At 74.3% G+C, this 57,671-nt stretch carries 37 protein-coding genes, 1 tRNA gene, 1 pseudogene and 1 riboswitch; of the genes and pseudogenes, 27 read left to right on the top strand and 12 right to left on the bottom strand.

Annotated elements, in window-relative coordinates:
• Positions 1-265 precede the first annotated feature (265 nt).
• A riboswitch (cyclic di-AMP (ydaO/yuaA leader) is annotated at positions 266-420 on the top strand.
• A 4-nt stretch (positions 421-424) separates the two neighbouring features.
• Both AB0G79_RS15110 and AB0G79_RS15105 read left to right on the top strand, forming a co-directional pair.
• Positions 425-1,435 carry a LysM peptidoglycan-binding domain-containing M23 family metallopeptidase gene (locus AB0G79_RS15110; RefSeq protein ID WP_360806035.1) on the top strand — a complete coding sequence of 337 codons (1,011 nt, stop codon included), beginning with the start codon at positions 425-427 and terminating at the stop codon, positions 1,433-1,435.
• 176 nt (positions 1,436-1,611) lie between these two features.
• Complete coding sequence (locus AB0G79_RS15105) at positions 1,612-2,406, top strand: SGNH/GDSL hydrolase family protein (RefSeq protein WP_360806032.1); 795 nt, start codon at positions 1,612-1,614, stop codon at positions 2,404-2,406.
• Here the strand turns inward: AB0G79_RS15105 and AB0G79_RS15100 are convergent.
• The 5 genes from AB0G79_RS15100 to AB0G79_RS15080 are packed head-to-tail and all read right to left on the bottom strand — an operon-like array spanning position 2,393 to position 7,618.
• Complete coding sequence (locus AB0G79_RS15100; RefSeq protein ID WP_360806029.1) at positions 2,393-3,253, bottom strand: STM4011 family radical SAM protein; 861 nt, start codon at positions 3,251-3,253, stop codon at positions 2,393-2,395. The genes AB0G79_RS15105 and AB0G79_RS15100 overlap by 14 nt on opposite strands.
• A 9-nt stretch (positions 3,254-3,262) precedes the next feature.
• Complete coding sequence (locus tag AB0G79_RS15095) at positions 3,263-4,603, bottom strand: STM4012 family radical SAM protein (protein WP_360806026.1); 1,341 nt, start codon at positions 4,601-4,603, stop codon at positions 3,263-3,265.
• Positions 4,600-5,421 carry an STM4013/SEN3800 family hydrolase gene (locus AB0G79_RS15090; protein ID WP_360806023.1) on the bottom strand — a complete coding sequence of 274 codons (822 nt, stop codon included), beginning with the start codon at positions 5,419-5,421 and terminating at the stop codon, positions 4,600-4,602. The genes AB0G79_RS15095 and AB0G79_RS15090 overlap by 4 nt, the downstream gene beginning before the upstream one ends.
• A gap of 11 nt (positions 5,422-5,432) precedes the next feature.
• Positions 5,433-6,662: an STM4014 family protein gene (locus AB0G79_RS15085; protein WP_360806020.1), complete on the bottom strand. Its 1,230-nt coding sequence runs from the start codon at positions 6,660-6,662 to the stop codon at positions 5,433-5,435.
• Entirely contained in the window at positions 6,659-7,618 is a 960-nt protein-coding gene (locus AB0G79_RS15080; RefSeq protein ID WP_360806017.1) for an STM4015 family protein, read from the bottom strand. The genes AB0G79_RS15085 and AB0G79_RS15080 overlap by 4 nt, the downstream gene beginning before the upstream one ends.
• Positions 7,619-7,821: 203 nt before the next feature.
• Between AB0G79_RS15080 and AB0G79_RS15075 the strand changes: the two genes are divergently transcribed.
• Positions 7,822-8,616 (top strand): SIMPL domain-containing protein, encoded by a 795-nt coding sequence (locus AB0G79_RS15075; protein ID WP_360806014.1) that lies wholly within the window; start codon positions 7,822-7,824, stop codon positions 8,614-8,616.
• 427 nt (positions 8,617-9,043) lie between these two features.
• Here the strand turns inward: AB0G79_RS15075 and AB0G79_RS15070 are convergent.
• Positions 9,044-9,631: pseudogene (locus tag AB0G79_RS15070) on the bottom strand (TetR family transcriptional regulator C-terminal domain-containing protein); the annotation flags it as partial.
• Positions 9,632-9,634: 3 nt separating this feature from the next.
• On the bottom strand, positions 9,635-10,813 hold the full coding sequence (locus AB0G79_RS15065) for a Glu/Leu/Phe/Val dehydrogenase dimerization domain-containing protein (RefSeq protein ID WP_360806011.1): 1,179 nt from the start codon (positions 10,811-10,813) through the stop codon (positions 9,635-9,637).
• Between the two features lie 113 nt (positions 10,814-10,926).
• On the opposite strand from AB0G79_RS15065, the gene AB0G79_RS15060 reads away from it, so the two are divergent.
• The 6 genes from AB0G79_RS15060 (at position 10,927) to AB0G79_RS15035 (ending at position 16,490) form a co-directional block, all read left to right on the top strand.
• The gene (locus tag AB0G79_RS15060; RefSeq protein WP_360806008.1) at positions 10,927-12,195 is read left to right on the top strand and encodes an MBL fold metallo-hydrolase; all 1,269 of its coding nucleotides are present in this window, start codon (positions 10,927-10,929) and stop codon (positions 12,193-12,195) included.
• A gap of 410 nt (positions 12,196-12,605) precedes the next feature.
• The gene (locus AB0G79_RS15055) at positions 12,606-14,495 is read left to right on the top strand and encodes an ATP-binding protein (RefSeq protein WP_360806005.1); all 1,890 of its coding nucleotides are present in this window, start codon (positions 12,606-12,608) and stop codon (positions 14,493-14,495) included.
• Positions 14,496-14,502: 7 nt separating this feature from the next.
• Positions 14,503-14,937, top strand: a complete 435-nt coding sequence (locus AB0G79_RS15050; RefSeq protein ID WP_150264598.1) for a roadblock/LC7 domain-containing protein — start codon at positions 14,503-14,505, stop codon at positions 14,935-14,937.
• A 2-nt stretch (positions 14,938-14,939) separates the two neighbouring features.
• The gene (locus AB0G79_RS15045; protein WP_360806002.1) at positions 14,940-15,311 is read left to right on the top strand and encodes a DUF742 domain-containing protein; all 372 of its coding nucleotides are present in this window, start codon (positions 14,940-14,942) and stop codon (positions 15,309-15,311) included.
• The gene (locus tag AB0G79_RS15040; protein ID WP_360805999.1) at positions 15,289-15,921 is read left to right on the top strand and encodes an ATP/GTP-binding protein; all 633 of its coding nucleotides are present in this window, start codon (positions 15,289-15,291) and stop codon (positions 15,919-15,921) included. Before AB0G79_RS15045 ends, AB0G79_RS15040 begins: the two co-directional genes overlap by 23 nt.
• Positions 15,918-16,490 carry a GAF domain-containing protein gene (locus AB0G79_RS15035; RefSeq protein WP_360805996.1) on the top strand — a complete coding sequence of 191 codons (573 nt, stop codon included), beginning with the start codon at positions 15,918-15,920 and terminating at the stop codon, positions 16,488-16,490. Before AB0G79_RS15040 ends, AB0G79_RS15035 begins: the two co-directional genes overlap by 4 nt.
• 97 nt (positions 16,491-16,587) lie before the next feature.
• Here the strand turns inward: AB0G79_RS15035 and AB0G79_RS15030 are convergent, their stop codons facing one another.
• Entirely contained in the window at positions 16,588-17,790 is a 1,203-nt protein-coding gene (locus AB0G79_RS15030) for an acyl-CoA dehydrogenase family protein (protein WP_360805993.1), read from the bottom strand.
• Between the two features lie 576 nt (positions 17,791-18,366).
• Here AB0G79_RS15030 and AB0G79_RS15025 point away from each other — a divergent pair.
• Both AB0G79_RS15025 and AB0G79_RS15020 read left to right on the top strand, forming a co-directional pair.
• Positions 18,367-18,440: transfer RNA gene (locus AB0G79_RS15025), tRNA-Pro, on the top strand.
• Positions 18,441-18,665: 225 nt separating this feature from the next.
• Positions 18,666-19,808, top strand: a complete 1,143-nt coding sequence (locus AB0G79_RS15020; protein WP_360805990.1) for a mechanosensitive ion channel domain-containing protein — start codon at positions 18,666-18,668, stop codon at positions 19,806-19,808.
• Between the two features lie 48 nt (positions 19,809-19,856).
• Here the strand turns inward: AB0G79_RS15020 and AB0G79_RS15015 are convergent, their stop codons facing one another.
• Entirely contained in the window at positions 19,857-20,114 is a 258-nt protein-coding gene (locus AB0G79_RS15015; protein ID WP_360806613.1) for a WhiB family transcriptional regulator, read from the bottom strand.
• A 404-nt stretch (positions 20,115-20,518) separates the two neighbouring features.
• Between AB0G79_RS15015 and AB0G79_RS15010 the strand changes: the two genes are divergently transcribed.
• Entirely contained in the window at positions 20,519-20,887 is a 369-nt protein-coding gene (locus AB0G79_RS15010) for a PRC-barrel domain-containing protein (protein WP_360805987.1), read from the top strand.
• Between the two features lie 141 nt (positions 20,888-21,028).
• On the opposite strand, the gene AB0G79_RS15005 is transcribed toward AB0G79_RS15010, so the two are convergent.
• The 3 genes from AB0G79_RS15005 to AB0G79_RS14995 all read right to left on the bottom strand — a co-directional run bounded on the left by AB0G79_RS15005 (position 21,029) and on the right by AB0G79_RS14995 (position 25,913).
• Entirely contained in the window at positions 21,029-23,893 is a 2,865-nt protein-coding gene (locus AB0G79_RS15005) for a LuxR family transcriptional regulator (RefSeq protein WP_360805984.1), read from the bottom strand.
• Positions 23,894-24,109: 216 nt separating this feature from the next.
• A complete protein-coding gene (locus AB0G79_RS15000) occupies positions 24,110-24,949 on the bottom strand; it encodes a dienelactone hydrolase family protein (protein WP_360806610.1) in 840 nt (279 codons plus the stop codon).
• A gap of 313 nt (positions 24,950-25,262) precedes the next feature.
• Positions 25,263-25,913: a hypothetical protein gene (locus AB0G79_RS14995; protein ID WP_360805981.1), complete on the bottom strand. Its 651-nt coding sequence runs from the start codon at positions 25,911-25,913 to the stop codon at positions 25,263-25,265.
• Positions 25,914-26,205: 292 nt separating this feature from the next.
• On the opposite strand from AB0G79_RS14995, the gene AB0G79_RS14990 reads away from it, so the two are divergent.
• The 15 genes from AB0G79_RS14990 to AB0G79_RS14920 form a co-directional block, all read left to right on the top strand.
• The gene (locus AB0G79_RS14990; protein ID WP_360805978.1) at positions 26,206-27,207 is read left to right on the top strand and encodes a ScbA/BarX family gamma-butyrolactone biosynthesis protein; all 1,002 of its coding nucleotides are present in this window, start codon (positions 26,206-26,208) and stop codon (positions 27,205-27,207) included.
• An 82-nt stretch (positions 27,208-27,289) separates the two neighbouring features.
• Positions 27,290-28,537: an acyltransferase gene (locus AB0G79_RS14985; protein ID WP_360805975.1), complete on the top strand. Its 1,248-nt coding sequence runs from the start codon at positions 27,290-27,292 to the stop codon at positions 28,535-28,537.
• A 392-nt stretch (positions 28,538-28,929) separates the two neighbouring features.
• Complete coding sequence (locus AB0G79_RS14980; protein ID WP_360805972.1) at positions 28,930-30,186, top strand: helix-turn-helix domain-containing protein; 1,257 nt, start codon at positions 28,930-28,932, stop codon at positions 30,184-30,186.
• 155 nt (positions 30,187-30,341) lie between these two features.
• Entirely contained in the window at positions 30,342-30,824 is a 483-nt protein-coding gene (locus tag AB0G79_RS14975) for a cobalamin-dependent protein (RefSeq protein WP_360805969.1), read from the top strand.
• A complete protein-coding gene (locus tag AB0G79_RS14970) occupies positions 30,821-32,284 on the top strand; it encodes a methylaspartate mutase (protein ID WP_360805966.1) in 1,464 nt (487 codons plus the stop codon). Before AB0G79_RS14975 ends, AB0G79_RS14970 begins: the two co-directional genes overlap by 4 nt.
• Positions 32,281-33,282, top strand: coding sequence for an asparagine synthetase A (locus AB0G79_RS14965; RefSeq protein WP_360805963.1), 1,002 nt, complete (start codon positions 32,281-32,283; stop codon positions 33,280-33,282). The genes AB0G79_RS14970 and AB0G79_RS14965 overlap by 4 nt, the downstream gene beginning before the upstream one ends.
• The gene (locus AB0G79_RS14960; protein WP_360805960.1) at positions 33,279-34,544 is read left to right on the top strand and encodes a glutamate synthase-related protein; all 1,266 of its coding nucleotides are present in this window, start codon (positions 33,279-33,281) and stop codon (positions 34,542-34,544) included. Before AB0G79_RS14965 ends, AB0G79_RS14960 begins: the two co-directional genes overlap by 4 nt.
• Before the next feature lie 193 nt (positions 34,545-34,737).
• Entirely contained in the window at positions 34,738-39,480 is a 4,743-nt protein-coding gene (locus tag AB0G79_RS14955; RefSeq protein WP_360805957.1) for an amino acid adenylation domain-containing protein, read from the top strand.
• Positions 39,481-39,545: 65 nt separating this feature from the next.
• Positions 39,546-44,057 (top strand): amino acid adenylation domain-containing protein, encoded by a 4,512-nt coding sequence (locus AB0G79_RS14950; protein WP_360805954.1) that lies wholly within the window; start codon positions 39,546-39,548, stop codon positions 44,055-44,057.
• A gap of 66 nt (positions 44,058-44,123) precedes the next feature.
• Complete coding sequence (locus AB0G79_RS14945) at positions 44,124-45,938, top strand: non-ribosomal peptide synthetase (RefSeq protein ID WP_360805951.1); 1,815 nt, start codon at positions 44,124-44,126, stop codon at positions 45,936-45,938.
• Complete coding sequence (locus AB0G79_RS14940) at positions 45,935-46,960, top strand: thioesterase domain-containing protein (RefSeq protein ID WP_360805948.1); 1,026 nt, start codon at positions 45,935-45,937, stop codon at positions 46,958-46,960. Before AB0G79_RS14945 ends, AB0G79_RS14940 begins: the two co-directional genes overlap by 4 nt.
• Positions 46,954-48,189, top strand: a complete 1,236-nt coding sequence (locus AB0G79_RS14935) for a cytochrome P450 (RefSeq protein ID WP_360805945.1) — start codon at positions 46,954-46,956, stop codon at positions 48,187-48,189. The genes AB0G79_RS14940 and AB0G79_RS14935 overlap by 7 nt, the downstream gene beginning before the upstream one ends.
• A 130-nt stretch (positions 48,190-48,319) precedes the next feature.
• Positions 48,320-48,532: an MbtH family protein gene (locus AB0G79_RS14930; protein WP_360805942.1), complete on the top strand. Its 213-nt coding sequence runs from the start codon at positions 48,320-48,322 to the stop codon at positions 48,530-48,532.
• An 8-nt stretch (positions 48,533-48,540) separates the two neighbouring features.
• The gene (locus tag AB0G79_RS14925; RefSeq protein ID WP_360805939.1) at positions 48,541-49,542 is read left to right on the top strand and encodes a TauD/TfdA family dioxygenase; all 1,002 of its coding nucleotides are present in this window, start codon (positions 48,541-48,543) and stop codon (positions 49,540-49,542) included.
• 48 nt (positions 49,543-49,590) lie between these two features.
• On the top strand, positions 49,591-57,671 hold an 8,081-nt coding region (locus AB0G79_RS14920; protein ID WP_360805936.1), incomplete at its 3' end, for an amino acid adenylation domain-containing protein.

Here is a 57,671-nt window from a genome sequence, read left to right as displayed (position 1 = left end):
GCCACAACGCGCCCCGCTTGAAGGTGAGATGAGAGGCCGCTCGTGAGCAGGGTCATAGAGGTGACGGATCGTGGTCGGAGGCCCGGAGCAATTCCCGTGCACGAAAAGGAAATCGAGGGACCGTCATCCACGCAGGGTGATCGAAATTCGGCCGGGAAATAGCCGCCGATCTTGGGAAGGGAAAAGTGCGGCTTGTTTGCTCCGACCCCGCTCGTCTAGCGTCGCCATCAATCCGGTCGGACCGCCTAATCCTGCCACCGCCCGGAATCCGCACTCATCCCATGCACGGCAGGAGCGGGGGACCCAGGAATGACGCCGGTCCCGCGACGCAGGACGGCTTGGGGTGAAGCCGCGTGACACGCGGCCGGGCATCTCCAGTCCGAACCCGACAGCTCACCTCGTAGGCGCCGGAGAGGAATTCGCCATGCCCGCGAAGGGTAAGCACCGCCGTCCCAAGTTCAGCCCCCTGACCCGCGGCCTCGTCGCCGCCGGTACGGGCGGCGCCGTCGTCGCCCTGCCGATCTTCGGCGCCACCGGGGCCTACGCCGCCGAGCAGGCCGCCCCGGCCGCCGTTCCCGCCCAGGCCGTGACCGTCGCCGCCCAGGCGAAGGCCCCCGCCGCGCTGAAGGCGACCCCGGTCGCCGCCGTGAAGGCCGCCCCGAAGACGTACTCCGTCGTCAGCGGCGACTACCTCTCGAAGATCGCCGACGAGCAGAACGTCGCCGGTGGCTGGGAGAAGCTCTACGAGGACAACCGCCAGGTCGTCGGTGAGGACCCCTCGCTGATCATGCCCGGCATGAAGCTGACCCTCGGTGCGAAGAGCACCCCGGCCGGCACCGTGAAGGCCGCCCCGAAGAGCACCGTGAAGGCGCACTCCCAGAAGGCGCAGACCAAGAAGAAGTCGTCCTCGGCCTCCTCTTCCTCGTCCTCCTCCGCCGCCTCGTCGCCCTCCTCCTCTTCCTCCTCGAAGAACGGCGACACCCAGCGCGCCTCCCGCAGCACCGAGCGCACCTCCGTGGCCGCCACCTCGTCCGGCTGGGTCGCCCCCGTCGGCAACGGCGTCTCCACCCCGTACCGCGCCTCCGGCTCCATGTGGTCCTCCGGCTACCACACCGGTGCCGACTTCATCGCCTCCTCCGGCACCACCGTCCGCGCCGTCGGCGCCGGCACGGTCGTCTCCGCCGGCTGGAGCGGCGCCTACGGCAACGAGGTCGTCATCCAGCACGCCGACGGCAACTACTCGCAGTACGCGCACCTCTCGTCCCTCTCCGTCTCCGCCGGCCAGCAGGTCGGCGGCGGCCAGCAGATCGGCCTCTCCGGCTCGACCGGCAACTCCACCGGCCCGCACCTGCACTTCGAGATCCGCACCTCGCCGAGCTACGGCTCGGACATCGACCCGCTCGCGTACCTGCGCGGCCACGGCGTCTCCATCTGACGCACGCGCTGACGCACGCCCCCCCCGCGCGCACCACGACGACGGCCCGGCACCTGTGTGCCGGGCCGTCGCCGTATTCCGTCTTGGGGAATTCTTTATCGGTGGCATATGTCACTGCTCGTCAACCCCTCCCTACGGTCGCGTAGGTCACATTCGAAAGGGAAGGATGTGCACCCGTGGCAGACGATTCGAGATCAGAAGACAAGAACGCCATCGGGTCGTACGCGGCGATCGGCGACAGTTTCACCGAGGGCGTCGGAGACCCCGGGCCCGACGGGACCTTCGTCGGCTGGGCGGACCGCTTCGCGGTCCTGCTCGCCGACCAGCTGCCGGAGCACGACACCTTCCGCTACGCCAACCTGGCCGTACGGGGACGCCTGCTCGACCAGATCGTGGCGGAACAGGTCCCGAGGGCGAAGGAACTCGCCCCCGACCTGGTGACCTTCTGCGCCGGCGGCAACGACATCATCCGCCCCGGCACGGACCCCGACGACGTGGCCGAGCGCTTCGAGCGCGCCGTAGCGGACCTCACCTCCGCCGTCGGCACGGTCATGGTGACCACCGGCTTCGACACCCGTGACGTCCCCGTGCTCAAGCACCTGCGGGGGAAGATCGCCACGTACACCGCGCACGTGCGGTCCATCGCCGACCGGTACGACTGCCCGGTCCTCGACCTGTGGTCCCTCAAGTCCGTGCAGGACCGGCGGGCCTGGGACGACGACCGGCTCCACCTCTCGGCCGACGGCCACACCCGGGTCGCGCTCCGCGCCGCCCAGGTCCTCGGCATGGAGGTCCCGGCCGACCCGGACCAGCCGTGGCCGCCGCTGCCGGCGCGCGGCACCCTGGAGGTCCGGCGCGACGACATCCACTGGGCCAAGGAGTACCTCGTGCCCTGGATCGGCCGCCGGCTCCGCGGCGAGAGCTCCGGCGACCACGTCGAGGCCAAGCGCCCGGACCTCATGCCCCTGTAAGGGGCGGTGCGGCGGGGATCCGCTCCAGGACCCCGCCGGCGAACACGTCGTACAGCGGCAGCGTCTCCAGGTGGACGTACCCGATGTGGCAGTCGCAGACGGCGAGGGGACAGGCGCGGGGACGCAGGGCGGCGCGGTACGAGCCGTCGTACAGGTTGCCCAGCTCCGCCCTGACGAAGTGGCAGCGCCGCACCGTCCCCTCGCCGTCCACCGAGATCACCGACTCGCCCGTGCGGCAGGGCAGCCCCGCCGAGCGGTGCGGATGCCGGCTGTACGGGAAGAGCGGGTCGACGGCCGTCCACTCCGCCGCCTCCGCGTCGGTGTACGTGTGCCCCTCGGCCGCGTTCACCCACAGGTAGACGTGCGGCGGCAGCGCGGCCCGCAGGCGCCGCGCCTCCTCCCGGTGCTCCGGGAGGCCGACCACACCGACGCTGAACCGGACGCCCCGGTCCGCGAGCTCCCGGCACTTGCCGAGGAACCGCTCGTACGGCGTCTGCCCCGGGTGGTACGTGCACCACAGCGCCACGCTCGCCGGGTCGGCCTCCGCCAGCCACTCCGTACGGCAGCTCAGATTGGTCTGGATCGCGACCCGCTCGACGTGCGGGAGCCGCGAGAGCTCCACCAGCGCGCGCCGGTACCAGGAGCGCACCAGACCCTCGCCCCACGGCGTGAACAGGATCCGCAGCCGGTCCTCCGTCTGCGCCGCCGCCCAGCCGGTGAACCGTTCCAGCGCGGCCCGGTCCGCGCGCAGCTGCTCCCGGCTGTCCCGGCGCTTCGCGAAGGGACAGTACGGGCAGTCGAAGTCGCAGGAGGAGAGCGGCCCGCGGTAGAGCACGGTGAGATCCACGACGACCGCCTACTTCAGCTCGTACGCGGCCATCGCGGCCCGCACGACGGGGGAGAAGAGCTCGGGGCCGAGCCCGTCGGAGTACGCCAGACCCTCCGGCGACAGCCGCAGCAGCCCGGCCGGCGCGTCCGCGTCGAGCCAGCCGTACTCCTCGAAGCGCGCGAGCTCCGGCCCGAAGTCGGCGAACGGCGAGGAGCCGAACCGCTCCTCGTACCCGGCGAGCGGCATCCCCTCGGCCTGGAGCAGCGACTGGAGCAGGTGGCGGCGCCGGGCCTCGGCCCCGGTCGTCGCGAAGCCGTGATGGGCCCGCGCGAATTCCTCCGGACCCGTCTCCGTGTACGTGTCGATGATCGTGCGGATCTTCCGCATGTCGACGGCGTAGTCGAAGGAGTAGTGCAGCGCCGAGGTGTACGAGCGGGCGCCGCAGCCCAGGCCGATCATGCCGTCCGTCTGGCAGGCGTAGTCGTCGGGCCCGGACGGGCCCGCGTCCGCACGGCGGAACATCCGCATCGACACCTGCTCGTAGCCGTGGGCGAGGAGGTGGTCGCGGCCGTACCGGTAGAGGCGGAGCCGCTGCTCGTCCCACTCCCGGTCCGCCGCGGCCGGGTCCTGGATCCGGCCGAGGCCGGTCAGCGGCCGCACGTACAGCGGGTAGAGGTACAGCTCCTCCGGGCGCCAGGCGAGGGCCGCGTCGAGCGAGCTCCGCCAGGACCGCTCGGTCTGGCCGTCGATGCCGTAGATGAGGTCGATGTTGAGGACGGGGACGCAGGTGTCGCGGATGCGGCCGAGCGCCGCCTCCACGTCGGCGCGCCGCTGCGGCCGGACGGCCGCCCGCGCCTCCGCCTCCACGAAGCTCTGCACGCCGATGCTCAGCCTGGTCGCGCCCCGCTCGGCGAGGACGGCGAGCCGGTCGGCCGTGGCGGTCGAGGGCGAGGTCTCCACGGAGAGCGGCACGGCCCGCAGGTCGGCGCCCATCCGCTTCTCGGCGATGTCGCAGAGCCGCTCCAGCTCGGCGGCGGTGAGGAAGGTCGGCGTGCCGCCGCCGAAGGCGGCCGTGGCGAACCGCACCGGCCCGCGGTCGCCGAGCGCCTCGCGGACGGCCGTGGCCTGGCGGTCGAGCGCGTCCAGGTAGCGGGTCGTCAGCTCGTCGGGTGCGCCGATCCGGGTGAAGAGGTTGCAGAAGCCGCAGCGGACCTCGCAGAACGGTATGTGCGCGTAGAGGGAGAGCGCGTCCTTCGGCTCGTCGGCCCAGAGGGCGGCGAGCTCGGGTCGCTCGGGAAGCGCGCGGTAGGCCGTCTTGTGCGGGTAGGCGTAGACGTAGCTGCGGTACGGGCGGGGGGCCGTGCTCATGCGGCGTCACCGTCCTCGGGGCCGGGCAGGACGAACTGCGCGTACGGCACCGTCCACACGACCTCGTGGCCGAGCCGGTGGCCGGTGAAACCGTCCTCCCCGTACGCCGTCCCGTGGTCGGAGCAGACGATCGCGAAGCACGGGCGGCGGCTGCTCATCGCGGCGAAGAGCCGGCCTACGTGCCGGTCCACGTACTCCAGGGCCGCCGCGTGCGTGGCCCGTGAGTCGCCCGCCTCGCGGGTCGCCCCCGGCAGGTGGAACCAGTTGGGCTGGTGCAGCGCGGACACGTTCACGAAGAGGAAGAGGCGGCGGTCGCGGGGGAGCCCGGCGACGACCTCCTCGGCGCGGGTGACCTGCGACTCGAAGGAGGTCGGCGAGGCGACGCCGAAGGAGGGCTCCCAGTGGCTCTCCTGGAAGAGGCCGGGCAGCACGGTGCCGAGCGGCGGCTGCTCGTTGAAGAAGCCCACCCCGCCGACGCAGACCGTCCGGTACCCCTCGGCGGCGAACGCCGACACGATGTCCGGCGTGTCGTAGACGTACGTGCCGTCGGCGGTCGTCTCGCTGCCCGCGAAGCGGGCCGCGAAGAGCCGCGGGTGCGGGCCGGGGGCGGCCGGGGTCGGCAGGAAGCCGGCGAAGATCGCCTGGTGGGAGGCGTAGGTGAAGCTGCCGGGCGCGTGCCGGCGCTCCCAGCCGCCCTCGGGCAGATGCCGGGCCAGGTTCGGGAGGCGCCCCTCGGCCGCCAGCTCGACGGCCACGTCGTACCGCAGCGTGTCGAGGGTGACCAGGAGCACGTCGTGGCTTCCGACGATCGTGTTCATGTCGGGGTGTTTCACGGGGTGCTCGTTCCTGTGGTGCGAGGTGGTGCGGGTGACGCGGGTGACGCGGGTGACGCGGGTGTGTCGAGTGGTCCGGGTGTGCCGGGTGTGCCGGGTGTGCCGGGTGGTCCGGGCGGGGTGTCCACGCGGCGGGTGAGGGCGGCGACCTGCGCCGCGTACGTGTCGAGCCCCTCGGCGCCGCTGCCCGGCAGGCCCGTCAGGCGCGGCAGCAGGTCGCCGAAGGCGTTGACCTCGCCCACCGCGAAGCGGCGCCAGCCGGCGGCGGGCAACAGGTCGACACCGACGCAGCGCCGGCCGGGGAAGGCGGCGGCGGCCCGCTCGCAGACCCCGAGCGCGTCCTCCCACCGGCCGCCGGCGGCGGCGATCGCGGCCCGGGCCGCCGCAAGGTCGCCGCGGGCTCCGCCCAGATGAAGGTTGGTCATGGGGGAGCGGCTGGTGCGGAGCACGGCGTGGGTGGCCCGTCCGTCGACGACCACGACCCTGAGGTCGGCGGCCCGGCCCTCCTGGGTCGCCTTGGGCAGCCAGCGCTCGACGTGCAGGCCGTCGGGGGCGAGGGCGTCCACGAGCGCGGCGACCTCGGCCTCGCGCGTGTAGCGCCGTACCCGCAGCGAGTTGAAGAGCCGCCCGTCCGGACCGCGCTCGACCGAGGTCGTGGCCTGGACCCGGCCCGCCCCGTTCGTCTCCACCGCCAGTACCCCCGACGCGGACGAGCCGTGCGCGAGCTTCACGAACACCCGGCGCATGCCCGGACCCCCGGTGATCGCCCGCACGTCCGCCCAGCCCCGTACGACCGGGGCGGAGGCGCCGGAGGTCGGCGACTCGGGCACCGGGACCCCGGCGGCCCGCAGCCGCGCGTGACCGAGCCGCTTGTCGAAGAGGACGGCCAGCTCGGCGGGGTCGTCGAGCAGGCGCGCCCCCGCCTCCGCCACGGTCCCGGCGAGCCCCGCCACGGCGGTGGTGAACCGCTCGTACCAGAGGCGGCTGCCCTCGACCCGGGCCGGGTCGTCGACCCCGCGCAGCAGGCGCTCCGCCTCGGGGTCCTCGCCGGGCGAGTCGAGCCGCACGGCCTCGCCCCCGGCGAACCGGGCCCGGCCGCGCAGCACCTCGGGCCAGGACACCACGCGCGCGGCGGGCAGCCCGGCGGCGCGCACGGCGTCCTGGAAGAAGGCGACACGGCGGCCCGCCGGATCGCCGACGACCACGAGGCGCGGGGCCTCGGTCATTCCGCGACCGCGACGTACCGGTAGACCTCGCCGTCCCCGTCGTCCTCCGCCTCCTCGGCGTCGTCGAGGACGACGGTCACGCCGTGCGGGGCGAGCGCGGCGCGGACCCGCTCCTGCATCGCCTCCGACAGGTAGTGGTGCGACAGGTCCAGGTGTTCGAGGTGGGTCAGCGACCGCCCGTCGAGGAGGGCGGCCGCGCCCTCGTCGGTGAGCACGCCCATCGAGAGGTCCAGGCGCTCGACCCGGGCGACGACCGGCGCGCCCGCCACGGCGGCGGCCACGGCGTCCTGGATCACGCTGTTGCGCAGGGCCAGGTCGCGCAGGGCCGGGAAGGCCGTCCCGGCCAGCAGCGGCGCCAGGTCCTCGGTGGTGCTGTCCCCGCCGTACTCGTCGGTGCCCAGCCACAGGTCGAGCTTCACCAGGGCGGGCAGCTCGCTGCCCACGATGCCGCGCACGACCTCGCCGCCCAGGCCGCCCGTCTCCACCACCAGGGTCTCCAGCGCGGTGTGACGGACCGACGGGAAGGCCAGGCCCGTACCGCCGCGCACACCGAACTCCCTGAGCGCCGGGTACGCGGCGAGGAGCGGCGTCACGTCGGACTGGATGATCCACGAGATCTCGCAGTCCTCGAAGGTCATGTCCCCGAGGAAGACCGCCTCCAGCGCCGTCAGCCGGTCGCGGGCGGCGCCCAGCGCGGCGACGATGTCGGCGGACGAGTTCTCGTACGCCTCGTTCCAGCCGCCGACGACCAGCGCCCGCACCCGGCTCGCGTCGACCGTCTTCAGGAACCGCTCGAACATCGGCTCCCACAGCTCGTCGTCGTCCTCGGCGTACGTCGCGGCGGAGAGCCGCCAGGCGACCGCGTCGGGCTCCGGGAGCTCGACCCGCGCGTCCGCCTCCGGGAGGTCGAAGACGGGCAGACCGTGGAATTCCTTGAGGTGGTGACCGATGGTCATGGTGGTGCTCCCGGCGACGACGAGGGGTATCGGCTGACGTGATGAGTTGTACCAAGCGGGTCCGACAACGGCCGTGGCCGGGTACGGCTGGTACGGAGAGGTGAAGCGGACCTGCGATCAGGAGTGGCGCCGGAGGGGCCGTGGTAACGGGTGTTGCGAAGCGCGCGCCGGAGCCCCGGCACCCGCCCCCGAAGGGATCGCCCGTGACGAACCGCCAGCCTCCTGCCCACCTCACTGCCGCCACGTCCACGCGCGCGCGTGGCGCGCGACTGCTCGCCGCCACCGTCGTGGCCGGAGGGCTCCTCGCGGGCGGCGCGGTCCCCGCCCTCGCCGCGCCCGAGCGGACGGCCCCGCGGCTCACCGTGACGGCCGTCGCGCCCGCCACGGTCAGCGTCACCGGCAGCGGACGGGCCGCCTCCGCCCCGGACCTGGCGATCCTCTCGGTGGGCGTCGAGGCCACCCGCAAGACCGCCAAGGAGGCGATGGCGGCGCAGAACGTCGCCGCCAAGGCGCTCCTGGACGTGCTCCGCAAGGAGGGGATCGACGACCGGGACATCAGGACCGACAGCCTCTCCCTGTCCCCGGTGTACACCCAGAACGCGGACGGCGAGAGCAAGGTGACCGCCTACCAGGCCGGGCAGTCCTTCTCGGTCAAGGTCCGCGACCTCGACCGTACGGGGCAGGTCATCGGCGCGGTGAACGACGCGACCGGGGACGCCGGCCGGATCAACGGCGTCGTCTTCGACGTCGCCGACCCGTCGGCCCTGCGGACGAAGGCCCGCGAGGCGGCCTTCCGCGACGCCTACGACAAGGCCTCGCAGCACGCCCGCCTCAGCGGCCACGAGCTCGGGAAGCTGATCTCGCTGAGCGAGGGCGACTCGCTGCGCCCGGGCCCCGGTGCCGTACCGAGCATGCCCGCGGACGAGCCGGGCGTCCCGCTGGCGCCGGGCGAGATCGAGGAGCAGGTGACGGTCTCGGCGGTGTTCGAACTGCTCTGACCTAGGGGCGGGGCGCACGGGCGGGGTTCGGGCCGGGGCCGGGGCCGAGGCCGGGGTCCGGTTCGGGGCCGGGGTCCGGGCTCGGACCAGTGGCGAGGGCGGCGCCGGTCCCGAGGCCGTGCCTCCCGAGGCCGGGTCCGGTCTCGGTCACGGCGCCGGTCCCGGTCGCGGCCTCAGCCTCGGTCGCCGCCCAGGGCGTGGTGTCGGTCTCAGCCTCGGCCCCGGTCGCGGCCTCAGCGTCGGTTACGGTCGCGGTCTCGGTTTCGGCTCCGGTCGCGGTCTCGGTCACGGCGCCGGTCCCGGTCGCGGTCTCGGTCACGGCGCCGGTCCCGGTCACGGCGCAGACCCCGGTCGCGGCCTCGGCCTCGGTCAGGATCGCGTCCGCGTCCGGTTCCCCGGGCATCGCGTCCGCGTACGGCTCCCCGGGGAGGCCCAGTTCCCGGTCCAGGGCCTCGTCCGCCCACCGCAGGAGCGTGCCGCGCGGGAGCGAGCCGGCGTAGGCCGTGGTCTGGACGGCGAGCCCGTCGAGGAAGGCGGTGAGCCGCCAGGCGGCACCGTCCGGGTCGGCGCAGCGGAACTCGCCGGCCTCCGCGCCCTCCGCGATCACCACCGCCAGGGCCGTCTTCCACTCCCGGTCGAGCGAGGCCGCCACCCGGCGGAGTACGGGGTCGCGCAGCGAGGCCGCCCAGCCCTCGATCCACAGCCGCCAGCCCTTGGCCTGGCCGGTCGGGGCGTACCAGCGGACGGCCGCGCGCAACCGGCGCACCGCGGGGGCGCGGCGCCCGAGCAGCTGCCGGAGGCGGGCGAGGTCGGCCTCGGCGGCGTGCGCGAAGGCGGCGGCGACCAGTTGTTCCTTGGTGGAGAAGTGGTAGAGGACGAGGGCGTTGCTCACGCCGAGCGCGGAGGCGACGTCCGCGACGCGGACCGCCGCGACGCCGCGCTCCTCGATCTGGGCGACGGCGGCCCGCAGCAGCTCCTCCCGCCGCTCGGCCACGCCCAGCCGCACGCGCGCCACCGTTCAGTACCAGTCGTAACGCTCGGCGATGACCGGCAGGCGCTCCGCGACCAGGGCGTGGGCCGCCGCCCGCGGGGTCGTGCCGTCCGCCGCGGCCCTGTCGAGCATGCCGCCCACGAGCTCCCGCATGGAGCTCCGTACCCGCCCGAAGGCCTGGTCGGCGTCGGCCTCGATGTCGCCGAAGAGGGTCCACCACCACCAGGCGTTGGTGCACGAGTTCACGACGACGTCGGGCAGGACCGTCACCCCGCGCGCGGTGAGCGCCTCCTCGGCCTCGGGCGTGACCGGCATGTTCGCCGCCTCGGCGATCCAGCGGGCGGTGACGCGTCCCTGGTTCCGGGCGTCGATCGCGTACGAGACGGCCGCCGGGACCAGGACCTCGGCGTCGGCCGCGAGCCAGGCGTCCCCGGGCTCCTGCCGGTCGCCGGGGCGCAGGGCCGCACGGTCGACGGCGCCGTGGGCGTCGCGGGCGGCGAGGAGCGCCTCGACGTCGAGCCCGTCGGGGTTCGCGATCGTGCCGCGGACGTCGGCGACGGCGACCACCCGCAGCCCGGCGCGGGCCAGGAACAGGGCGGTCGCGCCGCCCATCGTGCCGAGGCCCTGCACCGCGACGCGGGTGCCGGCGTACGGACGTCCGGAGCGGTCCAGGGCGACGAGGACGGACTCGGCGACCCCGCGCCCGCCGACCAGCTCGTCCAGGCCGATCCCGTCGACCTCGATCGCGAACGCGTCGGCGAGCCGCTCGCGGGCCTTCGCCTCGTCGTCGAGGAGCGGGTAGACGGCCTGCACGGACGACACGAGCCCGGCCTCCGCGGCGGCCCGGTCCACGAGGTCCTGGGTGAGGCCGAGGTCCTCGCCGGTCGTCCAGAACCGCTCGATGTACGGACGCATGGCCCGCAGGTACCGCACGAGGACGCCGTACGCCTCCGGGGAGCGCGGGTCGCAGTCGATGCCGCCCTTGGCGCCGCCCAGCGGGACGTACCGGGCCTCGGGGTCGTAGTGGAGGGCCTCCTTCATGGTCATCCCGCGGGCGAGCCCGGTGACCTCCTCCACCGTGCACCCCTCCCGCATCCGCAGCCCGCCGCTGGCCACCCCGCGCACGAGCCGGTCGACGACCAGATGGCCGCGCCGACCGGTGACGTGGTCGGTCCAGCCGACCGAGAGCAGGGGGGTGGGTTCCACGGCGTGCCTCCGAGGGGTCTCTTACTGAACAGCGGTTCAGTATGACCGACCTTCCGGCCGTACGGGTCGCGGGCCGCCCATAATGGAACGACCCCCAGAGATCAGGAGGTCCTGTGACCGGTACCGGCTCCGACCGTTCGCCACGGGCCCGGCTGCGCGCTCTGCGCCCCGAGTCCTTCGGCGCGGACCCGTCGGGCGAGCGCCTCGCCCGCATCCGCCGCTCGCCGAACTTCGCGGACGGGATCTTCCAGAACCCCGAACCCGCCCGGCGCGGGCCCTCGGGCTCCAGCCTGGAATTCGCCAAGATCTACTTCGAGAAGGAGGGGCGGGCGCGCCGAGCCCCCACCGGCACGATCCCCGTCCACCCCACCACCGTCGCCGACCTCGCCAAGCCGCCGGCCACCGGCCTGCGGATCACCTGGATGGGCCACTCCGGCGTCCTGGCCGAGATCGACGGCCACCGCGTCCTCTTCGACCCGGTCTGGGGCGAGCGCTGCTCCCCCTTCCCGTTCGTCGGCCCCAAGCGCCTCCACCCGGTCCCCGCGCCCCTGGCGGCGCTGGGTCCGGTCGACGTCGTGGTGATCTCGCACGACCACTACGACCACCTCGACCTGCCGACGATCAAGGAGCTCGCCGCCACCGACACCGTCTTCGCGGTGCCGCTCGGCGTCGGCGCGCACCTGGAGCGCTGGGGCGTCCCCGCCTCCCGCCTGCGCGAGCTGGACTGGAACGACTCCACGGAGATCGGCGCGCTCCGGCTCACCGCCACCCCGGCCCGCCACTTCTGCGGCCGCGGCATCCGCAACAAGCAGCACACCCTCTGGGCCTCCTGGGCCGTCGAGGGCCCCGAGCACCGCGTCTACCACTCGGGGGACACGGGCTACTTCTCCGGCTTCAAGGACATCGGGGCGGCCCACGGCCCCTTCGACGTCACGATGATCCAGATCGGCGCCTACTCGGACTTCTGGCCCGACATCCACATGACCCCGGAGGAGGGCCTCCGCGCCCACCTCGACCTCCAGGGCGGCGCCCCCGCCGGCGTCCTCCTGCCGATCCACTGGGGCACCTTCAACCTCGCCCCGCACCCGTGGGCGGAGCCGGGGGAGGGCACCGTCGAGGCCGCCGCGGGGGCCGGGCAGCCGGTCGCCCTGCCGATCCCGGGCGAGCCCTTCGAGCCCGGCGGCGACCTGCCGGCGGTCCCGTGGTGGCGCGCGGTCGCCCACGCGCCCGTGGGCGGGTGGGGAGGCTCCGCTCTCACCGACGGTCACGGGCCGGGCGGGCGCGTGGCCGGCGGGAACGCGGACGCGGGAGCCGGGCGGGTGTCCGAGGGACCCGCCGCGGAGCCCGGTCGCGGTGAGCCGGAGGCCGCGCGGACCCCGTAGCGCGTCGGCGGGCCGGGCGGTCCGCGTCCCGCCGGGGGAGATTCCGGTCAGGGCTGATTTCCGCAGAGGGCGGAGGCGTACGAGCGCCTCCGCCCTCTTCCGTTCCCGCGATTCCCGCAGTTCGACGCGGTACCGGCGTCGAGCCGTCGGGTTTCGGCCAGTTGGTTTCCGGCCTGACCTGCGGGGGGCGATACCAGACCGGGCCGCGGTGCGGGTAAGTTTGCCAACTGCGCACCGCACATGAACGGTTGACGACTACAGTGTGTGGTTGGTGATCATCGGTAGGCTCATCGCACCTCAGTTGGAACCCACCCCCGTAAACCCCCGGCAGGACCCTCGGTAGAACCCCCGCAGCCCACCCCCCTGTACCCCTCAGTACGCCGATTTCCGGGCACGTACCAAGGACACTCATGTCTCAACTTCGCGCACCCGCCTCGCGGTCCGACCGACGCGAGGGCGGGCGGCACGGCCGGTCGGGCGCCCGCTCCGCCCCCGGTACCAGCAGCACTTCCCCGGCGCAGCCCCCCGCTTCGCTCCCGACGGAAGCCCGCATACGCTCCCAGCTCCTGCGCACCTCCGTGCTTCCCGCCGTCGCGGTGGCACTCGGTGGCGCGGCCGCCGTCCTCTTCACCATCCGCTCCACCGGAGCCGGCCCCACCCCCGGCCTCTGGGCCGCCCTGACCGGCGCGGCCGCGCTCACCGTCGCCTCGGTGGCCGCCGCCGCCCTCGGCGCGGACCGGGCGGCCAAGTCGGTCCTCGGCCGCGCCAACGCCCTGCGCCGCACCAGCGCCCGCGGCCAGAGCGAACTGCGTACGGTCGTCGAACAGTTGCGCAGGGGCGAGGCGCTCGCCCCCCGTCCCGCGCTGCCGTCGGGCCCCAAGGCCGGTGACGAGTTCGACCTGCTCTCGCACGAGCTGAACCGCTCGCACGAGGCCGCCGTCGCGGCCGTCGTCCAGGCGTCGCGGCTCTCCAGCAGCGTCGGCAACGAGCAGAAGGTCGAGGTCTTCGTGAACCTCGCCCGGCGCCTCCAGTCCCTCGTCCACCGCGAGATCCAGCTCCTCGACGAGCTGGAGAACGAGGTCGAGGACCCGGAGCTGCTCAAGGGCCTGTTCCACGTCGACCACCTGGCCACCCGCATCCGCCGCCACGCCGAGAACCTCGCGGTGCTCGGCGGCGCGATCTCCCGCCGCCAGTGGTCGAACCCGGTCACCATGACCGAGGTGCTGCGCTCCTCGATCGCCGAGGTCGAGCAGTACCCGCGCGTGAAGCTCGTACCGCCGATCGACGGTACGCTCCGGGGCCATGCCGTGGCCGACGTCATCCACCTCCTCGCCGAACTCGTCGAGAACGCGACGCTGTTCTCCGCGCCGCACACCACCGTGCTGCTGCGCGCCCAGTACGTCACGGCCGGCCTCGCGATCGAGGTCGAGGACCGCGGTCTCGGCATGCCCGTCACCGAGCAGAACAAGATGAACGCCCTGCTCTCCGACCCCGACCAGGTCAACGTGGCGCACCTGCTCCAGGACGGCCGCATCGGGCTCTTCGTCGTCTCGGCGCTCGCGCGCCGGCACGGCATCGCCGTACGGCTCCAGTCGAACATCTACGGCGGCGTCCAGGCCGTCCTTGTGCTGCCGCAGGGCCTGCTCGGCGCCGACCCCGAGGGGCTCGCCCAGCACGAGCGCCAGGCGGCCGCGGCCACCGGCTCGACGGCGATCCCGCCGGGGCAGGTGCAGATGCAGCCCCAGCCCCCGGCGCAGGCGCCCCAGCAGTCCCCGTCGCCCTCGGTGCCGCCGGTCCAGTCCCCGGAGCCCGTACGGCCTCCGGCCCCGGTCCCGGCGCCCGTACCGGCCGCGGCCTCGGCCGCGCCTCCGGCCCCGGCCCCCGCACCGGTCTACGCGGAGGCCCCGGCGTCGCCGGACCCGCTCGCGTACACCCGTACCGGCGGACGGGCGGACGACGGCGGCCTCGGCGGGCACGCGGGCCCCGGCGGGCACGCGGGTCACGGCGACACCGGCTCCTTCCCCGCGATACCGGCGCGGTCGGCCGGAGCCGAGCACGCGGCCCCGCCGCTGCCCCCGGCCCCCCGTACCGAGGAGTCCGGCCGGCCCCTGCTCCCCAAGCGGCGTGCCCAGGAGCACCTCGTCCCGCAGCTGCGCGACGAGCCCGTGGCCCGCAAGCCCGAGGAGCACGCGCTGCACGACCCCGGCCTCATGGCCGCGTTCCAGCGCGGGATCGGCCTCGCAGAATCCACGCCCGCCCCCCACGAATCGTTGCGTCCAGGCGACGCGCACAAGGAGTAGATGCACCATGGCGAGCAATGTGCCGACCGGCCATTCCTCGGACCTCGACTGGCTCCTGAGCGGACTGGTCCAGCGCGTCCCGTACACCCGCAACGCGGTTCTGCTCTCCTCCGACGGTCTCGTGAAGTCCGTCCACGGTCTCGACCCCGACGCGGCCGACCACATGGCGGCCCTCGCCTCCGGGCTGTACTCGCTCGGCCGCAGCGCCGGCGCGCGGTTCGGTGACGGCGGAGAGGTCCGGCAGGTGGTCGTGGAGCTCGACTCCACCCTCCTGTTCGTCTCCACCGCGGGCTCCGGTACCTGCCTCGCCGTCCTCGCCGGTCGTGAGGCCGACGCCGCCGTCCTCGGCTACGAGATGGCGATGCTCGTCAAGAGCGTCCGGCCCTACCTGGTGACCCCGGCACGGCAGGCGGCCGGCGCGGCAGGTGGCATCGGGCAGTGAACGTGACGTCCCATCAGGAAGGGCCCTGGCTCGACGACGCGGCGGGCCGGCTCATCAGGCCCTACACCGTGAGCGGCGGCCGGACCAAGCCCAGCACCGCGCTGGACCTCCTCTCGATGGTGATGGCGACCGGATCGTCCCCGCAGGCCCACATGGGCCCCGAACACAGCCTGGCCCTCGGGCTGTGCGACGGGCCCACCTCGGTGGCCGAGATCGCGGCGCACTTACGGCTCCCGGCCGTCGTCACCAAGGTGCTGTTGTCCGACCTCGTGGACTGCGGGGCGCTGACCGCCAGGGCCCCCCGGTTCCATGCCAACCCAACCGACCGTTCCTTGCTGGAGGCAGTGCTCGATGGCCTACGACAACGGCTCTGAGCGCCACGAGAGTTTCGCGACCGACCCCTTCCCCGCCGCGCTGAAGATCCTGGTGGCGGGCGGCTTCGGCGTCGGCAAGACGACCTTCGTGGGCGCGGTCAGCGAGATCGAACCGCTCAGCACCGAGGAGCTGTTGACCTCGGTCAGCGCGGCCACCGACAGTCTGGAGGGCGTGGAGTCCAAGACCACGACCACCGTGGCCATGGACTTCGGCCGCATGACCCTCGACGACCGTCACGTGCTCTACCTGTTCGGCACCCCCGGCCAGGAGCGCTTCTGGTTCATGTGGGACGAGCTCTCCGAGGGTGCGCTCGGCGCGGTCGTCCTCGCCGACACCCGCAGGCTCCAGGAGTGCTTCTCCGCCGTCGACTTCTTCGAGCGGCGCGGCATCCGGTTCGTCGTGGCGGTCAACGAGTTCGACGGCGCCTACCGCTACGAGCCGGACGAGGTGCGGGCCGCGCTCGACCTCAAGCCGGAGGTGCCGGTCGTCGTCTGCGACGCCCGGATCTCCAGCTCCGGCATCCGGACCCTGGTGACCCTCGTCCAGCACCTGCTCACCTCCATCCCGACCAACCCGGCCGCCGTGCCGAGCTTCGGAGTCACGCCATGACCTACGACCCGACGGGTCATCTCCTCCTGACCCCCATCGACAAGGAGGCGCCCGCGCGGGTGCGGCGGCTTCGCGAGCTGGGGCTCGGCGAGCGTCCGGACCCGGCGTTCGACGAGTTCGCCCACCGGCTCGCCGACGTGACGGGCGCGCCGTTCTCGATGGTCAACTTCATCGACGAGAACCGGCAGTTCTTCGCCGGACTGCACACCCCCGAGGGCACCCACTCGGGCAGCGACCTGGGCGCGGCGGCGGCGGGTGCCGGTGGCGTCGGCCGCTACATGGCCCGCGACCACGGCTACTGCCCGCACGTGGTGGTACGGCGCAAGGCGCTCGTCCTGGAGGACGTCTGCGACTACCCGCGCTTCGCGGGCAACCCCGTCGTGGACGAGATCGGCATCCGCTCGTACATGGGCGCGCCGCTGATCGACCGCTCCGGGGTCGCCCTGGGCACGATCTGCGTGGTCGACACGGACGTACGGCCGTGGGGGCGGGCGGGTCTGGAGACGATCAAGGCGATGGCGGCGGAGCTGGTGGAGCAGATCCACCGCCGCGAGGACGGCATGTTCTGATCGCCCTGCCCTCGCGGGCGGACGCGGACGGGGCCCCGGTACGGCGAGTGATCGCCGCACGGGGCCCCGTCCGCGTCCGTGTCCGGGGTGACAGGCCCTAGGCGAGTTCGAGCTCCCGGGTGCGGACCACGTCGGAGAGCCGCTCCGACCAGCTGCCCTTGTCCTGGCCGAGGGCGACCTCGGCGAGACGGAGGAGCTGGACGTCGGAGGTGCCGGCCGGGGCGAAGATGTGGTGCGCGTCCCGGAGGTACCGCTCGATGGCCCGGTCGGTGAAGAGGCCGGCGGCGGCGTGGATCTCCATGGCGTTGCGGCCCGAGTCGATCGCCGCCTCGACGTTGACCAGCTTGGCGTTCATCAGCTCGGCGTCGCAGGACAGTCCCTGGTCGAGCAGGTGCACGGCGTGGTACGCGGCCAGCCGGGCCGTCATCAGACGGGACTGCATCTGACCGAGCTTGAGCTTGACGGTGGGCAGGTCGTGGAGCGGCTTGCCGTAGCGGATGCGCTCGGAGGCGAAGCGGGTGGTCTCCTCCAGGATCGCCTGGTGGATGCCGAGGGAGACCGCGGTCAGGTTGGCGCGGCCGTACAGGACGCTGGAGGAGTACGCGACGGACAGGCCGTCGCCCTCGTCGCCGAGCCGGTTGGCCGCCGGCACCCGGCAGTTCTCGAAGATGAGCTCGCCGAAGCTGAAGCCGTGGAGGCCCATGGCGGGCTGCTGCGGACCGGTCCTGAACCCGGGGCGATCGGATTCGACCAGGAAGGCCGTGAGTCCGCGCGAACCGGGACCGGTCCTGACCACGACGCCATGCAGATCGCCCACGTGGCTGTTGCCGACGTACACCTTGCTGCCGTTGAGGATGTAGTCGTCGCCGTCCCGGACCGCGGTGGCGGCCATCCCGAGGACGTGACCGCCGGACTCGTGCTCGGTGACCGCGATGGTCGGCAGGCACTCGCCGGCCGCGACGGCCGGGAGCCAGGTCTTGCGCTGCTCGTCGCTGCCGAAGTGGACGATCTTGGCGGTGCCCAGCTGGGAGGCCTGGACCATGGCGCCCATGGCGCCGCTGACCCGCGAGAGCTCCTCGATGATGATGGTCTTGGCCAGGTGGCCGGCGCCCATGCCGCCGTACTCCTGGCTGATGGTCGCGCCCAGCCAGCCCTGTTCGGCGATGCGCCGGGACAGCTCGTGGTGGACGGTCCTGGACGCCTCCATCTCGGCTATCCGGGGCCGGACCTCACGCTCTGCGAAGTCACGCACCGTCTCCCTGAGTTGATGATGCAGTCGGCTGCTGAAGTAGCTGTCCATGCGAGTCCTCCCCTGCGAAAGCCTGCCCGGCGGTGGTCCGGCAGGTGGTGCATCGGCAGTGGTCCCGTCCCGAACAGGCCGACACTTCATGGTGTTGATCTTTCCGGGACGGAGCAATATCGCCACGACTTTTGTCCGAAACAGGAGCTCTTGACGATTGAATGTGACTGTGTTTCGTGTGGTGTTGGCCCCCTGCGTCTGGTCCGGAGTCCCTTCCCCGTGGGCATCTTTCTGCCACATGCCAACGGCAACGAACTCGACGGCATATGGCCCGCCGCCCCCTGACCTCGCCACATGAGCCCCATGGTCACCAGAGGAGCGACATTCGGGCCACGGTGGCGCGAGCCCTCCGCCCCGTGAACACGGGGTTCGAGCCCGCCCTCCCCGCTCTCCCGTCCTTCATCCCGGGCGCGCGGAGGTACCAGGGGGCGTGCGGAAGCGTTACGGAGAGTGAGCGTCACGCTCCCGGCGCGCACCCGCCACCGGGCGCCGGGAAAGGGTTCGTGACCACCCGCGAAAGTGCGGTATTGTTCTCATGCGCGTTCGGCCAGGGGAAACCCCAGGTCAGACGGGCACCGGGACGTGGCGCAGCTTGGTAGCGCACTTGACTGGGGGTCAAGGGGTCGCAGGTTCAAATCCTGTCGTCCCGACTCGAAAGAGTCGTTGATCAAGGGGCCGTTTCAGAGCAATCTGAAACGGCCCCTTGATCGTTTTCGGGGACCAGTCGGGGGCCAACCTGTCGTGACCGCTCAGCGGGCGACCACGACGGGGCTCGGCGGGGACCCGGGTGTGCGGCGCGCGGCCCCATGTTTGCCGTGCTCGCCCGTGGTGAGGCGTACGGGACGAACCTGTTCGACTCATCGACTGGGGAGCACATGGAGAGCGTTATCCGGCTGGCGATCTCCGCCGGCGGCTCGGCGCTGGCCGCCCTTGCCGTCTGCCGTGCGGCGGACCTGCTGGCACGGTTCGCCGACGCGAGGCATCCGGAGACCCCGCTGTGGGGGATGCTGCGCCGCTGCCGCACGCCGCTGTACGTCGTCGTGCTGGCCGCCCTGCTCAGATGGACCTACCCGATGGCGTCGCCCGGGTGGGGTCCGCTCGGAGAGCACGCGGGCGCGGTGAACCGCGTCCTGCTGCTGTGCCTGATCGGCGGAGGCGCCTGGCTCGCGGTACGGACGGTCGCGGCCGTCGTCGAGTCCTCGTACGCGCGCTACGCCGGACGCTCCCGCGACGCCGCGCGGCTGCGCCGGGTCCGTACCCAGGTCACCCTGATCATGCGGGTGGTGTCCGTCGCCGTCGGGGTGCTCGCCGCCGCCGCGGCCCTCGTCACCTTCCCCTCGTTCCGCACCCTCGGCACGTCCCTGCTCGCCTCGGCCGGCATCATCGGCATCGTGGCCGGCGTGGCGGCGCAGTCGACGCTGAGCAACCTCTTCGCCGGCTTCCAGATCGCCTTCGGTGACATGGTCCGGATCGGTGACACCGTCGTCGTGGACGGCGAGTGGGGTGTCGTGGAGGAGGTGACGCTCACCTTCCTCACGGTCCGGACCTGGGACGAGCGTCGCGTCACGCTCCCCGTCTCGTACTTCACCTCGCGGCCGTTCGAGAACTGGTCGCGCGGCGGCGCGGAGATGACGGGGTCGGTGTACGTCCACTGCGACCACTCCACACCGGTCGCGCTCGTCCGGGCGCACCTCCGGGAGTTCCTCATGACGTGCGACACCTGGGACGGGCGGGGTTGGGACCTCGCCGTCACCGACACCTCCCCGACCGGCATCACGGTCCGGGCGATCGTGACCGCCAAGGACGCCGACGACCTGTGGACGACCCGTTGTGCCGTACGGGAGGAGCTCGTCGGCTGGCTCGCGCGGGAGCATCCGGGCGCCCTCCCCAAGGTCGTCACCGCCCCCGCGGCGGACGCCTTCGACCGGCCGTGGGAGGACGCCCGGGCGCCGCGGCAGCGACGCCCCCGGCGGCCCGCCAGGACCCCCACCCGGCCAGGGGACACGCCTTCGGACTGAAGGCCTGTCGATGCCCGTGGTGCTCTGCCGGCCGCGGCGACCAGCGGTTCAGTTCGCCCTGTCGGCGCGGCGACGCGCCCTGCGCTTCAGGGACTGCCGCTCGTCCTCGCGCAGGCCGCCCCACACTCCCGTCACCTGGTGGGCGTCGTCCATGGCCCAGCGCAGGCACTCCTCGCGTACGGGGCAGCCCCGGCAGATCTCCTTGGCCTCCTCGGCCTGGATGAGCGCCGGTGCGCCCGTCCCGACCGGGAAGAAGAGGTCGGGGTCGACGTCTTGGCAGGCCGCACGTGCACGCCAGCTGTCCAGCATCAGTTCCTCCTGTCACCTGAGTTCGTCTCGGTCCCTCGCGCCGGACCCCGTCTCCACGGGCGGGTGGAGGGCGGCGAACGCCCCGGCCCGGCGGAAGCCGGAACACGCCGTGCACTGCCCGGAAACATCGTCACCCGCTTCCGTCGCCGGGAACGGCGCCGCGCCTGGGCGGGGCCGTACCTCCGCTCGTAACCCCGGACACGGACTTCACGCCTCCCCGGCCGGAGATCCTGCCGATCGGCGGGTCCGTCCCCGGCCGGAGCGAAAGCGGTGAATGCGTCGCCGAGGTCGGGGCAGGCGGACGTCGGGCGGGGCATCCATCCCGCCGCGCACGGAACACGGAAGAGGAGAGCAGCGGCGATCCGCCGACTGCCTCCGCCTACCGGAGGAGTTGTTTTCGCGTGACTGAGCACGTGTGGAGCTACAAGTCGACCTCGGGTCACCTGGCCGGTACCGATCTGACCGGCTACAAGGTCGAGGCGATCGACGGCGGCATCGGCAAGGTGGACAAGCACTCCGACGAGATCGGCGACGCCTACCTGGTCGTGGACACCGGAGTCTGGATCTTCGGCAAGGAGGTCCTCCTTCCGGCGGACACCGTGGTGCGGATCGACCTGGACGAACGGAAGATCTTCGTCGACCGGACCAAGGAGGAGATCAAGGACGCGCCCGAGTTCCACCGCGACAAGCACCTCGGGGACCCGGACTACCGCCACGAGCTGGGCACGTACTACGGCCTGGGAGGCCCGTTCGGCGGGCGGATCGTCTGAGTCGCCGTGTGACGGCCGCTCGGAGCGGTTCCGCGTCGTCCGCACGAACGGTGCTGCGACGTCGGCAAGAAGGAGGGCCCGCGTTCGTCCCGCGCGGGCCCTCCTCCGCGAGCCCGGCACGATCGGCGAGATGTCCCCAGGTCACCGGTCGGAACGGCGGACGTCCCCCGGGCCTCGGGGCAGCAGCCCCGAGAGTTCGACGCGGGAGCGGACTCCCAGCCGGGCGAAGACGTTCCGCAGGTGGTGGTCGACCGTGCGGGGGCTCAGCGACAGCCGGCCGGCGATCTCGTGGTTCGTCGCCCCCGCCGCCGCGAGTCCGGCGATCCGCTGCTGCTGGGGGGTCAGTTCGCCCGCCGCACCGGGGACGGTCCCCCTGCCCACCGCGCCTCCGGTCGCCCGCAGTTCGGCCCGCGCCTGATCGGCCCACACCCCGGCCGCCGCGCGCTCGAAGGTGACCAGCGCGTCGCTCAGCGGGCCCCGGGCCTCGACCAGGCGTCTGCGGCGGCGCAGCCACTTGCCGTACGCGAGGAGGGTGCGGGCCCGTTCGAAGTCGTTGCCGCTCTCCTCGTGGTGCCGCACCGCCTCCCGGTACCAGTCGGCCGAGTCGTCCCCTCCGGACAGCAGTGCCCGACAGCGGGCCAGTTGGGCCGGAGCCTGGGGGTCGAGGCCGAGTCCGGCCCAGGTCTCGAACTCCTCGGCCGCCGCACCCGCCTCGGCCTCCCGGCCCGCCGCTCGGGCGGCCTCGACGAAGCAGGGCACGACGAGCATCCGCAGGGCGAAGTGACCGCCGCGAGGCCCCTTCCCGACGAGGGGAGCGAGACGCGCCGCGGCCTGCGCGGCGAGTCCGCCCGCCAGTTCGGCACGGGCGATCGACCACTCGGCGAGCGTCGTCGCCTGGACGAGGCCGTGCGCCCGGGCGGTGTCGAGCGCACGGCCCGCGTGCTCCACGACGGCCGTGGTGTCGCCCCGGACGGAGGCCGCCAGGGCGAGGACGGCGTGCTGGTGCGCGGCCGCGTTGCGCTGTCCGGCCAGCTCCGCCGTACGGAGCCCCTCCCGGGCGTGCGCGGCGGCGCGCTCGTGCCGCCCGGCCCGCAACTCGGCGTAGGCCAGGTGCTCGAGGACCCGGGGCAGCAGCACGGTCCCGGCCGTGGCGCGCACCGCGGCCAGGGCACGGGTATGGACGCGTACGGCGGCGGCCGCGTCCCCGAGGACCAGCGCCGCGGCCCCCGCGCGCAGCAGGCGGTGCGGCTCGCCGGACGCGCCGTCGCGGGCCACGACCCGGGCCAGCGGTGCACGGGCCTCCTCCAGCCGCACCGCGAGCGCAGCGCACATTCCGTCGCGGTAGTCCCGTTCCACCGCGTCGGCGACGGCGAAGGGCCCGGTGTGTTCACCGCCGAAGCCGACGCCGCGGAGAGCGAGCACGCAGGCTTCCGGGTCACCGGCCGCCCACGCCGCCTCCATGGCCAGGAACCGCGCGTCCGAGGCCTCCTGGGGCGCCGCCTCGCGCAGCAGCGAGGCGGCGAGGAGCAGCACCTGATGGGCGTCCCCGACCGGACCGTCGCCCAGAACGGCCAGCCCGCGCGCGAGTTCGGCCCTTCCCCGCGACACACCGGGCGGCACCCGTGCGCCCTCCGGCGCCCACACCTCGCCGGTCGACCGGGCCACGCCTCCTGGAGCCCGGAGCCGATCGGCCCGGGGGCCGGCGCCGCGGACCGGCTCGGTTTCCGCCGGAGACCCGGGAGCGCCGACCGCCTCGGGCTCCGTCTCCGCTCCCGGAGGGCGGGGTGAAGCGGTGGACATCCCGGCACCGGGTCCGGCGGGACGAGGCGTACGCGCCGTACGCGCCGCACCGGCCCCCCGCTCCCTCGCGGCTTCGTCTCCGCCCGCGGGTTGGCTGCCGCCACCGCCACCGCCACCGCCACCGCCACCGCCACCGCCACCGGAGCGGAGTCCGGAGGGAGGGGCGAAGAGGGCGTGCAGCTCCCGGCGGCGAGGCGGCGGCACGGTGCCCAGAACCGCGCGCCGCAGCAAGGGGTCGTCGAACCGCAGTGCTTCCCGGGGGCCGCGCAGGAGGCCGTCGGCGACCAGCCGGTCGAGCGACTCGGGCGACGCGCGCACCGCGCGGGCCGCCGCCAGGACCGCGTCCGCGGGTACCGGGCGCACGGACCGGGGCCCACCGGCCGCGGAATCCGGCGGCCCCGTGTCGTGACGCGGCTCCCCGGCGACGGCCACCAGGGTCAGTACCCGCCCGCACTCCGCCGGCAGGGAGCCGAGGAGCCCCCGGTACACCTCGGACAGCGCACCGTCGTCGATGACCGGACCCGAGGGGCCGTCTCCGTCCTCCGGCCCGGCGGAGAGACGGCCGGCCGTCACCGCCAGGACACCCGGATGGCCTGCGGCCTCGTCGAGCAGCCGCGTGCGGAAGGACGCCGTCAGGGGCACCCGGCACACGTCGTCGAGCAGGCTCCGCGCCCCCTCGCGGCTCAGCCGTCCCAGGGACAGCAGCCGGGCACCCCGCACCTCGGGGGGCCGGTGATAGGCGCCGAACGAGACGATCCACGCCCACGGGCCGGAGATCCCGCGCCAGGCCGCGTCGAGCGCGGTGCGGGAATGGGCGTCCCAGAGGTGGTGGTCGTCCAGACAGAGCAGCAGGGGCTCGCCGGGGCACAGGGCCGCCAGCGCGCCGGGCACGCCGCCGGGGCCACGGGCAGCCCGCAGGGCGTGGCGCGCGGCCGAGGGGGTGGGGGCGAGGGCGGACACGAGGGCGCGCACGCCGCTCCAGGGGACGCGGTTGCCGCCGGGCGCGGCCATCCGGTGGGCCCGGACCGGGGAGTCCCGTACAGCCTGGTCCAGCAGTGCGGTCCGACCGATGCCCGGACCCCCGGTGAGCAGCAGGACGCCGCCCGTCCCCTCGGCGGCCCGCGCCGACAGCTCCGCCACGGCGGTGAGTTCGGACGTGCGGTCGTACAGCCGCGGAGCAGCGGCGATCCTCGGTGCTCCACTCACGCCGTCACGATACTGGCCGGTAAGGGGTGGGGAAAGAGGGCGGAGTTGGTCCGGGGTCCACACCTCGGGCTCGCCCGCTGTGCGCGCGGACAACCTGAGCGGTCCTGGGCGGGCGAGCCGGGGGGCGGGCCCGCGCGGACCGACGTGCGCCGCGTGCGGCCGAACGGCCGGTCCCGTGGCCCTCGCCCCGCACCGGCGGCGAGGACCACGGAGACGTCAGGAGCCGAGGGGGCAGGTGCCCCGGTACTCCTCGATCGTCAGGCTCGGCCGTGGCAGGGGGCAGAGGAACTGGTCGTAACGGGTGTCGTCGTCGATGAAGCGCTTCAACCAGGAGATGCTGTACTTCGCGATCGTCGTGTTGGAGCTGTTGGGGGTGAAGTGGGTGGCCCCGTTGAGCTCCAGGTAGGCCTTGTCCAGTGAGGCCGGCAGGGTCTCGTAGAACGGCTCCGAGTGGGTGGCGACCGGGGCGATCGTGTCGCCGTCGGCGCCCACGACCAGGGTCGGAGTGCTGATCTCGGGCCAGGTCTTGTCGGTGTTCCAGCCGGTGAGCGGGATGGCTGCCTTGAGCGAGGGCCGGCTCTTCGCGGCTTCCAGGGTGCCTCCGCCGCCCATCGAGTGCCCCATGACTCCCAGCCGCGAGGCGTCGACGCGGTCCCGGACCGGGCTGCGCTGGGTCAGGTAGTCGAGTGCCGCGAGGAGTTGGCGGCCCCGGCTGTCCGGCTGGTCCAGGGTGGTGAGGGTGTCGATCGTGAAGACGACGAAGCCCTGCGAGGCGAGCCGCGGTCCGAGCCACGCGATCGAGGACTCGTACGCGGTGAAGCCGGGGGAGATCACCACGGCGCCGAACGTGCCGTCGCTCGTGGTGGTGGGGTAGTAGACGGTGCCGCCGCCGAACCCGGTGACGGCGAGGGAGGAGACACCGGTCTGGGAGACCGCGTAGGACCCGCGGGCGGCCTCGACGGAGGCCGTGGTGGGCGCCGGCCCGCGCTGATAGGGATTGTCCGCTGCGGTGGAGGCGGTGGAGGCGGTGGCGGCGGGCGCGGCGAGGAAGGCCAGGGATGACAGGGCTGCGGCGGCGGCGATGTGTCGTTTCACGACGGAGTCGTCCTCTCGAGTCGTGTGCCGTGATGGCAGGGGCTGCGCGACGCCGCCAACCGGAGGACGGCGTCGCACCGGTGGGGACCGGTCCCGTCACTGTCGGGGCGACGACGGAGGAAGACATCGGCGAAATGACCGGTCACCGGTCCCGGACGTTCCGGTGGGTGCGACCGGGAGGAATCCGCGGGCCCGCCCCCGGGCGCTGCCGATGACCCGGGGGGCGGGGGCACGTCCCGCCAGGCCGCCCCGGTCCGGAACCTCCAGTCCCGGGTCAGCCGCCGCCCGAGCCGACCGAGGCCGAACCGCCCGACGTCCAGCGGGAGTTGGGCTGCGGACGATCGCGCTTGCCGCGTTCGGTGCGCAGCACCACCGTGACCCCCGCCGGGCCGAGCAGAGCCTTCAGTGCGGAGGTGAGCCGCTGCGGGTCGCCGCCGAGCGGGAGCGTGAGACGCTCGCGGGAGCCCTGCAGGACGAGTTCCAGCGCGAGGGTGGACACGGCCGGTTTGGGGTCCCCCTCGTACGGCTCCACCACCTTGTGCGTCAGCAGCACCTGGCGCAGGGCCTCGACGGGCAGCCAGGCGTCCGGTCCGGCGGCCCGGACCAACCGCAGGGACGCGGGCACGTCGGCCGGTGTGAACTCCACCCGCAGGATGTCCCGGGCCCGGGACAGGGCCAGAACCGGCCAGCCGATCAGGTACTCCAGTCCGACGACGACCCCCACCACCACGAACACGGTCGACGCCCGTGCCCCGGCCAGCGCCATCCAGAAGGCGACGACCAGGGTGGGAGCGCCCAAGGCGAGGGGAACGAGCAGCGCCGACCCCGCGGAGTTCAGCGCGGTCCACAGCGGCCCGGTCGGGCCGGCGCGCAGGACCAGATCCGTGGAGTCGGGGCCTCGTCTCAGCACGGGATCGGTGGCCATGCCTCCAGCGTAGGACCGGTCCGCAAGGGGGCATGGACCAAATCCGGCCGATGGACCGCGACTTCCGGCGGCGGCCCTACGTGTCTCCGGTGTCGCGTACCCTCGGTCGGCGCGCGATCACCACCCCTGCGGCGTCGGAAATCTCCCCCTACCCCTCGCCATGGGGCCGACGGCCCGAACGGCCGGCATGTCACGATCGAGGGCGCTCGCGCCGTGCTGAGAAGACGGCCTGTGCAGGACCCGCACGGAAATTCCTTGAATCAGCAAGAACGACTGCCCTGGGGAGCCCTCCTTGTCTCTCGAACCCTCCGATGCCACGGTCTCCTTTCCGCGTACGCCCCTTCCTCCGGCCGAGGTCCACAAGGCCGCCGCGGACCAGGTCCTTCTGGCCGGCGCGGCGAGGTTGGGTGAGGACCGCTTCGAGGTCGCCGCGCTCTGGCCGGGCGACCACCCTCTCTACCACGCCGATCCGCGAGGCTTCGGCGACCCGACCCTCGTGGCGGAGTCCGCGCGTCAGACCGCCCTCCACCTCGGCCACCGCTTCCACGGCGTCGAGCGCTCGGGTGAGCGCTTGATGATCCTCAACCGGATCACGGTCGACGTGACGCCCCCGGGGCTGCCCCACGCGAGCGAGGAGGCGCTCTCCGTGACCATGGACGTCACCAGCTCCCGTACGGACAGCCGGCCCTCCCGTGACGGTGATCTGCCGCGCACGGCCATGGTCCTGGACGCCGAGTTCCGCATCGACGGCGTGCGCCACGCACGGGCCTCGGTGCACTGGACGGCTCTCCCGGCCCGCCGGTACGCGGTGCTGCGCCGCCGGAACGGCAGTACGGGAGAGGTCGGTTCGCCGCCTCCGGGCCTGCCGCCCGCCAGACCGCTCGCCCCTGAGGAGGTCGGCCGACGCCACGCGCGTGATGTGCTGCTCGCCACGGCGGACGGGCTGCCGGAGAACCGCTGGCTGCTGACGATGGACCGGACGCACCCGGTCTACTTCGACCACGAGTCGGACCACATCCAAGGGATGGTGCTCCTCGAAGCCCTGCTCCAGGCGGCGCGGACGGTGCGCCTCCGGTCACCGGAGACGGCCTCCCACCGGGACGTGTACGTCTCCGCCCCCCGATTCACCGTGGACTACGCGCACTTCGGGGAGCTCGACCAGCCGGTGACCGTCACCGCCGAGCGCGGCACGGCTCCCGAGGAGGGGCTCGTTCTCACCGCCGTCCAAGGGGGCCGCGAACTCGTCCGCTGCGCCCTCGCGGACGACGAGACCCCGGAGGCGGCGCCGCGATGAGGGACGCCACCCCTTCCGACACCCACGGCGTCGCGCCGTCACCCCGCATACGAGTCGTCCCGAACCAGACCGGAGGAGCGCCATGACCGAAGAGAACACCACCCCACGCCCCCGGTTGACCTCCCTCACCGGAGTCCGGTTCTTCGCCGCGTTCCTCGTCCTCCTCTTCCACGTGACGTACACGAGGCCCTTCGCCGACCAGGACATCTCCGACGGCCTGTTCATCGCCTTCAGCAAGGCCGGCTGGGTGGGCGTCTCCTTCTTCTTCGTCCTGAGCGGCTTCGTCCTGACCTGGTCGGCCCGCCCGACGGACACCACGCGTGCCTTCTGGCGCCGCCGGCTGGTCAAGGTGTTCCCCAACCACCTGGTCATGTACGCCGTGACCATGGCGCTCTACGCGGCGGCCACCGTCGCGGGCACGACCGCCGTCCTCAACCTGTTCCTGCTGCAGGCGTGGGTGCCGGAGTTCGACGTGTACTTCAGTGTCGACAACCCGAGCTGGTCCCTCGGTTGCGAACTGCTCTTCTACCTGCTCTTCCCGCTGCTGCACCGCTGGATCGGCAGAATCGGCGCGCGCCGCCTGTGGTGGTGCGCCGGAACGCTGATCGCGGTGATCACGGCCCTGCCCGTGGTGGTCACCGCACTGGTGCCGGCCGAGCCGAGCATGATGCTGCCGGACAAGCCCGGGTCCCTCATGGGCTTCTGGCTGGTCTACATCTTCCCGCTCAGCCGAGTGCTCGACTTCGTCCTCGGCATCGTCATGGCCCGGATCGTCCTGGAGGGCCGCTGGATCGGCGTCGGCCCGCTGCCGCTCGCCGCGCTCTTCGTGCTCTGCTACGTCGGCTCGCTCTCCCTGCCGGCGCTGTACGCCCTGAACGCCGCGACGGTCGTGCCCCTGGCGCTGCTCATCCCCGCCATCGCGCTCGTCGACGTGGAGAACCGGAAGACGTGGCTGCGCGGCAGGGCCCTCACCTTCCTGGGCGAGATCTCGTTCGCCCTCTACATGGTCCACTGGCCCATCCTGGTCTACGGTCGCCGGCTCCTGGGCGAGCAACGGCAGTACTCCCTCCCCGTCGCCGCCGGGCTGATCGCGCTGTTCGTCGCGCTCAGCCTGGGTCTCGCCTGGCTGCTGTACGCGGGCGTGGAACGACCGGCGATGCGCCGCTGGGCGACTGCGCGCCGCCGCCCGGGGGCCGCCGCCCGTGCCGCTTCCGGTGGCACTCCGCCCGGCCGCCCGGCCGAGGAGGGGCCCGCCGCGGCCGTCCCCCGGCAGGCCGGTCCGCACGACGAGGCCGCGGCGCCGCCGTCACCGGTGAATCCCGCCCGCTGAGAGGCTCCGCCCCGGGTACCGGCAGCACCCGGGCCTGGGCCCTCGACACCGTTCCGGACGCCTTGCGGAGCCGGAGCCGGAGCCAGGGCCGGGGCCGGGGCCGCCTCCGCGGGCCCCGGCATCGCACATGCCCTCGTCGCACATGCCCTCGCCGGACCGTCCGGAAGGCGACCGGGTCGCGCTGCGGCGGGGGCCGTCGGCATGCGCGGTGACCGGAGGTGAACCCGCGGTGATCGGTCGTTGATCGGCCGTAGAGCCGGGCCGGAGAGCATCCACGGCAAGGGAACACGGCTCGCCCGGTCATCACCGGGCGTCGTCGACCTCGGCGTTCCACACGGGCGCCGGGCCCCCCGTTCCCCGGAGTTGGCCAACCCACGGAAGGTGGACGAGGCATGGACGTTCTTCAGTCGGCACAGTCGACGGCGGGCTTCGGCGAACTGCTCAGGGTCTGGCGCGAGCGCGTCGGCCTCACCCAGCAGGTGCTCGCCGACCACGCGACCCTGAGCGTCCGGGCGATCCGCGACATGGAGAGCGGCCGTGTGCAGCGGCCCCGTCAGGAGACCGTCCGACTGCTCGCCGACGCGCTGCGACTCGGCGGCCACCACCGCTCGGTCTTCGAGGCGGCGGCCCGGCGCCAGGCACTCGCCGACGAGCCCCGCGACGAGCCGACCGCGCCGCCGGTCGCGCGGGGCGCGATCGTCGGCCGCGAGCTCGAAGTCGAGGTGCTCGCCGACGCGTTCGCGGAGCACGGCGACCGGCTCGTCACGCTGGCCGGGCTCGGCGGGGTCGGCAAGACCCGGCTCGCCCTGGAGGTCGCCCGGAGGCTCTACCTCGCCTCCCGCTGGTCGGTGCGCTGGATCGACTGCGGCCGGCAGCCGGCCGCCGGGGCCGAGCGCCGCGCGGAGCTCGCGCGGGCGATCGGGGACCGGCCCACCCTCCTCGTCCTCGACGGCGCCGACGCCGGTGTGGACACCGCCCTCCTCGACGAGCTCTTCCAGCGCTGCCCCGGCCTGCGGGTGCTGGTCACCTCCCGGCTCGCGGAGCCGCTGCCCGGCGGACAGGTCATCCCGCTCGCACCGCTGCCCACCCCCGGCCCCGAGCTCGACCACGACCCGGTGGCCCTCGCCGAGGTCGGAGCCGTACGACTCCTCCTCTCGCACCTGCGGCGGTTGCGCCCGCGCTACCGCCTGGAGGCCGACGAGGCTCCCGCCGTCGCCGCGCTCTGCCGCCAACTCGACGGCATCCCGGGCGCGTTGGAGCTCGCCGCCGGATGGTCCACCGTGCTCTCCCCGCGCCAGCTGGTCGTCCGCCTCGCCGACGGGCCGTTCCACCTCGCGCCGCCGCCCGCCGGGTACGGCGGCAGGACCGACGTCCGTGCCGCGCTCCGGGCCGCGCTCGACCGGCTCACCCTCGACCAGCGCGACCTGCTCGACCGGCTCGCCGCCCAGCCCGGCGACTGGTCGGGCGAGGACGCCGTCGTGCTCGGCGGGCGCCCGCCGCAGGAGTGCCTCGCCGCGCTGCACGAGCTGCTCGCCGGCGGGCTCATCCGGACCGTACCGGCCCGTGACGGCGTCCGGTTCACCGTGCTCAACCTCTGCCGGAGCTTCGCCGCGAGCGGCAGGAACGGGGAGCTCGTGGGCGCGGCGTGACCGCGCCCGACGGACGGTTCACCCGCGCGCCGATACTGCCCGCATCCTGCCGGGCCACCTGCCGGTCCCGCGCCCGGAACGTCCCTAGCGTTCTGTCCACGGCCGAACAGCCGGACATGTCACCCACCCTCACCACCGACACAGAGGTTCGCGCCGTGGACCAGCAGCATGCTGTGGAGCAGTACGGAGAGACCGCCGGGACCGGCGGCCCCGGTCTGGACGTCGTCGTGACGACCATGGCCTCCGACTCGCACACCTGGAACCTGTTCTTCCTCCAGTTGCTCCTGGAGGAGCTCGGCCACCGGGTCACCAACCTGGGCGCCTGCGTCCCCGACGAGCTCCTCGTCGCCGAGTGCAGCAGGAACGCTCCCGACCTGATCGTCCTGAGCAGCGTCAACGGCCACGGGTTCCACGACGGGCTGCGCGTGATCGCCGCCCTGCGCGCCCGCCCCGAGCTCGCCCGGACGACGACGGTCATCGGCGGCAAGCTCGGCATCGCCGGCTCCGGCGCCCCCGCCAGGCGCCGGGAACTCCTCGCCGCGGGGTTCGACGGGGTCTTCGAGGAGGGGCGGTCGGTGGGCGACTTCCGGTCGTTCGTCGGCTCGCTCGCCACGGCCCCGTCGGGAGTCCTGCTGTGACCACGCACGGCTTCGGCGGCTTCGTCGCCGCCGCCCGGGCCGCCGGACAGCTCGTCGTCCAGCCCCGCATGGGCATGGCCGACCCCGCCCGGATGCGCGACGGGCTCCTCGCCACCCGGGGCGCGTCGGCCGTCACCGTCGGCACCCTCACCCTCGACAGCTACACCCGCACCGGCGACCTCGCCGCCGCCCGCCGTGCCCTCGCCGACGGCGTCGGCCTCAACGGCTACCCGCTCGCCACCCACCCGGCCGACACCACCCGCGCCGTCCTGCGGGGCCTGGCGGACGACCGCTTCCCCGTGCAGGTGCGGCACGGCTCCGCCCTGCCGCAGCACATCATCCGCGCCCTCCTCTCGGTCGGCCTCGACGCCACCGAGGGCGGCCCCGTCTCGTACTGCCTCCCGTACAGCCGTACGCCGCTGCGCGAGGCGGTCGTCGCCTGGCGGCGGGCCTGCGAACTCCTCGCCGAGGCGGGGGAGTCGGGAGCGGAACCGCACCTGGAGACCTTCGGCGGCTGCCTGATGGGGCAGCTCTGCCCGCCGAGCCTGCTCGTCGCCGTCAGCGTGCTCGAAGCGCTCTTCTTTCGGCAGAACGGCCTGCGTTCGGTCTCGCTCAGCTACGCCCAGCAGGCCGACCCGCGTCAGGACGAGGAGGCGCTCACCGTCCTCGCCCGGCTGGCCGGCGAACTGCTGCCGGACGTCGACCACCACGTCGTGCTCTACGCCTACATGGGCGTCTTCCCCGTGACGCCCGGCGGGGCCCGGCTGCTGCTCCAGGACGCCGCCCGGCTCGCGGTGCGCGCCGGGGCCGCGCGGCTGATCGTCAAGACGACAGCCGAGGCGCACCGCATCCCGACCGTGGCCGAGAACGTCCGCGCCCTGGAGACGGCCGCGGTCGCCGCCGCCGAGGAGCGCGCCGCCCTGTCCGCCGGACCGGCCCCCCGTACGGGGCTCGTCGAGGACACCGGCGTCGAGGCCGAGGCGCGGGCCCTCATCGGCGCCGTGCTCGACCTCGATCCCGACATCGGCCGCGCGCTGGTACGGGCCTTCGCGGCCGGGTACCTCGACGTGCCCTACTGCCTCCACCCCGACAACGCCGGCCGGACGCGCAGCTCGCTCGCGGCCGACGGGCGGCTGTCCTGGTCGAACACCGGGTCCATGCCGATCGCCGGCCTCGGCGCGGCGGGCCACCGGCCGCCGATCCTCGGCTCGGCCGGGCTGCTCTCCGCCCTCTCCCACGTCCAGCGGACCTACGACGACCGGGCCGCCGCACGGCCGGCCGCCGCCGGCGACGTCCGCGAGGCGGTCCGCGAGACGGTCCGCGTCCCCTTACCGCACGTCCCCGCACCGCACGTCCCCGCACCGCACGTCCCCGCACCGCACGTCCCCGCACCGCTCGGCCCCTTGCCGCTCCGCACGACCTCCACGCCACGACGAGAGTTGGGACTCACCACGCCATGACCACCGACGTACCCACCGCCCCCGCGGCGCTCCCGGACCCCGGCCGCCACCTGACCTCCCCGACCACTCGCAGCGTGCTGCGCATCAAGCACCACCTGGTCTCCGCCGCCCGCGCACACCTGTGCGAGCAGGGCTTCACGGAGGTGTTCCCGCCGATCATCGGGCCGGTCACGGACCCCGGTTCGCGCGGTTCCAAGCAGGTGGACGTCGACTTCTACGGTCACCGGTACAAGCTGATGACCAGCGCGATCCTCTACAAGCAGGCCTCGCTGCTCGCCTTCGACAAGATCTTCTGCGTCGCCCCCAACGTCCGTCTCGAACCCCTGGAGACCGCGAGCACCAGCCGGCACCTCGCCGAGTTCCACCAGCTCGACGTGGAGGTCGCGGGCGCGAGCCGGGACGACGCCGTGCAGCTGGTCGAGGACCTCGTGGTCCACATGGTCGACAGCGTGGTCCGCGAACTCCCCAAGGAATTCGCCGAACTCGGCCGCGACGTCGAGGCGTTCACCGAGCTCCTCAAGGGCTCCTTCGGCCGGATGCGGCACGCCGAGGCGGTCTCCGAGCTCCAGGGGCTCGGCCACCCGCAGAGCCCGGACGCCGAGCTCGACTGGACCGGCGAGGCCCTGCTCTCCGGCCGGCGCGACCGGCCGTTCTTCGTCACCGACTACCCGAAGGGCTCGCGCGGCTTCTACGACCGCGAGAACCCCGACGCGCCCGGCCTGCTGAAGAACTTCGACCTCGTCGCCGCCGAGGGGTACGGCGAGCTGTGCAGCGGCAGCCAGCGCACCAACGACTACGCCGAGATCGTCACCCGCATCCGCGAGACCGGCGAGAACCCGCAGAAGTACCGCTGGTACCTCGACCTCGTGCGCGAGGGCGTGCCCGCGAGCGCCGGTTTCGGCATCGGCGTGGAGCGCCTGACCCGCTACGTCGCCGGCCTCGACGCCGTCTGGCAGGCCAGCGCCTTCCCCAAGCTGCCCGGGGTGGTGTCGCCGTGAGCGACCTCTCCGCACCCGGCTTCCCCGAGGAGGAGGTCCGGCAGCGCGCCCGCGCCGGTGCCGCCGCGGCCTTCCCGCCTCCGGGCGAGTACGGCCGTACCCTGTTCGGCGCCGACGGCGGTCGGGCGGCGGGGTCCGGACCGGGCGTCGGGCACGCGTCCGACGCGCTCGACGCGCTGCGGATCACCCCGCCCGTCTTCATGCCGCAGCGCCTCGCCCGGCTCATCGACCTCGGCCGCGAACCCGACTACCGGGACGTCGAACTCACCACCTCCATAGGCGGGTTCACCTCGTCCCTGCCCGTGTACGTCTCCGCCCTCGGATCCACCCGGGCCGCCGGAGGCGACCTCGGGCTCGCCCTCAGCCGGCAGGCCGGAGCCCTCGGGCTCCCCATGGTCATCGGCGAGAACGTCGTCCCCGTCAACGGCTACGGCCGGCTCGACGAGGCGGCCGACCGGGCCCTCCTCGGCCGCCTCCGCGCCTACGCCGGGGAACTCCCCGAAGGGCGCGGCGGCGTCGCCGTCCAGCAGTCCACCGAGGACGCCGACGCCGAGGTGTGGAACCTCGTCTACAGCGACCCGGCCGCGCTACCGCTCCTCGAAACCGGGCGGCTCGCCTTCGAGTTGAAGGTCGGCCAGGGTGCCAAGCCGGGCCTCGGCGGGATGACCGTCCTCGACGCCGAGGCCGCGGCCCGGCTCGGTGACCGGTACGGCATCGACGACGTCTTCGGCGACGGCCGCGTCCTGCGCTCCAGCACCCCCGGCACCTTCACGGCGGAGATCCTGCGCCAGCAGATCCGGCTCATGCGCAACAACTTCCCCCGGGCCCGCGTCTGGGTGAAGCTGCACCCGGGCCGGGACGTCGCCGAGGCCGCCCGGGTGGCGGCCGAGGCGGGCGCGGACGCCGTCACCGTCGACGGGGCCGAGGGCGGCACCGGCTGGGCGCCGGGGGCCTTCCCCGCCCAGGTCGGCCTGCCGCTCGCCGAGTGCCTCCGCCGACTCGTGGCCGTCGGGCCGCCGCCCTGCCTCCTGGTCTCCGGGCGCATGTGGGAGGGCGGCCGCGCGGTGAAGAGCCTCGCGCTCGGCGCCCGCGCGGTGGGCCTCGGGCGTGCGGCCCTCCTCGCCACGGCGGAGGACCCGGAAGCCGGCCTCGTGCGGTTCGTGGAATGCCTCGCGCTGGAAATTCGCATGTTGATCAGTGCACTCGGGAAGTATGCGCCCGGAGCTCTGGAGAGGGATGACGTCTGGTCGCCCGAATTCTGAACCGAATTTCTCTTCGTGATCGAGGGAAGCAGCCCGTCGAGACGCCTGAACTGCGTCTTGGCGGGCTGCTTTCTTTTTCGCCGACAGGCAGTTGAAACTGCCGATGTCCTTCCCGGGGATCTGCCGATCGGCTCCCGAACCCCGTCCTATCGTTTTCTCACTGCCCACAGCGTCGTTAATTCATCGGGGTTGGATGATGGAATCTCGCGGTTTTGCCTTCACGTCCGCAGCACGCCGTTTCCCGGACCGCCCTGCCCTCCGGCTGGGCACCCGGACCGTCGACTACCGGGAGCTCGACGAGCTGAGCGGCGCACTCGCCGCCCGGATCGCGCCCGGACACACGGTGGCCGTCACCGGCCGGGACCGGATCGACCACGTGGTCGGCCTGCTCGCCGCCCTGCGGGCGGGCGCCACGTACCTGCCGCTGGACCGGGAGGCGCCCGAGGAGCGCAACGCCTGGATCCGGGAGGACGCCGGCGCCACGTTCGCGTACGTCGACGGGGAGCTGACCCGCACCGGTACCGACGGCGAGGACCTCGCCCCGGCCGCCGGATACCTCATCTACACCTCCGGTACCACCGGCCGCCCCAAGGGCGTCCACGTCCCGCTCGCCGCCCTCGCCGGCCACCTGGACGCCGCCGTCGAGCGCTTCGGCCTCACCGAGGACGACGTCGTGCTGCACGCCGCCCGCCCCACCGTCGACGTCGCCGTCGAGCAGGTCCTCACCGCGCTCTCGGCCGGCGCCTGCGTCCTCGTCCCCGAGGAGCAGCTGCTCGCCCCCGCCGCCCTCCTGGACCTGCTCGACTCCGGGTCGGTCACGGTGGCCAACCTCGCCGCCGGGTACTTCCAGGAGGTCGTCGGCGCCCTGCGGGAGTACGGCCGTGCCCCGCGCGCCCTCCGCCTGATGATCTCCGGCAGCGACCGGCTCTACCCGGACGCCGCCGCGAGCTGGTGGGCCGCCACCGGCGTGCCGCTGCTCAACGCGTACGGGCCGACCGAGACCGTCGTCACCGCCACCGTCCACGAACTGGCCGGCCCGGCCGGCGGGGACGCGGGCACGGTCCCGATCGGGCGGCCCCTGGGCGACCGCCGCGCCTACGTCCTCGACGACAAGCTGACGCCGGTGTCTCCCGGCGAGACCGGCGAGCTGTACGTCGGCGGGCCCCTCCTCGCCTCCGGCTACCACGGCCGCCCCGCCCTGACGGCCGGTCGTTTCCTCGCCGACCCCTTCGCCCCCGAGCCGGGCGGCCGGATGTATCGCACCGGGGACGTCGTCCGGCAGCCCGTCGAGGGCGGCGCGATCGAGTTCGTCGGCCGCTCCGACCACCAGGTGAAGATCCGCGGCTTCCGGGTCGAGCCCGGCGAGATCGAGGAGGTCCTCACCGGACGGCCGGAGATCGCCTCGGCGGTCGTCGTCGCGTACGAGGGGAGGCTCGCCGCCTACGTCACCCCGGCCCCCGGCACGGCCGCCCCCGACACCGCCGAGCTCCGCGCCTTCCTCGCCGAGCGGCTCCCCGAGCACATGGTCCCGGCGACCGTCACCGTCCTCGACTCCCTCCCGCTGACCGGCGGAGGCAAGGTCGACCGGGCCGCGCTGCCCGCCCCGCAGGCCGCGCCCGCCGCCCCCGTCGCCGGCCGACGCCCTCCCCGTACCCCCGCCGAGCAGCTCATCGCCGCCGTCTGGGCGGACGTGCTCGGCGTCCCCGAGGTCGGCGCCGACGACAATTTCTTCCACCTGGGCGGTGATTCGCTCACTGCCGTGCGCGTGGTCGGCCGCGTCTTCGACGTCTTCGGCATGATCTCGCCGTACACCATCTTCGACGCCCCCACCCTCGCCGAGTTCGCCGCCGCCGTCACCGCAGCCACGGACGGAGGTGAACGCCCGGCGCTGGAGCGGACCGTCGACGACATCGCGCCCCTGGCCAACTTCCAGCGCGGACTGTGGTTTCTGGATCAATGGAACCCCGGAGCCCCGACCTACGTCGTGCCCTGGGTGTTCCGCTTCGCCGGACCCGTCGACCCCGGCCTGCTCCGGGGCGCACTGAACGGGGTCGCCGCCCGGCACGGCGCCCTCCGCACCACCTTCGCGTGGGGCGAGGACGGCCCCCGCCAGGTGATCCACCCCTCCGTCGACGTGCCCTTCACCGTCGAGGAGATCGCCCCCGACGCCTCCGCGACCCTGGACGAGCGCATCGCCGAGGCCGCGCTCGTCCCCTTCGACCTGGAGGCCGGACCCCTCGTCCGCGCCCATCTCTTCCGCACCGGCGCCACCTCCACGCTGCTCTTCCTCTGCCACCACATCGTCTGGGACGAGGGATCCCTCGCCGTCCTGGAGACCGAACTCGCCTCCCTGTACGAGTCCCTGGCCATCGGCCGGCCCTCCGAACTGCCCGAACTGCCCGTCCAGTACGCGGACTACGCCGCCTGGCAGCAGCAGGACGGCACCGCCGAGCGCCAGCTCGCGTACTGGCGCGAGCACCTCCGCGACGCCCCCACCGAGTCCCCGCTCCCCACCGACCGACCCCGGCCCGAACTCCAGGCGTTCCGCGGCGCGTTCCACCGCTTCGCGATGCCCCGGCCGGTCGCCGAGGCCGTCAGGGAGCTCGCCCGGAGCGAGGACGCGACCCCGTTCATGGTGCTCCTCGCCGGCCTCGCGCTGACCCTGCACCGGCGGACCGGCCAGGACGACCTGGTCCTCGGTTCCCCGGTGAGCGTCCGGGGACGGTCCGAACTCGACGCCCTCATCGGCTACTTCGTCAACCTGCTCCCGCTCCGCGTCCGCGTCGACGCCTCCACGGACTTCCGCGAGCTCGTCCGGCACGTCCGCGAGGTCGCCATCGGCGGCTACCGCCACCAGGAGGCCCCCTTCGACGCCATCGCCGGCGCCGTCATGGAGGAGCGGCCCGACGACCGCGCCGAGGACCGCAACCCGCTCTGCCAGGTCCTCCTGGAGCTCCACCCGCTCGACAGCCGGCCGCTGACCGTCGGCGGCACCGAGGTCACCCGCGAGCTCCACTCCAACCCCGTCTCCCGCTTCGACCTCTCGATCTCCGTCGACGACCGGGGCACCGACTTCACCGGCCGCTTCGAGTACGACTCCGACCTCTTCGACCCCGGCACCATGGCCGAGTTGTGCGAGGCCTGGCTCGGCACCCTCGCCGCCGCCGTCGAGGCGCCCGTCCACGCCCTCTTCGAGGACCGCGCGGCCCGGGAGCCGGGCGCCCTCGCCCTCGTCTCCGGCGACGAACGCGTCGACTACGGCACCCTCAACACGCGGGCCAACCGCCTCGCCCACCACCTGGTCGACCTCGGCGTCGGCCGCGGCGACACCGTCGCCGTCCTCGTAGAACGCGGCCCGGACCTCGTCGTCGCCCTGCTCGCCGCCCTCAAGTCCGGCGCCGCGTACACCCTCCTCGACCCGGACTTCCCCGCCGAGCGCCTGGCCGGCGCGGTCACCGACAGCGGCGCCGCCCTGCTGGTCACCCACCGCCACGCGAGCCCCCCGTTCCCCGTCGCCCACCACCTCGACCTGGACGCCGAGGCCGCCGCCCTCGCGCACCGCCCCGGCCACGACCCGGGCCTCCCCGTCACCGGCACCGACCTCGCCTGCGTGATGTTCACCTCCGGCTCCACCGGCCGCCCCAAGGGCGTCGCCGTCCCGCACCGCGCCCTCACCACCACCTACCTCGGCCAGGACTACGCCCGCTTCGGCCCCGACGAGATCTGGCTCCAGTGCTCCCCGGTCTCCTGGGACGCCTTCGCCCTGGAGCTGTACGGCGCCCTCGCCTTCGGCGGCACCTGCGTCCTCCAGCCCGGCCAGCGGCCCGACCCGCAGGCCGTCGCCGAACTGACGCGGCGCCACGGCGTCACCCAGCTCCAGCTCTCCGCGAGCCTGTTCAACTTCCTCCTGGAGGAGTTCCCGGAGACGTACGACGACGTCCGCGTCGCCTTCACCGCCGGCGAGCGGGCCTCCGTCACCCACGTCGGCAAGGCCATCGACCAGTACCCCGAGCTCGTCGTCGCCAACGGCTACGGCCCCGTCGAGAGCCTCGGCCTCACCACCTGCCACCGCGCCACCCGCGAGGACGCGGCCGGCTCCTCCATCCCGATCGGCCGCCCGCTGAACGGCAAGGACGTCCACGTCCTCGACGAACAGCTCAGGCCCGTCCCCGACGGCACCACCGGCGAGCTGTACGCGGCCGGCGGCGGACTCGCCCTCGGCTACGTCGGCAGGCCGGGACTGACCGCCGAACGGTTCGTCGCCTCCCCGTTCGGCGCGCCCGGCGAGCGGCTCTACCGCACCGGCGACCTCGGCCACCGCACGGCGGCCGGCGTCCTGGAGATCACCGGCCGCGTCGACGACCAGGTGAAGGTCCGCGGCTTCCGGGTCGAACCCGGCGAGATCGAGGACGCGCTCACCCGCCACCCGTCCGTCGGCGAGGCGGCCGTCACCGTGTACGAGCCCGCCGAGGGCGACGCGCGGCTCGCCGCCTACGTGACCGCCGCCGTCGGCGCGGTCGGCGGCCTCGCTCCCGACCCGGACGCGCTCCTCGACCACCTGACGGGGCTCCTGCCCCAGCACATGGTGCCCGCCACGCTCGACGTCCTCGACGCGCTGCCGCTCAACCCGAACGGGAAGGTGGACCGCCGCGCGCTGCCCGCCCCGGCCGGGCGTGGGGCCGTCGAGGAGACGGCGGGCGCGACCGACCCGCTCACCGCCGGCCAGCGGCTCGTCGCCGACGCCGTCCGCAGCATCCTCAGCCTGGCCGGGGACCTCGGCCCGGAGGACGACTTCTTCCGGCTCGGCGGCAACTCGCTCGCCGCCGTGCGGGTCGCCATGCGGCTCTCCCAGGAGACCGGCACCCGCGTGCCGCCGCAGACGGTCTTCCGGGGCCGCACCGTCGGCGCCATCGCCGAACGGCTGGTCACGCGGTGACCCGCCGACCGGACCACCCGGACCGCCCGCCCACCCGCACACCCCTCCGCGAAGGGAACGAGGCCGTGAGCCCGTCCGCCGAACCGTCCGCCCCGACCGGGGGCGAGAGCCTCCTCCGCACCGCCCCCGCCTCCGGCCTCCAGCGCGGGCTGTGGTTCCTCGACCGCTGGGACCCGCAGGCCACCACGTACACCACCCCGTGGACGTACGACGTCACCGGACCGCTCGACCTCGACCTGCTCCAGCGCGCCCTGGACGGCGTCGTCGCCCGGCACGAGGCGCTGCGCACGACCTTCGCGCTCCACCCCGACGGCCCGCGCCAGTGCGTCCACGACGGCCTCGCCGTGCCCCTCGTGGTCACCGACCTCCGCGAGCTGCCCGGCGCCCGCCGCGCCGAGCGCGCCGAGGAGCTGATCGCGGAGCGGGCCGCCGTCCCCTTCGACCTCGGCACGGGACCGCTGCTGCGCGCCGAGGCGATCCGGGTCGCCGACGACCTCACCACCCTCCTCCTCGTCGTCCACCACATCGTCTGGGACGGCTGGTCCGCCGAGATCTTCGAGCGTGAACTCGCCGAGATCTACAGCTCGTTGACCGAGGGCAGGGATGCCGTCCTGCCGGTCCTCACCACCCAGTACGCCGACTGGGCCGAGGAGGAGCAGCAGACCTCGTACGAGGAACACCTCGCCCACTGGAAGCGGAGCCTCGACGGCGTCCCCGCCCTGCTCGAACTGCCCGGCGACCGGCCGAGGCCGGCCGAACGCAGTCAGCACGGCGCCACCGAGCCGTTCTTCCTCACGCCCGGCGCCGCCGCCCGGGTGCGGGCGCTGGCCGAGCAGGAGGGCGTGACCCCGTTCACCGTCCAACTCGCCGCCTTCGCCCTGCTCATGGGCCGCTGGACCGGCGCCGACGACCTGCTGGTCGGCACCCCGGTCACCACCCGCAACCGCCCCGAAGTGGCCGACCTCCTCGGCTACTTCGTGAACCTCCTGCCGATCCGCGTGCGACTCGCGCCCCGCGACACCTTCCGCAGGCTCCTCGCCGACCTCCAGGACGGCGTCTTCGACGCCTTCGGCTACCTCGACGTCCCCTTCGACCAGGTCGTGGACCTGCTCGGCACCCCCCGCACACCGCAGCACCCGCCGCTCGTCCAGGTCGTCTTCGGCGCCCACGCCGAGGACCGGACGCCCCTCGCCCTGGGCGGCGCGAGCGCCGTGCGGAAGGTCCGCTCCAACGGGACGAGCAAGTTCGACCTGACCTGGTCGGTCTTCGAGTCGACCGGCGCGTCCGACGACGACAGGGTGCTGCGAGGCGAAGCCGAGTACAGCACCGACCTCTTCGACGCCGGGACCGTACGCCGACTCGCCGCCGACTACGCCGAGCTGCTCGACGCGGCCCTCGCCGACCCCGACGCCACCGTCCTCCGCCTCACCTCGGCGGGCGCCGCGCACCGGCCGGCGCGACGCGACCCCGGCACCTGCCTCCACCACCTCTTCGAGCGGACCGTCGACGCCCACGGCGAGCGGCCGGCCGTCGCCGACGAGGACGGCACGCTCACCTACGCCGAACTCGACGCCCGCGCCAACCGGTTGGCCCACACCCTGATCGCCCGGGGGGTCCGCCCCGGTGACCGCGTCGGCCTCCTGCTCGAACGCACCGCCGCCGTACCGGCGTCGATCCTCGCCGTCCTCAAGGCCGGCGCCGCCTACGTCCCCGTCGACCTCGCCGCACCCGCCGACCGCGCGGCCCTCGTCTTCGGCGACACCGCCGTCACCCTCGTCCTCACCGACCGCCCCGACCGCGCACCCGAGGGCCCCTGGCAGACCCTCGACCTCGCCGCCGGAGCCGGGGAGATCGACGCCCACCCGGCTGCCCGCCCGCCGGCCGTCGGCCGCCCCGGGGACATCGCCTACCTCATCTTCACCTCCGGCTCCACAGGCCGTCCCAAGGGCGTCGCCGTCGCCCACGAGCACGTCAGCCGCCTGCTCGACTCCGGCAGGGACCACTTCGGCTTCGGCCCGGACACGGCCTGGACCCTGTTCCACAGCTACGCCTTCGACTGGACGGTCTGGGAACTCTGGGGCGCCCTGCTCCACGGCGGCCGGCTCGTCGTCGTCCCGTACCTCACCAGCCGCTCACCCGACGAGTTCGCGGGCCTGCTCGACGAGGAGACGATCACCCACCTCTGCCTCACCCCGTCCGCCCTGCGCCAGCTCGAACCGGCGCTCCGCCGCCACCCGCGCGCCCTGCCCGCCCTGCGGTGGATCATGCTCGGCGGCGAGGCGCTCGACCCCGGCGTCGTCCAGCGCTGGCACGAGCTCGACCCGCTGCCGCCCGCGCGCCTCTGCAACCTCTACGGCATCACCGAGACCACCGTCCACGTCACCGTCCACGACGTCGCCGAGGGCGGGGCGGGCTTCGAACGCAGCCTCGTCGGCGAGGCCATGCCGCACCTCACCGCGCTCGTCCTCGACGACTGGCTGCGGCCGAGCCCTCCCGGCGTCCCCGGCGAGCTGTACATCGGCGGCGGCAGCCTCGCCCACGGCTACTGGGGCCGCCCCGGCCTCACCGCCGGACGCTTCGTCGCCGACCCGTACGGCCCGCCCGGCGCCCGCCTCTACCGCACCGGAGACGTCGCCAGGAGGCTCCCCGGCGGCGGCCTGGAGTACGTCGGCCGCGCCGACTTCCAGGTCAAACTGCGCGGCTTCCGCATCGAGCTCGGCGAGATCGAGAACGCCGTCGCCGCCCACCCCGAGATCGACGCGTGCGTCGTCACCGTCCACGACGACCGGCTCGCCGCCTACGTCACCGGGCGCGCCCCCGCCGAACCCGCCGACCTGCGGGCCTTCCTCGGCCGCACGCTCCCCGAGTACATGGTCCCGGCCACCGTCACCGTCCTCGACGCGCTGCCCCTCACCGTCAACGGCAAGGTCGACCGGGCCCGACTCCCCGCACCCGACCGGTCCACCTCCGCCACGCATCCCGTCGCCGGGCGCCACGTGGAGCCCCGTACCCCCGAGGAGGAGCTGTTCGCGGCCGTCTGGACCGACGTCCTCGGCGTCGCCGACATCGGCGTCCACGACGACTTCTTCCACCTCGGCGGCGACTCCATCCGCGCCGTCCAGCTCGCCGGCGCCCTCCACGACCGCGGCTGGCAGGTCGCGCTCCGCGACGTCTTCAACGCCCCGACCGTCGCCGAACTCCTGCCCCTGGCACGGCCGGTGGAGGCCGACCCGACCGCCGAACGGCCCTTCGCCCTCATCGACGAGGACGACCGCGCCGACCTGCCGTCCACCGTCGTCGACGCCTACCCCATGGTGTCGATGCAGCTCTCCATGGTCTTCCACATGGAGGTCGCCGGTGGCACCGACAGCTACCACAACGTCAACTCGTACCGCATCGGCGGCGACCTCGACGAGACCGCCCTCCGCCGCTCCGTCGAGGAGGCGATGGCCCGGCACGCCGTCCTGCGCACCGGACTCGACCTCTCCGGCTACGGCGAACCCCTCCAGCTCGTGCACGGCACGCTGCCCGCCCCCGTCGAGTTCGCCGACCTGCGCGGCCGCGGCGAGGCCGAGCAGGACGCCGCCGTCAGGGAGGTCTTCGAGCACCACCGCGACCACCCCTTCGACCTCGCAGCGCCGCCGCTCTTCCGGATCACCGTCCAGCGGCTCTCCGCCGACGTCTTCCAGCTCACCATCTCCGAGCACCACGCCATCCTCGACGGCTGGAGCTTCACCTCCCTGCTCACCGAGATCCTCGAACGCCACACCGCGCTCGCCGCCGACCCCGGGTCCGCGCCCACCCCGCCGCCCCGCACCGCCTTCCGCGACTTCGTCGCCGTGGAGCGTGCCGCCGCGACGGACCGGGAGTCCCTGGCGTACTGGCACGAGCGGCTCGACGGCGCCACCGGCCAGCTCTGGCCCGGCAGCGAGGACGTCCACGAACTGCCGCGCACCGTCGAGCGCGTCCTGCCCGACGCGCCCGCCCAACTCCGCGACGTGGCCGCCGCGCTGTCGGTCCCGATCAAGTCCGTCGCGCTCGCCGCGCACCTCCACGCCCTGGCCCGCGTCACCGGACGCCGCCGGGTCACCACCGGCCTCGCCATGAACGGCCGACTCGAACGACTCGGCGGTACGGAGGTCTACGGGCTGTTCCTCAACACGGTGCCGCTCGTCGCCGAACCCGACGGGAACGACCTCACCGCCCTGGTCCGGCACGTCCACCGCGAAGAGCTCGACATGATGCCGCACCGGCGCGTGCCCTTCGCCCGGCTCGCCCGGATGATGGCCGACACCGCCCTCGACAGCCAGTTCGGCTACCTGCGGTTCCACGCGCTCGGCCGGCTCAGCGCCGCCCGCATCGAGGACGGCCGCATCGGCTGCGAACCGACCCTCCGACACGAACCCAACAGCTTCGCCTTCGGCGCCTCCCTCATCCAGGACCCGGTCTCGCAGCGCGTCCTCCTCGCGGTGGACCACCAGCGGGCGCTGGTGGACGACGCGACGGCGGAGGAGTTCATCGACACGTACGCGGGAGCGCTGGCGCGGCTCGCGGAGGAGGTGGCCGCGGCGTCCTGAGCCGGCTCCCGCACCCCGCCCCCGCGCGCGTCCCACCCCGTCCACCCGCTTCCAAGGAGCACACCCATGACCACCTTCGCCGAACCGTCGACGGTCTCCTCCCCGTCCGTCCCCGCCACCGACCTGCTGACCCGGCTGCGCGCCGTCACCGCCGCCCACCCGGCGCGTCCCGCCGTGCACGGCGCCGACGGAAGCCTCGACTTCGCCGCCCTCGACCGGCGCACGGACTCCCTGGCCCGCGCCCTGCGGGAGGCCGGGGTGCGGCGCGGCGACCGGGTCGGCGTCCACCTCGCCCGTACCGCCGACCTGCCCGTCGCCCTCCTCGCCGCGTGGCGGGCCGGGGCCGCGTACGTCCCGCTCGACCCCGCCTACCCCGCCGAGCGGATCGCCTTCATGGCGGCCGACGCGGGCCTCGCGGCCGTCGTCAGCGCCGACGCGGCGCCGCCCGTGCCGGCGGGCGTCCCCGTGATCCGCCCCGACGCGGAGGCCGGGAGCGACGGCCCGGCCACGGCCTTCACCCCCCACCCCCTCGACTCCGCCTACGTCATCTACACCTCCGGCTCCACCGGCCGCCCCAAGGGCGTCGAAGTGGCCCACGGCGCCGTCGCCGACCTCGTCGACGCCCTCGAACTCAGCGGCGCGTACCGGCCGGAGCCCGGCGTCGTCGCCTGGAACGCCAGCGTCTCCTTCGACGCCTCCGTCCAGCAGTGGGTCCGGATCTGCCGGGGCGACACCCTGGTCGTCATCGACGACGAGCGCCGCGCCGACCCCGGACGGCTCGCGCGGCTCCTCGCCGAGTACGACGTGACCGACCTCGACCTCACGCCCTCCCACTGGCGCCTGCTCCGCGAGCCGCTGGCCGGCGCCCGCGTCCCCCGGCTGTTCATGGGCGGCGAGCCCGTCCCCGTACGGACCTGGAACGAGCTCGCCGAGGGAGGCGTCGACGCGCTCAACCTGTACGGCCCCACGGAGTGCACCGTCGACGCCATCACGGCCCCGATCGCCGGGCCGGGGCCGCACCTCGGCGAGCCGCTGCCGGGCGTACGCGCCTACCTGCTCGACGCACGGCTCGCCCCCGTCACGGCGGCGGGCGCCGTCGGTGAGCTGTACCTCGCCGGGCCCGGCCTGGCCCACGGCTACCCCGGACACGCCGGACTCACGGCGGGCCGGTTCGTCGCCGACCCGTTCGCGGCCGGGCCCGGCGCGCGGATGTACCGCACCGGCGACCAGGCCCGGCGTTCCGCCGACGGCCTCCTGGAGTACGTGGGCCGGGTGGACCGGCAGGTCAAGCTGCGCGGCTTCCGGATCGAGCTGGGCGAGGTCGAGCACGCGCTCGGCGCGCTCCCGGGCGTGGGCGGCGCGGCCGTGACGCTGTACGAGGCCGCGCCGGGAGACCCCCGCCTGGCCGGGTACGTCACGGGCGCGGGCGTCACCGCGAACGCCGTGCTCACGGAGCTGCGCCGCACGCTCCCCGCCCACCTGGTCCCGAACACCGTCACCGTCCTGGACGCCCTGCCGCTCACCCCGAACGGCAAGGTCGACCACGCCGCCCTGCCGAAGCCCGCCGCGCCCGTCGAGCCGGCGGCCGCCGACCCGGCGGGCGGGGGAGTGGAAGACCAGGTCGCCGACGTCTGGCGGACCGTCCTCGGCGTGGACCGCGTCGAGCCCACCGACGACTTCCTGTCCCTCGGCGGCCACTCGCTCGCCGCCCTCCGCGTCGTGCACATGCTCCGCCGCAAGCTCGACGTCGAACTCCAGCTCCGCCACCTCCTGGACGCGGCGGACCTCGCCGACTTCACCGCCGCCGTCCGCCGCGCCGCCGCGGCCGGCCCGGCGAAGGCCCGCCCCACCCTGACGGCCCGCCGCGAGGCCGTCCGATGACGACCGCACTGAGCCGCTGGACGGCGGCGAACGGCAGACCCCGGGGCGGGGCGACGGACACGGACGACCGGCCGCCGGGCGGCACGACGGCCGCCGGGCCCGCGCCGGTCCCGGCCGCCCGGCCCACGTCGGTCCCCGCGGCCCGGCCCGCGCCGGACCGGCCGGCGGCCATCGGCCCCGGGAGGCCCGCGGCGAAGCCGCTCGCGGGTGCCGCGGGAAGCGGCGGGGCGGGGGACCGGGTCCCGCTCCGCGCGGGCCGCCCCCGCGTCGAAGGCGACTGGCTCCTCGTGCCCGCTCCGCAGGCGCACCGCCCCTACCGGCTCTTCTGCTTCCCGCACGCCGGCGGCGACGCCACCGCCTACACGCCGCTCGCCCGCGCCCTCGCCCCCACGGCCGAGGTCTGGGCCCTGCGGCCCCCCGCCCGGGGCGGGCGCGGCCGGCACCCGATGCCCGCCGACTTCGACCGGCTCGTGGCCGCCGTCGTCGAGGCGATCGGCCCCCACCTCACCGGCGCCGCCGACGGCCGGTTCGGGTTCTACGGGCAGAGCTTCGGCGCCCTCCTCGCCTACGAGGTCGCCCGCGCCCTCCCCGCCCACCGCCGCCCCGACCTCGTCGTCGCCGTCGGCGCGCCCGCCCCGGGCGAGTGGAGCGGGCGGCGGACCAAGGACCTGGACGCCGCCGAGCTCCTCCGGCTCACCGGCCTGGACGAGCTCGTCCTCGCCGACCCCGACCTCACCGAGCGCGCCCTCGCGGCGATCCGCGTCGACCTCGCCGTCTCCGGCACCTACCGCCACCGCCCGCACGCCCCGATCGGCTCCGACCTCCTCGCCCTGGCAGGCGCGGCGGACCCGATGCTCGCGACCTGCGGGCTCACCGGCTGGGCCGGGCACACCCGGGGCGCCTTCGGCCACCGCGTCGTCCCCGGCGGGCACCTCCTCGCCACCGTCGACCGGCCCGGGCCGGTCGAGCTGCTCACCTCCCTGATCCGTTCCCGCGTCGCCTCCGAGGAGTTCTCGTGCTGACCGCTTCCGCCCCCCTCGCCCCGTCCGCCGCCCTCACCACATCCTCCGCGCCCACCACCTCCGTCGACCTCACCGAGCCGTCCCTGTGGGCCCGACCGGACACCCCCGCACTCGTCGACGAGCTCCGCCGCGAGGCGTCCGTCCACCTCACCGACACCGTCGACGACGGGCGCGTCTGGTCCGTCCTCACCTACAAGGAGTCGGCCGACGTCCTGCGGAACGCCGCCGCGTTCAGCTCCGAGTCCGGCTCCCTCCTCGGCGCGGGCGAGGGGAACGTGCCCGTCGGCTCCGGCCGCATGATGGCCCTCACCGACCCGCCCCGGCACCGCGAACTCCGCGCCCCCGCCAACCCGTTCTTCTCCAAGAACGGTGTCAAGGGCGCCGCCCGCTCCATCTCCGAGCGCGCCGGCGAGCTCTTCGACCGTGCCCTCGAACACGGCACCGTCGACCTCGTCGACGTCGTCTCCGCCCTCCCGCTCGCCGTCATGTGCGACCTCCTCGACGTCCCCGAGGCGGACCGCGAGATGGTGGTCCGTGTCTGCGACGTCGCCTTCCTGGGCCGTACCCCGGAGGAACGGCGCGCGGGGCACCAGCAGTTGATCCCGTACCTGCTCCACCAGGTCATGCTGCGCCGCTCGGACCCGCGCGACGACCTGATCTCGATGATGGCCACGTACAAGATCAACGGGCGCCTGATGCCGATCGAGGACGTCGTCCTCAACCTCGACAACATCGTCGTCGGCGGCGTCCAGACCGTCCGCCACACCGCCGCCATGGGCCTCCACACGCTCGTGCAGCGGCCCGACCTGTGGCGGAAGCTCCAGAACGGCGAGGTGTCGATGGACTCCGCCGTGGACGAGCTGCTCCGCTGGACCTCCGTCGGCCTCCACACCCTGCGCACCGCGAGCCGTGACATCGAGCTCGGCGGCCGCCACATCCGCCGCGGGGACCGCGTCGCCGTCTGGGTCTGGTCCGCCAACCGCGACCCCGAGGCCTTCGACCGGCCCGAGGAGATCCTGCTCGACCGCTCGCCCAACAAGCACCTCGCCCTCGGTCTCGGCGCCCACTACTGCATCGGCGCGCCGCTGGCGAAGGCCGAGCTCAGCGCCCTCTACACGGCCGCCCTGGAGAAGGCCGCCGTCATCGAACCGGCCGGCCCGGTCCAGTACAACCGCTCGATCATCAACTTCGGCCTGGACCACTTCCCGGTCACCCTGACCCCCCGCTGACCGGCGGAGCGGCGGGCAGGGCAACTGCCGCTCTCCTGCCTCAGCTTGTGCCGCTCCGGCCCGCGCACCGCCCCTACCTTCGAATCACACCCGAGAGCGCCTCCCGCTCTCCACCGTCTCGGAGGTCACCATGAGCAACCCGTTCGAGGACGACAGCGCCGGCTACCTGGTCCTGACCAACGACGAGAACCAGCACTCGCTGTGGCCGGTCTGGATCGACGTCCCCGCCGGCTGGGACACCGTCCACGGCGAGGCCACCCGCCAGGAGTGCCTCGACTGGATCGAGGCCAACTGGACCGACATCCGCCCGGCGAGCCTGCTCGCCACGCTCGACCAGCGGTGAGCGCCGCCATGCCGACCTGGGAACTGAACCCCGGCCGCCCGGCCCTCACCCACGTGCCGCCCACCGCCGACCTCGCCGAGGCCTGCGCGTGGCTGCGCGAGAACGAGGCCGCGCTGACCGCCGCCCTGCACGAGCACGGCACGATCTTCCTGCGGGGCCTGCCGGTGGCGCGCACCGAGGACGTCGCCGCCGTCCGCGACATCCTGATCCCCGAGCCCACCCCGTACCGGGAGAAGGCCACCCCCCGCAGCGACTACGGCAACGGCGTCTTCTCCTCGACGGACCTGCCGCCGGCCCAGTCGATCCGGATGCACAACGAGAACAGCTACACCCTGACCTTCCCCGGCAGGCTCCTCTTCGCCTGCCTCACCGCGCCCGAGCAGGGCGGCGCCACCCCGACCGCCGACGTCCGCAAGGTCCTCGCCGGTCTCCCCGCCCACCTCGCGGAGCGGGGCCGCTCCACCGGCTGGACGCTCACCCGGAACTACTCCGACTACGTCTCGCTCGGCTGGCGGACCGCCTTCGCCACCGAGGACCGCGACGACGTCGAGGCCTACTGCCGGGAGAACGGCATCGTCTGCGAGTGGCAGCCGGACGGCAACCTCCGTACGAGCCAGCTCCGTTCGGCCACCATCCACCACCCCGAGACCGGCGAGGAGGTCTGGTTCAACCACCTCGCGTTCTGGAACGAGTGGTCCCTCGACCCGGACATCCGGGAGGCCATGGTCGACGAGTTCGGCCCGGACGGCTTCCCCTTCAACACGGGCTTCGGTGACGGCGAACCGCTGTCACGGGAGGACGTGGACGCCCTCAACGCCGCCTACGACGCCGCCACGGTCCGCGAGACCTGGCAGGTCGGCGACGTCATGCTGGTCGACAACGTGCTCTGCGCGCACGGCCGCGACCCGTTCCGCGGAGACCGGAGCATCGCCGTGGCGATGGGCCGCCCCGTGGAACTCCCGGACTGCCGGCCCACGGTGCCCCCCACCGTCGCCGCCGTCCCCGCCTGAGGAAATCCCGACCACCGTCCACGCCGTGACGTGAGCAGAGGAAGCACCGTGATCCCGGTTTCGTACGCACAACAGCGTCTCTGGCTGATCGACCAGATCGAAGGGCCGTCCGCGCTCTACAACCTGCCCTTCGCGGTCCGCCTGCGCGGCCCGCTCGACCTCGCGGCGCTGCGTGCCGCGACGGCCGACCTGGTCGCCCGGCACGAGGCCCTGCGCACGGTGTTCCCGGTGTCCGGTGGCGTACCGGAGCAGCGGATCCTGCCGTCGGCGGAGGCGGAGTTCGCCTTCGACACGGTGGAATGCGCTCCGGACGACTACCCGGCACTCCGGGACCGTGCCGCCGCGCACGTCTTCGACCTGGGGGCCGAACTGCCCCTCAGAGTCACGGTCTTCTCGCTCACCCACGGCATGGACGGTCGGGCGCCCCAAGGACCCGAGCACGTGCTGCTCCTCGTCCTCCACCACATCGCCGGTGACGGCTGGTCCCTCGGCCCGCTCCTGCGCGACCTCGCCACCGCCTACACCGCCCGTCTCGGCGGCGCCGCGCCGGACTGGGAGCCGCTCCCGGTCCAGTACGCCGACTACACGCTGTGGCAGCGTGAACTCCTCGGCGAGGACACCGACCCCGACAGTCTGATGAGCCGTCAGGTCGCGTACTGGCGCGAGGTCCTCGCCGGGCTCCCCGAGGAGCTGGAGCTCCCCGTGGACCGGCCCCGGCCGCCGGTCCCCACCGGAGCCGCCGACGCCGTCTCCTTCGCGTACGGCCCCGAGCTCCACGCGGCGCTCGCGGAGCTCGCCCGCCGCCACCGCTCCACCCTGTTCTCCGTCCTCCAGGCCGGTCTGGCGGCCCTGTTCACCCGGCTCGGCGCCGGCACCGACATCCCCCTGGGCACGGGCGTCGCCGGCCGCTCCGACGAGGCGCTCAACGACCTGGTCGGCTTCTTCGTCAACACCCTGGTCCTGCGCACCGACACCTCCGGCGACCCGTCCTTCGCCGAGCTCCTCCGCCGCGTCCGCGAGACCCAGCTCGACGCCTTCGCCCACCAGGACGTGCCCTTCGAGCGGCTCGTCGAGGAGGTCAACCCGGCCCGCGCCCTCGGCCGCCACCCCCTCTTCCAGACCCTCCTGGTCCTCCAGAACCACGAGGAGGGCGAGCTCGGCCTCCCCGGCCTTGAGGCCACGACCGAGGAACTCGGCCTCCGTGTGGCCAAGTTCGACCTCAACATCGGCATCACCGAACGCCACACCGCCGACGGCACCCCCGACGGCCTCACCGGATCCGTCGAGTACGCCGCCGACCTCTACGACCGCGCCACCGTCACCACCCTCTTCGACCGCCTCGGCCGCCTCCTCGCCGCCGCCGTCGCCGACCCCGAGGCCCCCCTCGGCACCCTCGGCATCCTCGCCCCCGAGGAGCGCGCGCTCCTGGACGGCGAGTGGAACGCGACCGCGACCCCCGTCCCGTACGGCTCCCTGCCCGAACTCTTCGAGGCCCAGGCCGCCCGTACGCCGGAGGCGACCGCCCTCGCCCACGACGGCGCGGCCGGCGCGGGGACCGGCACCGTCACCTACGCCGAGCTCGACGCCCGCGCCAACCGCCTCGCCCACCACCTCATCGCCTCCGGCGTCCGCCCCGAGTCCCCGGTCGCCCTCCTCATGGAACGCTCGGTCGACCTGGTCGTCGCGACCCTCGCCGTCCTCAAGGCCGGCGGCTGCTACGTACCGATGCACGCGAGCCTGCCGCCGGAGCGGATGACCGCGCTCCTCGCCGACACCGGTGCCCCCGTCCTCGTGACCGACCGCGACGAGCCGGGCTTCGCCCACGACGCCGTCGTCGTCCGCCCCACCGACGGCGCCGACGGCCCCACCGACGCGCCGCGCGTCCCCGTCCACCCCGACGCGCTCGCCTACGTCATGTTCACCTCCGGCTCCACCGGCACCCCCAAGGGCGTCGCCGTCCGCCACCGCGACGTCGTCGACCTCGCCGCCGACCGCCGCTGGCGCGACGGCCGCCACGAGCGGATCCTGCTCCACTCCCCGCACGCCTTCGACGCGGCCACCTACGAGCTGTGGACCCCGCTCCTCTCCGGCGGCACCGTCGTCGTGGCCCCGCCCGGCGGCCTCGACGCCGACACCCTCCACGCCGTCGTCACCCGCCACCGGGTCACCGCCGTCTTCCTCACCAAGGCCCTCTTCGACCTGGTCGCCGAGCAGGCCCCGGACACCTTCCGCGCCCTGCGGACCGTCTGCACCGGCGGCGAGGCCGCCTCCGGCACCCTGATGCGCCGCGTCCTCGACCACTGCCCCGACCTGCTCCTCGCCCACGTGTACGGGCCCACGGAGGCCACCACCTTCGCCACCCACCACCCGCTCGCCCCCGCCGACCTGGCCGGCCCGCGCCCGCCGATCGGCCTCCCGCTCGACAACATGCGGGCCCACGTCCTCGACGCCCGCCTGCGGCCCGTCCCGCCCGGCGTCCCCGGCGAGCTGTACGTGGCGGGGGCCGGGCTCGCCCGCGGCTACTGGCGCCGCCCCGCCCTGACCGCCGAGCGGTTCGTCGCCGACCCGTTCACGCCGGGGGAGCGGATGTACCGCACCGGCGACCTCGTCCGCCGCCGCGCCGACGGTGCCGTCGAGTTCCTCGGCCGCGTCGACGGCCAGGTCAAGCTGCGCGGCTTCCGCATCGAGCTCGGCGAGATCGAGGCCGTCCTCTCCCGCCACCCCGCCGTCCGCCAGGTCATCGTCGTCCCGCGCGAGGACCGGCCCGGCGACACCCGCCTCGTCGGCTACTGCGCCGTCCCGGAATCGTCCCTGGAGTCCGCCGCCGACGCGGCCGGGCTCGCCGCCGAGATCAAGCGGTCCGCCGCCGAGACCCTCCCCGGCTACATGGTCCCCTCCGCCGTGGTCGTGCTCCCCGCCCTGCCGCTCAACGCCAACGGCAAGATCGACCGGCGCGCCCTGCCCGCCCCCGAGCTCGGCACCGACGCCGAGGGCCGCGCCCCGCGCGACGACCGCGAGCGGGCCCTCTGCGAGCTCTTCGGCGAGATCCTCGGCATCGACGACATCACCATCGACGACGACTTCTTCGAACTCGGCGGCCACTCCCTGCTCGCCACCCGGCTCGTCGGCCGGGCGCGCGCCGACCTCGGCGCCGAGCTCGCCATCGGCGACCTCTTCCAGGCCCCGACCGTCGCCGCCCTCGCCGAGCGGCTCGCCACCGAACCGGCCCGCCCCGCGCTCCGCCCCGAGCCCCGGCCGGAGCGGCTGCCGCTCTCCTTCGCCCAGCGCCGCCTGTGGTTCCTCGGCCAGACCGAGGGCCCCTCGGCCACCTACAACGTCACCCTCGCCCTGCGGCTCACCGGACCGCTCGACGTCCACGCCCTCGACGGCGCGCTCGGCGACGTCGTCGCCCGCCACGAGTCCCTCCGCACCCTCTTCGGGGAGCACGACGGCGTCCCGTACCAGCGGATCCTGCCCGCGCCCCCCGCCCCGCTGCTCACCGTGACCGACCGCCCGGCGCAGGAGCTCGTCGGACACACCTTCGACCTCGCCGTGGACGTCCCGATCCACGCCTACGTGCGCTCCGAGACGGCGGAGGAGCACGTCCTCCTCCTGGTCATGCACCACAGTGCCAGCGACGGCTGGTCCCTCCGGCCGCTCTTCCGCGACCTCGCCACCGCCTACACCGCCCGCCTCGGCGGCGAGGCGCCGGCCTGGGAGCCGCTGCCCGTCCAGTACGCCGACCACACCCTCTGGCAGCGCCGCCTCCTCGGCGACGACACCGACCCCCAGTCCCCGATCAGCCGCCAACTCGACCACTGGCGGACCGCGTTGGCGGGCATCCCCGACGAACTCCCGCTGCCCCTCGACCGGCCGCGGCCCGCCGTCGCCAGCCACCGCGGCGACGTCGTCCCGCTGGAGATCGACGCCGAACTCCACGCCCACCTCGCCGAGTTGGCGTCGGCGCACGGCGTCACCCTCTTCATGGTCCTCCAGGCCGCCTACGCCACCCTCCTGCACCGCTTCGGCGCGGGCGACGACCTGCCCATCGGCACCCCCCTCGCGGGCCGCCTCGACCCCGCCCTCGACGACCTCGTCGGCTTCTTCGCCAGCACCCTCGTCCTGCGCACCGACCTCTCCGGGCGGCCGACCTTCGCCGAACTGCTCGCCCGGGTCAGGGAGGCCGACCTGGCGGCCTACGCCCACCAGGACGTGCCCTTCGAGCGGCTCGTCGAGGAGCTCAACCCGGCCCGCACACTGGCCAGGCACCCGCTCTTCCAGGTGATGATCGCCTTCGACAACACGGCGGGCGGCGGGCCCGAGTTCCCCGGCACCCGCACCGCCTACGAGCCCCTCGGCCTGCCCACCACCGCCTTCGACCTCACGCTCAACCTCTCCGAGCGCCACCACGCCGACGGCACCCCGGCCGGACTCGACGGCGGACTCGAGTTCGCCACCGACCTCTTCGACCGCGCCACCGCCGAACGGCTCGCCGACGCCCTCCGGTGCCTGCTCGCCCAGGCCGCCGACGACCCGCACCGCCCGGTCGGCGAGCTCGACGTCCTCGGCGACACCGGCCGCGCCGCTCTGGCCGCCTGGCACGACACGGCCCTCCCCGGCGCCGACGAGCCTGTCACGGCCGCCTTCGCCGCCCAGGCCGCCGCCACCCCGGACGCGACCGCCCTCGTCCACGGCACGTCCCGGCTCAGCTACGCCGAACTCGACGCCCGCGCCAACCGCCTCGCCCACGGCCTCGCCGCCCACGGCGTCGGCCCGGAGGACCTCGTCGCGCTCGCCCTCCCGCGCTCCCTGGACGCGCTCGTCGCCGTCCTCGCGGTCCTCAAGGCCGGTGCGGCGTTCCTGCCGCTGGACGCGGAGTACCCGCGGGAGCGGATCGCCCACATGCTGGCCGACGCCCGTCCGGCGGTCGTCCTGACCGGGGACGGCTGGCCCCTCCCGGAGGTCCTCGAAGGCCTCGCGGTCCTCGACGCCGGCGAGGAGGCCTGGGCCGACCGGCCGACCGAGGCGCCCGTCGTACGGCTCCGGCCGGCGAACGCCGCGTACGTCATCTACACCTCCGGCTCCACCGGCCGCCCCAAGGGCGTCGTCGTCCGCCACGGCGGACTCGCCAACCTGCTCGCGTTCCACCGCACCGAGACGATCGCCGCCGTCCGGCAAGCCCACCCGGACCGCAGGTTCCGGTTCGTCCACACCGCGTCCCTGTCGTTCGACACCGCCCTCGAACCGCTGCTCTGGATGGTCGCGGGCGAGGAGCTCCACCTGCTCGACGACGACGCGCGCCGCGACGCCGCCGCCATCGTGCGGTACGCCGAGGACGCCCGCGCCGACGTCGTCAACGTCACCCCGGGCCAGGCCGAGCGCCTCGTCGAGGAGGGGCTCCTCGACCGCTGCCCGCCCGCGCTCCTGCTCGTCGGCGGCGAGGCCTTCGGCCAGTCCCTGTGGACCGCGCTCGACGCCGCCCCCGACACCCTCGTCATGAACATGTACGGCCCCACGGAGTGCACCGTCGACTCCCTGCACCACCTGCTGGCCGGCGACGAGCGCCCGCTCGTCGGCCGCCCGCTGCCCAACCTCCGCGCCCACGTCCTCGACGCCGGCCTCCGGCCCGTCCCGGCGGGCGTCCCCGGCGAGCTGTACCTGAGCGGCGCGAGCCTGGCCCGCGGCTACCTCGCCCGCCCGGCGCTGACCGCCGAACGCTTCGTCGCCGACCCGTTCGCGGCGGGGGAGCGGATGTACCGCACCGGCGACCTCGTGCGCCGCCGCGAGGACGGCCGGATCGAGTACCTGGGCCGTACGGACCACCAGGTGAAGGTGCGCGGCTTCCGGATCGAGCTCGGCGAGATCGAGGCCGTCCTCACCACCCACCCGGACGTCCTCCAGGCCGCCGTCCTGCCGTACGAACCCGCGACCGCGAGTGCGGCCGAGGGCGCGACGGCGGACGCGGCCGGGCAGGGCCGGGCCACCCGCCTCGCCGCCTACGTCGTCACCCGCGTCCCCGTCGACCCGGCCGAGCTGCGCGCCCACGTGGCCGCCGCCCTGCCCGACTACATGGTCCCGGCGGCCTTCGCCGCCCTCGACGCCCTCCCCCTCACCGTCAACGGCAAGCTCGACCGGGCCGCCCTGCCGGCCCCCGAGCTCGCCGCGGCCACCGGAGGCCGCGCCGCCCGCACGGCACCCGAGGAGATCCTCTGCGGCCTGTTCGGCGAGATCCTCGGCGTCGACGGAGTCACCGTCGACGACGACTTCTTCGCCCTCGGCGGCCACTCGCTCCTCGCCACCCGCCTCCTCAGCCGCGTCCGCGCCGTCCTCGGCGCCGAACTCGGCATCCGGGACGTCTTCGAGGCGCCGACCGTCGCCGGTCTCGCCCAGCGCCTCGACGGCGCCGGCGTCCGCCCCGCCCTGACGGCCGGCGCACGCCCCGAGCGCCTCCCGCTCTCCTCCGCGCAGCGGCGCCTGTGGCTCATCGACCGGATGGAGGGACCCAGCGCGCTCTACAACATGCCGCTCGCCCTCCGGCTCACCGGCCCGCTCGACCCGGACGCCCTGGGGCTCGCCCTCGGCGACCTGACCGCGCGGCACGAGAGCCTGCGGACCGTCATCGCCGAACACGACGGCGAGCCCCACCAGGTCGTCCTCGCGCCCGTCGGCGCGCCGCTCCCGGTCGAGGCGCGGGACTGCGCGCCCGACGCCGTCGACGCCGAGATCGACCGGGCCGCCCGCCGCCCCTTCGACCTGGCCGCCGAACCGCCCGTGCGGGTCACCCTCCTCCGCACCGCCCCCGAGGAGCACGTCCTCGTCGTCGCCCTGCACCACATCGCCGGCGACGGCTGGTCCATGGGCCCGCTGCTGCGCGACCTCGCCGCCGCCTACGGCGCCCGTCGGGAGGGCGAGGCGCCCGCGTGGCAGCCGCTGCCCGTCCAGTACGCGGACTACGCCCTCTGGCAGCGCGGGCTGCTCGGCGACGAGGCCGACCCCGAGAGCCTCGTCTCGCGCCAGCTCGCCTACTGGCGGGAGACTCTGGCCGACCTCCCCGAGGAGCTCGCGCTCCCCGTCGACCGGCCGCGCGGCACCCTCGCGGACCACCGGGGCGACCGCGTCGCCCTGGCCCTCGACGCCGAACTCCACCAGGCCCTCGTCGCGTTGAGCCGCGAACACCGCGTCACGATGTTCATGACCTTCCAGGCCGCCCTGGCCGCGCTGCTCACCCGGCTCGGCGCCGGGACCGACGTGCCGATCGGTTCCGTGGTCGCGGGCCGCTCGGACGAGGCCCTCGACGACCTCGTCGGCTTCTTCGTCAACACCCTCGTCCTGCGCACCGACACCTCCGGCAACCCGACCTTCGCCGAACTCCTCGGCCGGGTACGGGAGGCCGACCTCGCGGCCTACGCCCACCAGGACGTGCCCTTCGAGCGGCTCGTCGAGGAGCTCAACCCGGCCCGGTCCCTCGCCCGCCACCCGCTCTTCCAGGTGGCGATGGTCCTCCAGTCCAACGACGGCTCCGACCTCACCCTGTCCGGGCTCCGGGCCGAGGCCCTCGCGGCGGACACCGGCGTCGCCAAGTTCGACCTCAACGTGACCCTGGAGGAGTTCCACGCCCCCGACGGCTCGCCCGCCGGCCTGGACTGCGCCGTCGACTTCGCCACCGACCTCTTCGACCGGGAGACCGTCGAGGCCCTCGCCGCCCGCTTCGGCCTGCTCCTCACCGCCATGACGACCCGCCCCGGGCAGCGCATCGGCGAGGTCGACCTGCTCGCCGAGGAGGAGCGCGCCGCGCTCCACGACGGCTACCGGCCGCTCCCCGCCGAACTGCCGCTCGTTCCCGACGCGTTCGCCGCCCAGGCCGCGGCGACCCCCGACCTCACCGCGCTGGTCTTCGAGGACACCCGGCTGTCGTACGCCGAACTCGACGCCCGCGCCAACCGCCTCGCCCACGGCCTGCGGGCCGCCGGGATCGGCACCGAGGACGTCGTCGCCCTGGCCCTGCCCCGCTCCGTCGAGACCGTCGTCTCCCAGCTCGCGGTCCTCAAGGCCGGTGCGGCGTTCCTGCCGCTGGACGCGGAGTACCCGCGGGAGCGGATCGCCCACATGCTGGCCGACGCCCGTCCGGC

Origin of the sequence: Streptomyces sp. NPDC020807, assembly GCF_040641575.1 — a bacterium.
Lineage (GTDB): Bacteria > Actinomycetota > Actinomycetes > Streptomycetales > Streptomycetaceae > Streptomyces.
The sequence above is the reverse complement of the archived record's forward strand: the minus strand, read 5'-3'. Positions and strand labels throughout refer to the sequence as shown.

Excerpts from the sequence above, each read along its gene's own strand:
- AB0G79_RS15030 (WP_360805993.1), bottom strand. The coding sequence starts at position 17,790 with ATGGACAGCTACTTCAGCAGCCGACTGCATCATCAACTCAGGGAGACG.
- AB0G79_RS15110 (WP_360806035.1), top strand. The coding sequence starts at position 425 with ATGCCCGCGAAGGGTAAGCACCGCCGTCCCAAGTTCAGCCCCCTGACC.
- AB0G79_RS14995 (WP_360805981.1), bottom strand. The coding sequence starts at position 25,913 with ATGGCCACCGATCCCGTGCTGAGACGAGGCCCCGACTCCACGGATCTG.
- AB0G79_RS14955 (WP_360805957.1), top strand. The coding sequence starts at position 34,738 with ATGATGGAATCTCGCGGTTTTGCCTTCACGTCCGCAGCACGCCGTTTC.
- AB0G79_RS15090 (WP_360806023.1), bottom strand. The coding sequence starts at position 5,421 with ATGAACACGATCGTCGGAAGCCACGACGTGCTCCTGGTCACCCTCGAC.
- AB0G79_RS15095 (WP_360806026.1), bottom strand. The coding sequence starts at position 4,603 with ATGAGCACGGCCCCCCGCCCGTACCGCAGCTACGTCTACGCCTACCCG.
- AB0G79_RS14925 (WP_360805939.1), top strand. The coding sequence starts at position 48,541 with ATGCCGACCTGGGAACTGAACCCCGGCCGCCCGGCCCTCACCCACGTG.
- AB0G79_RS14940 (WP_360805948.1), top strand. The coding sequence starts at position 45,935 with ATGACGACCGCACTGAGCCGCTGGACGGCGGCGAACGGCAGACCCCGG.
- AB0G79_RS15080 (WP_360806017.1), bottom strand. The coding sequence starts at position 7,618 with ATGACCATCGGTCACCACCTCAAGGAATTCCACGGTCTGCCCGTCTTC.
- AB0G79_RS15020 (WP_360805990.1), top strand. The coding sequence starts at position 18,666 with ATGGAGAGCGTTATCCGGCTGGCGATCTCCGCCGGCGGCTCGGCGCTG.
- AB0G79_RS14985 (WP_360805975.1), top strand. The coding sequence starts at position 27,290 with ATGACCGAAGAGAACACCACCCCACGCCCCCGGTTGACCTCCCTCACC.
- AB0G79_RS15040 (WP_360805999.1), top strand. The coding sequence starts at position 15,289 with ATGGCCTACGACAACGGCTCTGAGCGCCACGAGAGTTTCGCGACCGAC.
- AB0G79_RS14945 (WP_360805951.1), top strand. The coding sequence starts at position 44,124 with ATGACCACCTTCGCCGAACCGTCGACGGTCTCCTCCCCGTCCGTCCCC.
- AB0G79_RS14965 (WP_360805963.1), top strand. The coding sequence starts at position 32,281 with ATGACCACCGACGTACCCACCGCCCCCGCGGCGCTCCCGGACCCCGGC.
- AB0G79_RS15055 (WP_360806005.1), top strand. The coding sequence starts at position 12,606 with ATGTCTCAACTTCGCGCACCCGCCTCGCGGTCCGACCGACGCGAGGGC.
- AB0G79_RS14980 (WP_360805972.1), top strand. The coding sequence starts at position 28,930 with ATGGACGTTCTTCAGTCGGCACAGTCGACGGCGGGCTTCGGCGAACTG.
- AB0G79_RS14930 (WP_360805942.1), top strand. The coding sequence starts at position 48,320 with ATGAGCAACCCGTTCGAGGACGACAGCGCCGGCTACCTGGTCCTGACC.
- AB0G79_RS15035 (WP_360805996.1), top strand. The coding sequence starts at position 15,918 with ATGACCTACGACCCGACGGGTCATCTCCTCCTGACCCCCATCGACAAG.
- AB0G79_RS15085 (WP_360806020.1), bottom strand. The coding sequence starts at position 6,662 with ATGACCGAGGCCCCGCGCCTCGTGGTCGTCGGCGATCCGGCGGGCCGC.
- AB0G79_RS15050 (WP_150264598.1), top strand. The coding sequence starts at position 14,503 with ATGGCGAGCAATGTGCCGACCGGCCATTCCTCGGACCTCGACTGGCTC.